The 56,534-nt window shown below is 71.8% G+C and carries 52 protein-coding genes and 1 riboswitch (2 of these 53 cut by a window edge); of the genes, 37 read left to right on the top strand and 15 right to left on the bottom strand.

Annotated elements, in window-relative coordinates; genetic code table 11:
- The 5 genes from ACSURM_RS15785 to ACSURM_RS15765 form a co-directional block, all read left to right on the top strand.
- Positions 1-592 carry the 3' portion of a menaquinone biosynthetic enzyme MqnA/MqnD family protein gene (locus ACSURM_RS15785; RefSeq protein ID WP_391342197.1) on the top strand. It extends 257 nt beyond the left edge of the window, so 592 of the gene's 849 nt are visible here — the last part of the coding sequence; the start codon falls outside the window, past its left edge; it ends in the stop codon at positions 590-592.
- Positions 593-615: 23 nt separating this feature from the next.
- Positions 616-1,365, top strand: coding sequence for a prepilin peptidase (locus tag ACSURM_RS15780; RefSeq protein ID WP_436955671.1), 750 nt, complete (start codon positions 616-618; stop codon positions 1,363-1,365).
- Between the two features lie 81 nt (positions 1,366-1,446).
- Positions 1,447-2,646, top strand: coding sequence for a cyclic dehypoxanthinyl futalosine synthase (gene mqnC, locus ACSURM_RS15775; protein ID WP_436955669.1), 1,200 nt, complete (start codon positions 1,447-1,449; stop codon positions 2,644-2,646).
- A 25-nt stretch (positions 2,647-2,671) separates the two neighbouring features.
- Positions 2,672-3,271 carry an imidazolonepropionase-like domain-containing protein gene (locus tag ACSURM_RS15770; protein ID WP_436955668.1) on the top strand — a complete coding sequence of 200 codons (600 nt, stop codon included), beginning with the start codon at positions 2,672-2,674 and terminating at the stop codon, positions 3,269-3,271.
- Between the two features lie 60 nt (positions 3,272-3,331).
- Positions 3,332-4,045 carry a demethylmenaquinone methyltransferase gene (locus ACSURM_RS15765; RefSeq protein WP_436955666.1) on the top strand — a complete coding sequence of 238 codons (714 nt, stop codon included), beginning with the start codon at positions 3,332-3,334 and terminating at the stop codon, positions 4,043-4,045.
- On the opposite strand, the gene ACSURM_RS15760 is transcribed toward ACSURM_RS15765, so the two are convergent.
- Positions 4,032-4,349 carry a PASTA domain-containing protein gene (locus ACSURM_RS15760; protein ID WP_436955664.1) on the bottom strand — a complete coding sequence of 106 codons (318 nt, stop codon included), beginning with the start codon at positions 4,347-4,349 and terminating at the stop codon, positions 4,032-4,034. The two genes, ACSURM_RS15765 and ACSURM_RS15760, sit on opposite strands and share 14 nt — an antisense overlap.
- A gap of 227 nt (positions 4,350-4,576) precedes the next feature.
- Here ACSURM_RS15760 and ACSURM_RS15755 point away from each other — a divergent pair, with 227 nt between their 5' ends.
- Positions 4,577-5,869 (top strand): geranylgeranyl reductase family protein, encoded by a 1,293-nt coding sequence (locus tag ACSURM_RS15755; RefSeq protein ID WP_436955662.1) that lies wholly within the window; start codon positions 4,577-4,579, stop codon positions 5,867-5,869.
- 85 nt (positions 5,870-5,954) lie between these two features.
- Here ACSURM_RS15755 and def read toward each other — a convergent pair whose 3' ends face one another.
- Together def and ACSURM_RS15745 are read right to left on the bottom strand one after the other, a co-directional pair.
- The gene (gene def / locus ACSURM_RS15750) at positions 5,955-6,578 is read right to left on the bottom strand and encodes a peptide deformylase (RefSeq protein ID WP_436955660.1); all 624 of its coding nucleotides are present in this window, start codon (positions 6,576-6,578) and stop codon (positions 5,955-5,957) included.
- Positions 6,579-6,706: 128 nt separating this feature from the next.
- A complete protein-coding gene (locus tag ACSURM_RS15745; RefSeq protein ID WP_436955658.1) occupies positions 6,707-7,573 on the bottom strand; it encodes a C40 family peptidase in 867 nt (288 codons plus the stop codon).
- A 741-nt stretch (positions 7,574-8,314) separates the two neighbouring features.
- On the opposite strand from ACSURM_RS15745, the gene ACSURM_RS15740 reads away from it, so the two are divergent.
- The 14 genes from ACSURM_RS15740 to nuoN are packed head-to-tail and all read left to right on the top strand — an operon-like array spanning position 8,315 to position 24,299.
- Positions 8,315-8,674 carry an NADH-quinone oxidoreductase subunit A gene (locus ACSURM_RS15740; RefSeq protein WP_003992243.1) on the top strand — a complete coding sequence of 120 codons (360 nt, stop codon included), beginning with the start codon at positions 8,315-8,317 and terminating at the stop codon, positions 8,672-8,674.
- A gap of 13 nt (positions 8,675-8,687) precedes the next feature.
- Positions 8,688-9,242: a NuoB/complex I 20 kDa subunit family protein gene (locus ACSURM_RS15735; protein ID WP_007383964.1), complete on the top strand. Its 555-nt coding sequence runs from the start codon at positions 8,688-8,690 to the stop codon at positions 9,240-9,242.
- The gene (locus ACSURM_RS15730) at positions 9,239-10,006 is read left to right on the top strand and encodes an NADH-quinone oxidoreductase subunit C (RefSeq protein WP_436955655.1); all 768 of its coding nucleotides are present in this window, start codon (positions 9,239-9,241) and stop codon (positions 10,004-10,006) included. Before ACSURM_RS15735 ends, ACSURM_RS15730 begins: the two co-directional genes overlap by 4 nt.
- Entirely contained in the window at positions 10,003-11,328 is a 1,326-nt protein-coding gene (locus ACSURM_RS15725; RefSeq protein WP_436955653.1) for an NADH-quinone oxidoreductase subunit D, read from the top strand. Before ACSURM_RS15730 ends, ACSURM_RS15725 begins: the two co-directional genes overlap by 4 nt.
- Complete coding sequence (gene nuoE, locus ACSURM_RS15720; protein ID WP_359048799.1) at positions 11,325-12,107, top strand: NADH-quinone oxidoreductase subunit NuoE; 783 nt, start codon at positions 11,325-11,327, stop codon at positions 12,105-12,107. Before ACSURM_RS15725 ends, nuoE begins: the two co-directional genes overlap by 4 nt.
- Entirely contained in the window at positions 12,107-13,453 is a 1,347-nt protein-coding gene (nuoF, locus tag ACSURM_RS15715) for an NADH-quinone oxidoreductase subunit NuoF (RefSeq protein ID WP_391342218.1), read from the top strand. The genes nuoE and nuoF overlap by 1 nt, the downstream gene beginning before the upstream one ends.
- Entirely contained in the window at positions 13,450-15,954 is a 2,505-nt protein-coding gene (locus ACSURM_RS15710) for an NADH-quinone oxidoreductase subunit G (protein ID WP_436955650.1), read from the top strand. Before nuoF ends, ACSURM_RS15710 begins: the two co-directional genes overlap by 4 nt.
- Positions 15,951-17,315, top strand: coding sequence for an NADH-quinone oxidoreductase subunit NuoH (gene nuoH / locus ACSURM_RS15705; RefSeq protein WP_436955648.1), 1,365 nt, complete (start codon positions 15,951-15,953; stop codon positions 17,313-17,315). Before ACSURM_RS15710 ends, nuoH begins: the two co-directional genes overlap by 4 nt.
- On the top strand, positions 17,308-17,958 hold the full coding sequence (gene nuoI, locus ACSURM_RS15700) for an NADH-quinone oxidoreductase subunit NuoI (RefSeq protein WP_436955646.1): 651 nt from the start codon (positions 17,308-17,310) through the stop codon (positions 17,956-17,958). Before nuoH ends, nuoI begins: the two co-directional genes overlap by 8 nt.
- Positions 17,955-18,800 carry an NADH-quinone oxidoreductase subunit J gene (locus tag ACSURM_RS15695; RefSeq protein WP_436955644.1) on the top strand — a complete coding sequence of 282 codons (846 nt, stop codon included), beginning with the start codon at positions 17,955-17,957 and terminating at the stop codon, positions 18,798-18,800. The genes nuoI and ACSURM_RS15695 overlap by 4 nt, the downstream gene beginning before the upstream one ends.
- Positions 18,797-19,096 carry an NADH-quinone oxidoreductase subunit NuoK gene (gene nuoK, locus ACSURM_RS15690; protein WP_030778338.1) on the top strand — a complete coding sequence of 100 codons (300 nt, stop codon included), beginning with the start codon at positions 18,797-18,799 and terminating at the stop codon, positions 19,094-19,096. Before ACSURM_RS15695 ends, nuoK (ACSURM_RS15690) begins: the two co-directional genes overlap by 4 nt.
- Before the next feature lie 15 nt (positions 19,097-19,111).
- Positions 19,112-21,076, top strand: coding sequence for an NADH-quinone oxidoreductase subunit L (gene nuoL, locus ACSURM_RS15685; RefSeq protein WP_436955642.1), 1,965 nt, complete (start codon positions 19,112-19,114; stop codon positions 21,074-21,076).
- Between the two features lie 5 nt (positions 21,077-21,081).
- Positions 21,082-22,653, top strand: coding sequence for an NADH-quinone oxidoreductase subunit M (locus tag ACSURM_RS15680; protein ID WP_436955640.1), 1,572 nt, complete (start codon positions 21,082-21,084; stop codon positions 22,651-22,653).
- Entirely contained in the window at positions 22,650-24,299 is a 1,650-nt protein-coding gene (gene nuoN / locus ACSURM_RS15675; RefSeq protein ID WP_436955638.1) for an NADH-quinone oxidoreductase subunit NuoN, read from the top strand. Before ACSURM_RS15680 ends, nuoN begins: the two co-directional genes overlap by 4 nt.
- Before the next feature lie 68 nt (positions 24,300-24,367).
- On the opposite strand, the gene ACSURM_RS15670 is transcribed toward nuoN, so the two are convergent.
- Positions 24,368-24,970 carry a Uma2 family endonuclease gene (locus ACSURM_RS15670; RefSeq protein WP_436955636.1) on the bottom strand — a complete coding sequence of 201 codons (603 nt, stop codon included), beginning with the start codon at positions 24,968-24,970 and terminating at the stop codon, positions 24,368-24,370.
- A 164-nt stretch (positions 24,971-25,134) separates the two neighbouring features.
- On the opposite strand from ACSURM_RS15670, the gene recQ reads away from it, so the two are divergent.
- Positions 25,135-27,138, top strand: a complete 2,004-nt coding sequence (recQ, locus tag ACSURM_RS15665; protein ID WP_436955634.1) for a DNA helicase RecQ — start codon at positions 25,135-25,137, stop codon at positions 27,136-27,138.
- A gap of 36 nt (positions 27,139-27,174) precedes the next feature.
- Here the strand turns inward: recQ and ACSURM_RS15660 are convergent, their stop codons facing one another.
- On the bottom strand, positions 27,175-28,113 hold the full coding sequence (locus tag ACSURM_RS15660; RefSeq protein ID WP_436955632.1) for a M56 family metallopeptidase: 939 nt from the start codon (positions 28,111-28,113) through the stop codon (positions 27,175-27,177).
- A 235-nt stretch (positions 28,114-28,348) separates the two neighbouring features.
- Positions 28,349-29,566: a fumarylacetoacetase gene (gene fahA / locus ACSURM_RS15655; RefSeq protein ID WP_436955630.1), complete on the bottom strand. Its 1,218-nt coding sequence runs from the start codon at positions 29,564-29,566 to the stop codon at positions 28,349-28,351.
- A 262-nt stretch (positions 29,567-29,828) separates the two neighbouring features.
- Between fahA and ACSURM_RS15650 the strand changes: the two genes are divergently transcribed.
- Positions 29,829-30,641: an HAD family hydrolase gene (locus ACSURM_RS15650; RefSeq protein WP_436955628.1), complete on the top strand. Its 813-nt coding sequence runs from the start codon at positions 29,829-29,831 to the stop codon at positions 30,639-30,641.
- Positions 30,642-30,670: 29 nt separating this feature from the next.
- Here the strand turns inward: ACSURM_RS15650 and ACSURM_RS15645 are convergent, their stop codons facing one another.
- Positions 30,671-31,153, bottom strand: coding sequence for a transglycosylase SLT domain-containing protein (locus tag ACSURM_RS15645; RefSeq protein WP_436955627.1), 483 nt, complete (start codon positions 31,151-31,153; stop codon positions 30,671-30,673).
- Between the two features lie 2 nt (positions 31,154-31,155).
- Positions 31,156-31,336: riboswitch (cyclic di-AMP (ydaO/yuaA leader) on the bottom strand.
- A gap of 588 nt (positions 31,337-31,924) precedes the next feature.
- On the opposite strand from ACSURM_RS15645, the gene ACSURM_RS15640 reads away from it, so the two are divergent.
- The 4 genes from ACSURM_RS15640 to ACSURM_RS15625 all read left to right on the top strand — a co-directional run bounded on the left by ACSURM_RS15640 (position 31,925) and on the right by ACSURM_RS15625 (position 36,455).
- Positions 31,925-32,935 (top strand): polyprenyl synthetase family protein, encoded by a 1,011-nt coding sequence (locus ACSURM_RS15640; protein WP_381553583.1) that lies wholly within the window; start codon positions 31,925-31,927, stop codon positions 32,933-32,935.
- 414 nt (positions 32,936-33,349) lie between these two features.
- Positions 33,350-34,576, top strand: a complete 1,227-nt coding sequence (locus tag ACSURM_RS15635) for a LolA family protein (protein WP_436955625.1) — start codon at positions 33,350-33,352, stop codon at positions 34,574-34,576.
- 33 nt (positions 34,577-34,609) lie between these two features.
- Positions 34,610-35,581 (top strand): ABC transporter ATP-binding protein, encoded by a 972-nt coding sequence (locus tag ACSURM_RS15630; protein ID WP_436955623.1) that lies wholly within the window; start codon positions 34,610-34,612, stop codon positions 35,579-35,581.
- Positions 35,568-36,455 (top strand): ABC transporter permease, encoded by an 888-nt coding sequence (locus ACSURM_RS15625; RefSeq protein WP_436955621.1) that lies wholly within the window; start codon positions 35,568-35,570, stop codon positions 36,453-36,455. The genes ACSURM_RS15630 and ACSURM_RS15625 overlap by 14 nt, the downstream gene beginning before the upstream one ends.
- Positions 36,456-36,485: 30 nt before the next feature.
- Here ACSURM_RS15625 and ACSURM_RS15620 read toward each other — a convergent pair whose 3' ends face one another.
- Positions 36,486-37,079 (bottom strand): flavodoxin family protein, encoded by a 594-nt coding sequence (locus ACSURM_RS15620; RefSeq protein WP_436955619.1) that lies wholly within the window; start codon positions 37,077-37,079, stop codon positions 36,486-36,488.
- Positions 37,080-37,276: 197 nt separating this feature from the next.
- Between ACSURM_RS15620 and ACSURM_RS15615 the strand changes: the two genes are divergently transcribed.
- On the top strand, positions 37,277-38,311 hold the full coding sequence (locus ACSURM_RS15615; RefSeq protein WP_436955618.1) for a hypothetical protein: 1,035 nt from the start codon (positions 37,277-37,279) through the stop codon (positions 38,309-38,311).
- 34 nt (positions 38,312-38,345) lie between these two features.
- Here the strand turns inward: ACSURM_RS15615 and rarD are convergent, their stop codons facing one another.
- Positions 38,346-39,302, bottom strand: a complete 957-nt coding sequence (gene rarD / locus ACSURM_RS15610) for an EamA family transporter RarD (protein ID WP_436955616.1) — start codon at positions 39,300-39,302, stop codon at positions 38,346-38,348.
- A gap of 172 nt (positions 39,303-39,474) precedes the next feature.
- Entirely contained in the window at positions 39,475-40,329 is an 855-nt protein-coding gene (locus ACSURM_RS15605) for an SDR family oxidoreductase (protein ID WP_436955615.1), read from the bottom strand.
- 93 nt (positions 40,330-40,422) lie between these two features.
- Between ACSURM_RS15605 and ACSURM_RS15600 the strand changes: the two genes are divergently transcribed.
- A complete protein-coding gene (locus ACSURM_RS15600) occupies positions 40,423-40,854 on the top strand; it encodes a winged helix-turn-helix transcriptional regulator (RefSeq protein ID WP_436955613.1) in 432 nt (143 codons plus the stop codon).
- Positions 40,855-40,867: 13 nt separating this feature from the next.
- Here the strand turns inward: ACSURM_RS15600 and ACSURM_RS15595 are convergent, their stop codons facing one another.
- The 5 genes from ACSURM_RS15595 to ACSURM_RS15575 form a co-directional block, all read right to left on the bottom strand.
- A complete protein-coding gene (locus ACSURM_RS15595) occupies positions 40,868-41,929 on the bottom strand; it encodes a 2-oxoacid:ferredoxin oxidoreductase subunit beta (protein WP_436955611.1) in 1,062 nt (353 codons plus the stop codon).
- Positions 41,922-43,850, bottom strand: coding sequence for a 2-oxoacid:acceptor oxidoreductase subunit alpha (locus ACSURM_RS15590; RefSeq protein ID WP_436955609.1), 1,929 nt, complete (start codon positions 43,848-43,850; stop codon positions 41,922-41,924). The genes ACSURM_RS15595 and ACSURM_RS15590 overlap by 8 nt, the downstream gene beginning before the upstream one ends.
- 258 nt (positions 43,851-44,108) lie before the next feature.
- The gene (locus tag ACSURM_RS15585; protein WP_436961109.1) at positions 44,109-44,768 is read right to left on the bottom strand and encodes a LuxR C-terminal-related transcriptional regulator; all 660 of its coding nucleotides are present in this window, start codon (positions 44,766-44,768) and stop codon (positions 44,109-44,111) included.
- Positions 44,769-45,033: 265 nt separating this feature from the next.
- Positions 45,034-46,359 (bottom strand): sensor histidine kinase, encoded by a 1,326-nt coding sequence (locus ACSURM_RS15580; RefSeq protein WP_436961108.1) that lies wholly within the window; start codon positions 46,357-46,359, stop codon positions 45,034-45,036.
- A gap of 198 nt (positions 46,360-46,557) precedes the next feature.
- Positions 46,558-47,766 carry a sensor histidine kinase gene (locus ACSURM_RS15575; RefSeq protein ID WP_436955607.1) on the bottom strand — a complete coding sequence of 403 codons (1,209 nt, stop codon included), beginning with the start codon at positions 47,764-47,766 and terminating at the stop codon, positions 46,558-46,560.
- 230 nt (positions 47,767-47,996) lie between these two features.
- On the opposite strand from ACSURM_RS15575, the gene ACSURM_RS15570 reads away from it, so the two are divergent.
- The 9 genes in view from ACSURM_RS15570 to ACSURM_RS15530 are tightly spaced (at most 6 nt apart) and all read left to right on the top strand, a layout consistent with a single transcriptional unit that may run on beyond the window.
- Entirely contained in the window at positions 47,997-48,416 is a 420-nt protein-coding gene (locus ACSURM_RS15570; RefSeq protein ID WP_359048746.1) for an NADH-quinone oxidoreductase subunit A, read from the top strand.
- Positions 48,407-49,012 carry an NADH-quinone oxidoreductase subunit B gene (locus ACSURM_RS15565; protein WP_359048744.1) on the top strand — a complete coding sequence of 202 codons (606 nt, stop codon included), beginning with the start codon at positions 48,407-48,409 and terminating at the stop codon, positions 49,010-49,012. The genes ACSURM_RS15570 and ACSURM_RS15565 overlap by 10 nt, the downstream gene beginning before the upstream one ends.
- The gene (locus tag ACSURM_RS15560) at positions 49,009-50,574 is read left to right on the top strand and encodes an NADH-quinone oxidoreductase subunit C (RefSeq protein WP_436955604.1); all 1,566 of its coding nucleotides are present in this window, start codon (positions 49,009-49,011) and stop codon (positions 50,572-50,574) included. The genes ACSURM_RS15565 and ACSURM_RS15560 overlap by 4 nt, the downstream gene beginning before the upstream one ends.
- The gene (locus ACSURM_RS15555) at positions 50,571-51,539 is read left to right on the top strand and encodes a complex I subunit 1/NuoH family protein (protein ID WP_436955602.1); all 969 of its coding nucleotides are present in this window, start codon (positions 50,571-50,573) and stop codon (positions 51,537-51,539) included. Before ACSURM_RS15560 ends, ACSURM_RS15555 begins: the two co-directional genes overlap by 4 nt.
- Positions 51,540-52,091 (top strand): NuoI/complex I 23 kDa subunit family protein, encoded by a 552-nt coding sequence (locus tag ACSURM_RS15550; RefSeq protein WP_436955598.1) that lies wholly within the window; start codon positions 51,540-51,542, stop codon positions 52,089-52,091.
- Entirely contained in the window at positions 52,088-52,666 is a 579-nt protein-coding gene (locus ACSURM_RS15545; protein WP_436955596.1) for an NADH-quinone oxidoreductase subunit J family protein, read from the top strand. Before ACSURM_RS15550 ends, ACSURM_RS15545 begins: the two co-directional genes overlap by 4 nt.
- The gene (nuoK, locus tag ACSURM_RS15540) at positions 52,666-53,046 is read left to right on the top strand and encodes an NADH-quinone oxidoreductase subunit NuoK (protein WP_189994234.1); all 381 of its coding nucleotides are present in this window, start codon (positions 52,666-52,668) and stop codon (positions 53,044-53,046) included. Before ACSURM_RS15545 ends, nuoK (ACSURM_RS15540) begins: the two co-directional genes overlap by 1 nt.
- Positions 53,043-55,037 carry an NADH-quinone oxidoreductase subunit 5 family protein gene (locus tag ACSURM_RS15535; protein WP_436955594.1) on the top strand — a complete coding sequence of 665 codons (1,995 nt, stop codon included), beginning with the start codon at positions 53,043-53,045 and terminating at the stop codon, positions 55,035-55,037. The genes nuoK (ACSURM_RS15540) and ACSURM_RS15535 overlap by 4 nt, the downstream gene beginning before the upstream one ends.
- A gap of 6 nt (positions 55,038-55,043) precedes the next feature.
- A protein-coding gene (locus ACSURM_RS15530) for a complex I subunit 4 family protein (RefSeq protein ID WP_436955592.1) crosses the window boundary here: on the top strand, positions 55,044-56,534 show its 5' portion. Its footprint extends 84 nt past the window's final position; the window shows 1,491 of its 1,575 coding nt (coding positions 1-1,491); its start codon is at positions 55,044-55,046; the stop codon falls past the right edge of the window.

The raw sequence follows: 56,534 nt of genomic DNA, 5'->3' as shown, positions 1-56,534 counted from the left end.
CTGCGTGATCGTCTCCCAGGTGCCGCTCGACCGGCTGGACGGCGCCCGGGTCGCCCTCGGCTCGACCTCCCGCACCTCGGTCCGGCTCGCTCAGCTCCTGCTCGCCGAGCGGTACGGGGTGCGGCCCGACTACTACACCTGCCCGCCCGACCTCAGCCTGATGATGCAGGAGGCCGAGGCCGCCGTCCTCATCGGCGACGCGGCCCTGCGCGCCAACCTCGTGGACGGACCCCGCTACGGCCTCCAGGTGCACGACCTCGGCGCGCTCTGGAAGGAGTGGACCGGGCTGCCGTTCGTCTTCGCGGTCTGGGCGGCCCGCCGGGACTACGCCGAGCGCGAGCCGGAGATCACCCGCCGGGTCCACGAGGCATTCCTCGACTCCCGCAACCTCTCCCTGGAGGAGGTCGCCAAGGTCGCCGAACAGGCCGCCCGCTGGGAGGCGTTCGACGAGGCCACCCTGGAGCGGTACTTCACCACCCTCGACTTCAGCTTCGGCGCCCCCCAGTTGGAGGCGGTCGCCGAGTTCGCCCGCCGGGTGGGGCCGACGACCGGCTTCCCGGCCGACGTACGGGTGGAACTGCTCCAGCGGTAGGAGGGGGAGGGCAGGTGGGCGAGGTGAGCACGGGGTCACTGGCGCTCGCGGCCGGGGTGTGGGGCGCGCTGACCGGACTGCTGCTGCCCCGGGCCGCGTACCGCTTCTCCGCCCCGCCCGGCGCACCCTGGCGCGACCGGTGCCCGGCCGGCGCCCACCCGGTCCGGGGCTGGCTGGGAGGTGCGGGCTGCGGGGAGTGCCGCGGGGAGTCCGGTGGCGGGTCCCGCGGGGAAGCCCCCTCGGCCGCCGTCCTCGCCACCGTCACCGCGCTCGTCTGCGCCGTCCTCGCCGCCGCCACCGGGACCCGGCCCGAGCTGGGGGTCTGGCTGCTGCTCGCGCCCGTCGGGGTGCTGCTGGCCGCCGTGGACCTGCGGGTGCGCCGGCTGCCCGACCCGCTGACCCTGCCGCTCGCCGCCGCCGCCCTCGCGCTGCTCGGTGTCACCGCCCTGCTCCCCGAGCACACCGGCCATTGGCCCACCGCCCTCTGGGCCGGCCTCGCCCTCGCCGCCGGCCTCTTCGCGCTGCACCTCCTCAACCCGGACGGCATGGGCTTCGGCGACGTGAAACTGGCCGCCGGGACGGGTGCCGTGCTCGGCTGGTACGGCTGGTCCACCGTGCTGCTCGGCACCTTCGCCGCGTTCCTGCTCGGCGCCCTCTACGGCGGCGCCCTCGTCCTCGCCGGGCGCGCCGGGCGCAAGACCGGCGTGCCGTTCGGCCCGTTCCTGCTCGCCGGCACCCTCGCCGGGCTGCTGACCGGGGCGTTCGCGGCCTGACGTCGGCCCCCTGAACCGCCTGGCGTAGTCTGGCGTACGTCCGTCCACAACCCCTTACGAAACCTTGCGAAAGGGACGCCGGTGACCGAGAAGGCCGACCTCCAGTCCGTCCTCGACCGCGCCGCGGCGGGCGGACGCATCACCCCCGAGGAAGCGCTCGCCCTCTACCGTGACGCCCCTCTGCACGCCCTCGGCTCCGCCGCCGACGCCGTGCGCCGCCGCATGTACGCGGGCACCGAGCACATCGCCACGTACATCATCGAGCGGAACATCAACTACACGAACGTGTGTGTCACGGCGTGCAAGTTCTGCGCCTTCTACGCGGCCCCCAAGGACACCGCGAAGGGCTGGACCCGCGACCTCGACGACATCCTGCGTCGCTGCGCGGAGACCGTCGAACTCGGCGGCACCCAGATCATGTTCCAGGGCGGCCACCACCCGGACTACGGCGTCGAGTACTACGAGAAGCACTTCAAGGCCATCAAGGACGCCTTCCCGCAGCTGGTGATCCACTCCCTCGGCGCGTCCGAGGTCGAGCACATGGCCCGGATCAGCGGCGTCTCGGTCGAGGAGGCCATCACCCGGATCCACGAGGCGGGCCTGGACTCCTTCGCCGGCGCCGGTGCCGAGCTGCTGCCGGAGCGGCCGCGCAAGGCCATCGCCCCGCTGAAGGAGAGCGGCGAGCGCTGGCTGGAGATCATGGAGACCGCGCACCGGCTGGGCGTGGAGTCCACCTCGACCATGCTCATGGGCACCGGCGAGACCAACGCCGAGCGCATCGAGCACCTGCGGATGATCCGGGACGTACAGGACCGCACGGGCGGCTTCCGCGCCTTCATCCCGTACACCTACCAGCCCGAGAACAACCACCTGAAGGGCCGCACCCAGGCGACCCTGTTCGAGTACCTGCGGATGATCGCCATCGCCCGCCTCTTCCTGGACAACGTCCGGCACATCCAGGGCTCCTGGCTCACCACGGGCAAGGAGGTCGGCCAGCTGTCCCTGCACTACGGCGCGGACGACCTCGGCTCGATCATGCTGGAGGAGAACGTCGTCTCCTCGGCCGGCGCCAAGCACCGCTCCAACCGCCTGGAGATCATCGACCTGATCCGCAAGGCGGGCCGCGTCCCGGCGCAGCGCGCCACCACGTACGAGCACCTCGTCGTGCACGACGACCCGGCGAACGACCCGGTGGACGACCGGGTGGTCTCCCACATCTCCTCCACGGCCATCGAGGGCGGCACCGCCCACCCCGAGCTGAAGCTGCTCGCCTCGAACTAGCCGAGCCGGGAGAACCAGGACCGCCGTGCTGACGCTGCACACGGACTCCAGGGGCCACGCCCACCTCGTCCGGGGCGAACGGATCGAGGCCGTGGGGCCCCTGGAGGAACTGGCCGCCGCGCACCCGCACGCGCGCGTGCGCCGCTGGCCGGGCATCCTCACGCCCGGGTACGTCAATCCCTACGGCAACGAGCTGCTGGAGCGGACGTACCACCCGGACCCGCGGGAGGCCGACGCCCTCGGCACCGAGCCGCTGACCGGCGCCGCGCTCGACGCGCTCCCCATGGACGACGCCCGCTGGGGCGCGAGCGCCCGGCGCGGGGTCCAGCGCATGCTGGCGTACGGCACGGTCGCCGTGGCCTGCGAGCCGCTGCGCCTGCGCGCGGTCCAGGACGCCGTGCGCCGCACCGGCATCGCCGTCGTACCCCGCCCGGCCCCCGCCGCCGGTACCCCGTCCCTGGACCCCTTCGCCCACCGCCCAGAGGCGGCCCCGCCCCGCCGGCCGGGCTCCGCCGCCCACTTCGCCGTCTTCGACGTCGAGGACGAGACGGAACTGGCGGCACGGGGGGCAGCGACGTGCGTGGCGACGGTCCTCTCGGGCCGCCTGCTCTTCCGCCGCCGCTAGGCGTCCCCCACGCGGCAAGCCGCCGCCTCGGCCCTCCGGACCGGCTGCAACAATGGGCGGGTGACCCGCGCCTCCCTGAACAAGCAGCCGCACGAAGTCGCCTCGATGTTCGACGACGTGGCGGAACGGTACGACCTGACGAACGACGTGCTGTCACTCGGTCAGGACCGCCGCTGGCGCAGGGAGGTGGCGAGGGCCGTCGACGCCCGCCCCGCGCAGAAGGTCCTGGACCTCGCCGCCGGCACGGCCACCTCCTCCCTCCCCTTCACCCGGACCGGCGCGTACGTCGTCCCCTGCGACTTCTCGCTGGGCATGCTCCAGGTCGGCAAGAAGAAGCACACCTGGCTGCCGTTCACCGCGGGCGACGCGACGCGGCTGCCGTTCAAGGACGACACCTTCGACGCGGTGACGATCTCCTTCGGGCTGCGCAACGTCCAGGACACCGACGCGGCCCTGCGCGAGATGTACCGCGTCACCCGCCCCGGCGGACGCGTGGTGATCTGCGAGTTCTCCCACCCGACCTGGGCGCCGTTCCGCACCGTCTACACCGAGTACCTGATGCGCGCGCTGCCGCCGGCCGCGCGCGCGGTCTCCTCGAATCCCGAGGCGTACGTCTACCTCGCCGAGTCCATCCGGGCCTGGCCCGACCAGCCGGGCCTCGCCGCGCGCCTGCGCGAGGCGGGCTGGTCGAAGGTCGCCTGGCGCAACCTCACCGGCGGCGTGGTGGCACTGCACCGGGGCTTCAAGGAGGACCCGGGCCTCAAGGAGAGCTGATCCCGGCCACCTCGTACGGGTCGTGCGGCGGGTCCAGCTCCCGCCCCGGCCCCCCGCGCGGCGGCCCCGGCACGCGCGGCTCGCGCACGCCCCCGCCGCCCTCGCCCTCCGCGAAGTCGAACCACACGTACACCATCGAGTCCCGCGGCACCTCGGTACCGGGCTGCGGGTGCTGGCGTACGACGTAGTCCACGACGGCGAGGTGGAAGTCCGGGCGGTCCGGCGCGTCCAGGGACAGGCCCCGCGCCCGCGCGGTCTCGCGCGCGTCCACGGCCATCAGACCGACCAGACGCGGGACGCGCACTTCGGGTGTCTTGGGTGGTATGTGCACAGATGTCACCCCCAGTGGTAATGGCAGGGTAGCTCCGGCCCGTTCCGCCCGGAAGGCACCGATGTCTTTCCGTGACAGTCGAATACGGAGAGTGACACCCGCTGGGGTGGCCCTTCGGCCGCGCGGCCAACCGCGCTGAATAGACTGCCTGTGTCCCGTGCCGGCCGGCACACACCATTCGACCTTGGGGAGATCCCGCCGTGACCGTCGTGACCGAGCCGCTCTCCGAGAACACCGCCGACGTGATCGTCGTGGGCGCGGGGCCGGCCGGCTCCACGACCGCGTACCACCTCGCCAAGGCCGGACTCGACGTGCTGCTGCTGGAGAAGACCGAGTTCCCCCGCGAGAAGGTGTGCGGCGACGGCCTCACCCCGCGCGCGGTCAAGCAGCTCGTCGCCATGGGGATCGACATCTCCGAGGAGGCCGGCTGGCTGCGCAACAAGGGGCTGCGCATCATCGGTGGCGGCGTCCGCCTCCAGCTCGACTGGCCGGACCTCGCCTCCTTCCCGGACTACGGCCTGGTCCGCAAGCGCGACGACTTCGACGAGCAGCTCGCCCACAACGCCCAGAAGGCGGGGGCGCGGCTGTACGAGCGCTGCAACGTCAGCGGCCCGATCGTGGACGACCGCACCGGCCGCATCACCGGTGTCACCGCCAAGCTCGGCGAGGACAAGCGCGAGGTCACCTTCCGCGCGCCGCTGGTCGTCGCCGCCGACGGCAACTCCACCCGGCTGTCCCTCGCCATGGGCCTGCACCGCCGCGAGGACCGCCCGATGGGCATCGCGGTCCGGACCTACTTCGAGAGCCCCCGCCACGACGACGACTACCTGGAGTCCTGGCTGGAGCTGTGGGACCGGCGCGGCCCCCAGGACCGGCTGCTGCCCGGCTACGGCTGGATCTTCGGCATGGGCGACGGCACCTCGAACGTGGGCCTCGGCGTGCTGAACACCTCCGCCTCCTTCAAGGAGCTGGACTGGCGGGAGGTGCTCAAGGCGTGGTGCGCCTCGATGCCGGAGGACTGGGGCTACACGCCCGAGAACATGACCGGACCGATCCGCGGCGCCGCCCTCCCCATGGCCTTCAACCGCCAGCCGCACTACACGCGCGGCCTGCTGCTCGTCGGCGACGCCGGCGGCCTGGTGAACCCCTTCAACGGCGAGGGCATCGCCTACGCCATGGAATCCGGCCAGATCGCCGCCGACGTCATCGTGCAGGCCCACGCCCGCGCCACGCCCGCCCAGCGCGAGACCGCCCTCCAGCGCTACCCGCGCGTCCTCAAGGACACCTACGGCGGCTACTACACCCTCGGCCGCGCCTTCGTGAAGCTCATCGGCAACCCGAAGGTCATGCAGATCGCCGCCCAGCGCGGTCTGACCCACCCGATGCTGATGAAGTTCACCCTCAAGCTCCTCGCCAACCTCACCGACCCCACGGGCGGCGACGCGATGGACCGCATCATCAACGGCCTGACCAGGGTGACCCCGAAGGCCTGACGGCAGGCCGGGACGGACGGCGCCGGAACCGGACGGCGCCGGAGCCCGCCGAGGGGCGTCCGGCGCCGTCGTGGTGCGCGGGAGGTCAGCCGCCGAAGGCGGTCTCCTTCGCGGCGCGGCGGGCGTACACCTCGTCCCGGCGGTCCGTCATCTGCCGCAGCGCGTCCTTCCGTTCGCGCTTGGACAGCCGGTCCAGGTAGAGGTGGCCGTCGGTGTGGTCGGTCTCGTGGGCGAGGCAGCGGGCGAAGTATCCGGTGCCCTCGACGACGACCGGCCGGCCGTCCCGGTCCTGCCCGCGCACGACGGCCCGGTCCGGCCGCGGCACGGCCATCACGGCGCCGGGCACCGACAGGCAGCCCTCGCCCTCGTCCAGCAGCCGTCGCTCACCGGTGGGCGTTTCGAGCACCGGGTTGACGATGTGCCCGACATGCCGGACACCGTCGTCGTCCGGGCAGTCGTACACGAACAGCCGCAGCCCGACGCCGACCTGATTCGCCGCCAGCCCCGCGCCCTCGGCGACGTACATCGTGCGGAACATGTCGTCGATGAGCGCGGCGAGGTCGGGCCCGAACTCCGTGACGTCCCGGCACGGCTTGTGCAGCACCTCCTCGCCGACCTCGGTGATGCGCCGCATCGCGCCACGCCCGGCCTCGGGGGCGTAGCGCGGGTAGTAGTCGGCGGGGTTTCCCTGTACGAACACGCGTGGCATCGCGTGCCCTCCTTCGCTCGGACGCGGACCGCCGGACGGCGGCCCGAGCAGAGCATGGCAGGGAACGCGCGAGGGCCGCTGCCCGGGGGCAGCGGCCCTGTGGTGCGCGTGGAGGGCGCGGAGTGCGCTCAGAGCACCCGTACGGCGCCGGTGGGCGGGTCGTAGGACAGCGGGCGCTCCACGACGCCGGTGGAGGAGTTCTGGGCGCCGACGAACATGCCGCCGCCGACGTAGACGCCGACGTGGTAGGCGCTGCCCGCGCTGCCCCAGTACAGGATGTCGCCCGGCTGGAGGTTGCTCAGCGAGACCTGGGTGCCGGCGGTCGACTGGTCCTGCGACACGCGCGGCAGGCTGACGTTGATCTGCCGGAAGGCCGTCTGCACCAGGCCGGAGCAGTCGTAGGCGGACGGGCCGGTGGCGCCGGGGACGTACGCCTTGCCGACCTGCGCCCTGACGAAGTTGACGATCGTCGCGGCCGAACCGGTGGCCGTGGACGTGCCGGTGTCGGTGCTGGTGCTGGTGCCGGCACCCGTGCCGGTGCCGCTGTCGCCGAGGACGGTGCCGGTGCCGGCGCCCGCCGAGACGGAGAGCGTGGTCCGCTCCGCGGTGCGCGACGCGCGGGCGGCGGCCTCCCTGCGGGCTTCCTCCTCGGCCTTCTTCTTGGCCTCGGCCGCCTTCTTCTTGGCCTCGGCGAGGTCTGCCTCGGCCTTCTTCGCGGCCTTGGCGGCGGTCGCGTCACGCTCCGCCTGCAGCTGGTAGTTCGCGGCGGCCTGCTCGGTCGCGTCCGCGGACTGGGCCGCCTGAGCGGCCAGGTCGGCCGTCAGGGTGGGCAGTTCGAGGGTCTGCGTCACCGGCTCGGCCGCGTTCGCCGACCCGGACGCCCCGGCGACTGCCAGGGTGCTGAGGACGCCACCGGCAACTCCGGCCCGCACGGCGAGGGTCGACGCGCTGCGGCGGGGCTTCCGGTGGCTGCGTATGTGAGCGGTGTGGGACATGGGAACAACCGGTACCAGGGGCTCCTTCATATCTTCAAGAAACGTGTCGTGCGCCACAGTTGCTCAATCGATACCTGGAAACCCGGGCGTGTCGCCCTTTATTGACGCCGTAACGGACATTGCGGACCGTAGTGATCAAGCCCTTGATCACGGTCTTTGATCATTACGTCCGAATTGCCCCGCGCTTACCACTGGTTGAGGTCGTTGGCCAAGCCCGGTTCTCATCGCCCTCTCATGGACGTGACGGAGGTCACGGAACGGTCGACGGAACTCCGGCGTCCGGCGCGTGCGGAGTTCGTGAACGCGCGCACGCGCCGGGATCCGCGTTCACATCCGCGCCGGAGGCCGCTCCTGGATGTGAACGGGCTCCATTACCAGATGCCTGTGCTCAGCACCAATTTGCATGCGAGGGAACTCTCTTGATATTGAGACGACCCCTCCGGCCTGCGCTGATAAGTAGGAATGTCACTTCTGGTGATCAACTGAACGCTTCCGGTGTGTAGATCACCCATCATCCGACTTCATGATCCTTCGTCAGGTGGTGGAGATCACAAAGCTTGTGCAATACCCCGTGTCGCAGATCACAGAGCGACAGGCATAAGATGCGAGGCAGTCGGGCTTGTGACCTGCTTCACATGTTCTCGATCTTCGCCCGGGACGAGCGGGGTTCGTGGGACCGGTGAGGCGCGTGAGCCCAGTGATCCGCCAGCAGTCAGTGCCGACTGAGAGGAGCGAGGAGCGGTGAACGCGTATGCGCCCATCCTCGTACTGGGAGCCCTCGGGGCAGGCTTTGCGATCTTCTCCGTGGTCATGGCCACGCTGATCGGTCCGAAGCGGTACAACCGCGCCAAACTCGAAGCCTACGAGTGCGGCATCGAGCCGACCCCCACGCCGGCCGGCGGCGGGCGCTTCCCCATCAAGTACTACCTGACGGCGATGCTCTTCATCGTCTTCGACATCGAGATCGTCTTCCTCTACCCCTGGGCCGTCACCTTCGACGCCCTGGGGATTTTCGGGCTCGTGGAGATGCTGCTCTTCGTGCTCACCGTCTTCGTCGCGTACGCGTACGTATGGCGGCGCGGCGGCCTGGAATGGGACTGAGGGGCCTTTAGACATGGGACTCGAAGAAAAGCTGCCGAGCGGCTTCCTGCTCACCACCGTCGAGCAGGCCGCGGGCTGGGTGCGCAAGGCGTCCGTCTTCCCGGCCACCTTCGGCCTCGCCTGCTGTGCCATCGAGATGATGACCACCGGCGCCGGCCGCTACGACCTCGCCCGCTTCGGCATGGAGGTCTTCCGCGGCTCGCCGCGCCAGGCCGACCTGATGATCGTCGCCGGCCGGGTCAGCCAGAAGATGGCACCCGTCCTGCGGCAGGTCTACGACCAGATGCCCAACCCCAAGTGGGTGATCTCCATGGGCGTCTGCGCCTCCTCGGGCGGCATGTTCAACAACTACGCGATCGTCCAGGGCGTCGACCACATCGTCCCGGTCGACATCTACCTCCCCGGCTGTCCGCCCCGGCCCGAGATGCTCATGGACGCGATCCTCAAGCTCCACCAGAAGATCCAGTCCTCCAAGCTCGGCGTCAACGCCGAGGAAGCGGCCCGGGAGGCGGAGGAAGCGGCGCTGAAGGCCCTGCCCACGATCGAGATGAAGGGGCTGCTGCGGTGAGCGACGCGAAGAACGGCACCCAGGGCGCGAACGGTTCCGGGAACGGGGTCAACCCCGAGAAGGACCTCGCCGCGGCCAACCTCCCCGGGATGCGCGGCCAGGGCGGCGAGGAGATCCGCGTCCAGCGCGGCATGTTCGGCGCCAACAACGGCGGCGACACCTCCGGCTACGGCGGCCTCGTCCGCTCGGTCCGGCTCCCGGGACCGGCGACCCGGCCCTACGGCGGCTGGTTCGACGAGGTCGCCGACGAACTCGAGGGCGCCTTGGAGGAACAGGGCCTGCTGCCCGGCAACGCCATCGAGAAGACGGTCGTCGACCGCGACGAACTGACCTTCCACATCGAACGCGAGCACCTGGTCCGCGTCGCCCGCGTCCTGCGCGACGACCCGGCCCTGCGCTTCGAACTGTGCACCGGCGTCAGCGGCGTCCACTACCCGAACGACAAGGGCCGCGAGCTGCACGCCGTCTACCACCTGCGCTCGATCACCCACAACCGGCTGATCCGCCTGGAAGTCAGCGCCCCCGACGGCGATCCGCGCATCCCGTCCCTGGTCTCCGTCTATCCGACCAACGACTGGCACGAGCGCGAGACCTACGACTTCTTCGGGATCGTCTTCGACGGTCACCCGGCCCTGACGCGGATCATGATGCCGGACGACTGGCAGGGCCACCCGCAGCGCAAGGACTACCCCCTCGGCGGCATCCCCGTCGAGTACAAGGGCGCCCAGATCCCGGCTCCGGACCAGCGGAGGTCGTACTCGTGAGCAGCACCCAGTCAGCAGCCGCCCGGGAAACCACCGAGGGCACCGTCTACACGGTCACCGGTGGCGACTGGGACGAGGTCGTCCAGTCCGCGGCCCGCGCCGACGACGAACGCATCGTCGTCAACATGGGTCCGCAGCACCCGTCCACCCACGGAGTGCTCCGCCTCATCCTGGAGATCGAGGGCGAGACGGTCACCGAGGCCCGCTGCGGCATCGGCTACCTCCACACCGGCATCGAGAAGAACCTCGAATACCGCACGTGGACGCAGGGCACCACGTTCGTGACGCGCATGGACTACCTGACGTCCTTCTTCAACGAGACCGCCTACTGCCTCGCCGTCGAGAAACTCCTCGGCATCGAGGACCAGATCACCGAGCGCGCCGAGATCATCCGAGTGCTCCTGATGGAGCTGAACCGGATGTCCTCCCACCTGGTGTGCATCGCCACCGGCGGCATGGAGCTCGGCGCCACCACGATCATGATCTACGGATTCCGTGATCGTGAAATGATTCTCGACCTCTACGAGCTCATCACGGGCCTGCGCATGAACCACGCGTACATCCGGCCCGGCGGACTCGCCCAGGACCTGCCGCCCGGCGCGGTGGACCAGATCCGCGAGTTCGTGAAGAAGATGAAGAAGAACCTCCCGGAGTACGACAAGCTCGCCACCGGGAACCCCATCTTCAAGGCCCGCATGCAGGACATCGGCTACCTCGACCTGGCCGGCTGCATGGCCCTCGGCGCCACCGGCCCGATCCTGCGCTCCACCGGCCTCCCGCACGACCTGCGCAAGGCCCAGCCGTACTGCGGCTACGAGAACTACGACTTCGACGTCCCGACCGCCGACTCCTGCGACGCCTACGGCCGCTTCCTCATCCGCCTGGAGGAGATGCGCCAGTCGCTCAGGATCATCGAGCAGTGCCTGGACCGGCTCCAGCCCGGCCCGGTCATGGTCGCGGACAAGAAGATCGCCTGGCCCGCCCAGCTCGCCCTCGGACCGGACGGACTCGGCAACTCCCTCGACCACATCAAGAAGATCATGGGCACCTCCATGGAGGCCCTGATCCACCACTTCAAGCTGGTCACGGAGGGCTTCCGGGTCCCGCCGGGGCAGGCGTACGCGGCCGTCGAGTCGCCCAAGGGCGAACTCGGGGTGCACGCCGTCTCCGACGGCGGCACCCGCCCCTACCGGGTCCACTTCCGCGACCCGTCCTTCACCAACCTTCAGGCCATGGCGGCGATGTGCGAGGGCGGCCAGGTCGCCGACGTCATCGTCGCCGTCGCGTCCATCGACCCCGTGATGGGAGGCGTCGACCGGTGACCACCTCTTCCTCCGAGCGGGGCATCAGCCTGGGCATGCCCGAACTGCCCGCACCGGCCTACCCGGACGACGTCCGGGCCCGGCTGGAGGCGGACGCCCGCGAAGTGATCGCGCGCTACCCCGACTCCCGCTCCGCCCTGCTGCCGCTGCTCCACCTCGTGCAGTCCGAGGAGGGCCACGTCACCCGCACCGGGATGCGGTTCTGCGCGGACATGCTCGGCCTGACCACGGCCGAGGTCACCGCGGTCGCCACCTTCTACACCATGTACCGGCGCCGGCCCTCCGGTGACTACCAGGTCGGCGTGTGCACCAACACGCTGTGCGCGGTCATGGGCGGCGACGCCATCTTCGAGACCCTCCAGGAGCACCTGGGCGTCGGCAACGGCGAGACCACCGGCGACGGCAAGGTCACCCTGGAGCACATCGAGTGCAACGCGGCCTGCGACTACGCGCCGGTCGTGATGGTCAACTGGGAGTTCTTCGACAACCAGACCCCCGCCAGCGCCAAGCGCCTCGTCGACGACCTGCGCGCCGGACGCGCCGTACAGCCCACGCGCGGGGCGCGCCTGTGCACCTTCAAGGAGACCGCGCGGATCCTGGCCGGCTTCCCCGACGAGCGGCCCGGGGCCGTCGAGGAGGGCGGCAGCGCGGGACCCGCCTCGCTGGTGGGCCTCCGCCTGGCCAAGGGAGAGGCCGCGCCCGCGCGCGTGGTCCATCCGCGGGTCCAGCAGTCCCCGGACGCCCCGTCGGCGGGCCAGGCAGAAGAGGAGGGGGAGTGATGACGGTGGTATCCGAGGTCAAGGACCCGAGCCCCGAGAAGCTGCTCGCACCCGTGCTGTCGGCCTTCTGGGACGACGACCGGTCCTGGACTCTGGACGTCTACCGGAGGCACGAAGGGTACGAGGGGCTTCGCAAGGCCCTCGCCATGCCGCCGGACGACCTGATCGCGTACGTCAAGGAATCCGGGCTGCGAGGCCGCGGCGGCGCGGGGTTCCCGACCGGGATGAAGTGGCAGTTCATCCCCCAGGGCGATGGAAAACCGCACTATCTCGTTGTCAACGCCGACGAATCGGAGCCCGGGACGTGCAAGGACATCCCGCTCCTCTTCGCGAACCCGCACAGCCTCATCGAGGGCATCGTCATCGCGTGCCACGCCATCAGGTCGTCGCACGCCTTCATCTACCTGCGTGGTGAAGTCGTCCCCGTACTGCGGCGGTTGCACGAGGCCGTGCGCGAGGCCTACGCGGCGGGCTACCTCGGCGAGAACATCCTGGGCAGCGGGCTCGACGTGAAGCTCACCGTGCACGCCGGCGCCGGCGCGTACATCTGCGGTGAGGAGACCGCGCTGCTCGACTCGCTCGAAGGCCGCCGTGGTCAACCGCGGCTGCGTCCCCCCTTCCCGGCCGTGGAAGGCCTCTACGCCTGTCCCACTGTGGTGAACAACGTCGAGTCGATCGCGTCGGTTCCCGCGATCCTGAAAAACGGCAAGGAATGGTTCAGGTCGATGGGCAGCGAGAAGTCCCCGGGCTTCACGCTCTACTCGCTCAGCGGCCACGTCGCCAGCCCCGGGCAGTACGAGGCCCCGCTCGGCATCACCCTGCGCCAGCTCCTCGACATGAGCGGCGGCATGCGCCCCGGCCACCGGCTGAAGTTCTGGACGCCGGGCGGCTCCTCCACGCCGATGTTCACCGACGAACACCTCGACGTCCCCCTCGACTACGAGGGCGTCGGCGCCGCCGGCTCCATGCTCGGCACCAAGGCCCTGCAGTGCTTCGACGAGACGACCTGCGTGGTGCGGGCCGTCACCCGCTGGACCGAGTTCTACGCCCACGAGTCCTGCGGCAAGTGCACCCCCTGCCGGGAAGGGACGTACTGGCTGGTGCAGCTGCTGCGGGACATCGAGGCCGGCAAGGGCGCCCTGTCCGACCTCGACAAGCTCGCCGACATCGCCGACAACATCAACGGCAAGTCCTTCTGCGCCCTCGGCGACGGCGCCGCGTCCCCGATCTTCTCCTCGCTGAAGTACTTCCGCGAGGAGTACGAACAGCACATCACGGGCCGGGGCTGCCCCTTCGACCCGGCCAAGTCCACGGCCTGGGCGGACCGCCCGGAGGTGAACGCATGACCGTGACCACGAGCGCCCCCGCCGGCGGGGGCGAGGCGGCCCTCCCGCCGGAGGACCTCGTCACGCTGACCATCGACGGCATCGAGATCAGCGTGCCCAAGGGCACCCTGGTCATCCGCGCCGCCGAACAGCTCGGCATCGAGATCCCCCGGTTCTGCGACCATCCCCTCCTGGACCCGGCCGGAGCCTGCCGCCAGTGCATCGTCGAGGTCGAGGGCCAGCGCAAGCCGATGGCGTCCTGCACCATCACCTGCACCGACGGCATGGTCGTCAAGACCCACCTCACCTCCCCGGTCGCCGAGAAGGCCCAGCACGGCGTGATGGAGCTGCTGCTCATCAACCACCCGCTGGACTGCCCGGTCTGCGACAAGGGCGGCGAGTGCCCGCTGCAGAACCAGGCCGTCTCGCACGGCGGCGCCGAGTCCCGCTTCGAGGGCCGCAAGCGGACCTACGAGAAGCCCGTCGCGATCTCCGCACAGGTGCTGCTCGACCGCGAGCGGTGCGTGCTGTGCGCCCGCTGCACCCGCTTCTCCACCCAGATCGCGGGCGACCCCATGATCGAGCTGATCGAGCGGGGCGCGCTCCAGCAGGTCGGCACCGGCGAGGGCGACCCCTTCGAGTCGTACTTCTCCGGCAACACCATCCAGATCTGCCCGGTCGGCGCGCTCACCTCGGCCGCGTACCGCTTCCGCTCCCGCCCCTTCGACCTCGTCTCCTCGCCGTCGGTGTGCGAGCACTGCGCCGGCGGCTGCGCCACCCGCACCGACCACCGGCGCGGCAAGGTCATGCGGCGGCTCGCCGCCAACGACCCCGAGGTCAACGAGGAGTGGATCTGCGACAAGGGACGCTTCGCGTTCCGCTACGCGCAGCAGCGCGACCGCCTCGACACCCCGCTGGTGCGCAACGCCGACGGCGTGCTGGAGCCCGCCTCCTGGCCCGAGGCGCTCCAGGCGGCGGCCGAGGGCCTGTCCGCCGCCCGCTCCCGGGCCGGCGTCCTCACCGGCGGCCGGCTGACCGTCGAGGACGCCTACGCCTACAGCAAGTTCGCCCGCGTGGCGCTCGACACCAACGACATCGACTTCCGCGCGCGCGTGCACAGCGGCGAGGAGGCCGACTTCCTCGCCGCCCGGGTCGCCGGCCGCGGCCGTGACCTGGACGGTACGGGCGTCACGTACACCGCCCTGGAGAAGGCGCCCGCCGTGCTGCTGGTCGGCTTCGAGTCGGAGGAGGAGGCCCCCGGCGTCTTCCTGCGGCTGCGCAAGGCCTGGCGCAAGCACAAGCAGCGGGTGTACGCGCTGGCCACGCACGCCACCCGGGGCCTGGAGAAGGCCGGCGGCACGCTGCTGCCGGCCGCCCCCGGCACCGAGACCGAGTGGCTGGACGCCCTCGCGAGCGGCGTCGGCCTGGAGGAACCGGGCACGCGCGCCGCCGAGGCGCTGCGCGCCGACGGCGCCGTCATCGTCGTGGGGGAGCGGCTGGCCGCGGTCGCGGGCGGCCTCACCGCCGCCGTGCGCACCGCCGCCGCCACCGGCGCCGAGCTGGTGTGGATCCCCCGCCGGGCCGGTGAGCGCGGCGCCGTGGAGGCGGGCGCGCTGCCCTCCCTGCTGCCGGGCGGCCGGCCCGCGACCGACCCGCGCGCGCGGGAGGAGGTCGCCGCCGTCTGGGGACTCGCCGAACTCCCCGCGGGCTACGGCCGCGACACCCACCAGATCCTGGCCGCCGCCGCGGCCGGTGAACTGTCCGCGCTGCTGGTCGCCGGGGTGGAGGTCGCCGACCTGCCCGACCCGGCACGCGCGCGTGAGGCGCTTCGCAGCGTCGGCTTCCTGGTGTCGCTGGAACTGCGGCCCAGCGAGGTCACCGCGCACGCCGACGTCGTCCTGCCGGTCGCCGCGGTCGCCGAGAAGGCCGGCTCCTTCCTCAACTGGGAGGGCCGCGTGCGCTCCTTCGAGGCCGCGCTCAAGCCCGACCAGATGACCCGCCGGCTCGCCCCGGCCGACACCCGCGTGCTGCACATGCTCGCCGACGCCATGGACGCCCACCTGGGCCTGCCGGACCTGCGCACCACCCGCGCGGAGATCGACCGGCTCGGCCTGTGGGACGGCCCCCGCGCCCTGCCGCCGATGGAGTCCGCGGGCGCCCTGCCCCGCCCGGCGGCCGGCGAGGCGGTACTGGCCGGGCACCGGCTCCTGCTCGACCAAGGCGTCCTTCAGGAGGGCGATGAGGCGCTCGCCGGAACCCGGCACGCCGCACAAGCCCGCCTGTCCGCGGCCACGGCCGCCGAGGCGGGCGTCGAGGACGGCGGCACCCTGGCCGTCACCGGCCCCGCCGGCACGGTCGAACTGCCCCTCAGGATCACCGAGATGCCCGACCGGGTGGTCTGGCTCCCGCTGAACTCCGCCGGCGGCGGCGTCGCCTCCGACGCCGGGGCGCGGCCCGGCTCCCTCGTCCGCATCGGCCCGGCGGCCACCGCCGAGACGGCCCCCAAGGAGGTGGAGGCATGACCGCGTACCTCGCCGTCGAAGACCTCTCGATGTTCGGCCGCGACCCCTGGTGGCTGGTCGTCGTCAAGGCCGTCTTCTGCTTCGCCTTCCTGATGGTGACCGTGCTGTTCTCCATCGTCTGGGAGCGCAAGGTCGTCGCCTGGATGCAGCTGCGCGTCGGCCCCAACCGGCACGGCCCCTGGGGCATGCTCCAGTCGCTCGCCGACGGCATCAAACTGATGCTCAAGGAGGACCTCGTCGTCAAACGCGCGGACAAGGTGGTCTACGTCCTCGCGCCGATCGTCGCGGCCATCCCCGCCTTCATGGCGATCGCGGTGATCCCCTTCGGCCCGGCCGGCAACGAGATCTCGATCTTCGGCCACCGCACCACGATGCAGCTCACCGACCTGCCGATCGCGATGCTCTACATCCTCGCGGTCGCCTCCGTCGGCATCTACGGCATCGTGCTGGCGGGCTGGAGTTCCGGATCCACCTATCCGCTGCTGGGCGGCCTGCGCTCCTGCGCCCAGATGATCTCCTACGAGATCGCCATGGGCGCCGCGTTCGCCTCCGTGTTCCTCTACTCGGGATCGATGTCGACGTCCAGGATCGTGGAGGCGCAGGCCGACCGCTGGTACATCCTGCTGCTGCCGGTCTCCTTCATCCTGTACATCGTCACGATGGTCGGCGAGACCAACCGCGCCCCCTTCGACATGCCGGAGTCCGAGGGCGACCTGGTCGGCGGCTTCAACACCGAGTACTCGTCGATCAAGTTCGCGATGTTCATGCTCGCCGAGTACGTCAACATGGTGACGGTCTCGGCCGTCTCCGCCACCCTCTTCCTCGGCGGCTGGCGCGCACCCTGGCCGATCAGCACCTTCTGGGAGGGCGCCAACCACGGCTGGTGGCCGCTGCTCTGGTTCGTCGTCAAGGTCCAGCTGCTGCTGTTCTTCTTCATCTGGTTGCGCGGCACCCTCCCGCGCGTGCGCTACGACCAGCTGATGAAGCTCGGCTGGAAGGTCCTCATCCCGGTCTCGGTGACCTGGCTGATGCTCGTCGCGACCGTCCGCGCGCTGCGCAACGAGAACTACGACTTCGCCGACATCGCCCTCTACGTCGGCGGCGGAGTCCTCGCCTTGCTGCTCGTCTCCTTCGTCGCCGACATGTTCCGCGAGAAGAACAGGACCGCCGGGCCGCCCGCCGCCCGGGAGCCGGTCTTCGATCCCATGGCGGGCGGATTCCCCGTACCGCCGCTGCCCGGACAGCAGGTGCCGCCGGTGCCCAGGCGCCGCCCGCGCCGGGAGCGGGAGCTGATTGTCAGTGGTGGGCCGGACACTGTCAGTGACGGAACTTCGGATGGAAAGGAGGCGTCCGATGGCTGAGGAGCCCCAGGAGTCCGGGCAGATCAAGCCCGGCTTCCAGAACCCCGTGGCCGGCTTCGGCGTGACCTTCAAGGCCATGTTCAAGAAGCGGCTGACCGAGCAGTACCCGGAGCAGAAGAAGACCACGGCTCCGCGGTTCCACGGACGGCACCAGCTCAACCGCCATCCGGACGGCCTGGAGAAGTGCGTCGGCTGCGAGCTGTGCGCCTGGGCCTGCCCCGCCGACGCCATCTATGTGGAGGGCGCCGACAACACCGACGAGGAACGCTACTCGCCGGGCGAGCGCTACGGCCGCGTCTACCAGATCAACTACGCCCGCTGCATCCTGTGCGGCCTGTGCATCGAGGCGTGCCCCACGCGCGCGCTGACGATGACCAACGAGTTCGAACTGGCCGACTCCAGCCGCGCCAACCTCATCTACACCAAGGAGCAGCTGCTCGCCGGCCTCGAAGAGGGCATGGTCGACACCCCGCACGCCATCTTCCCGGGGACGGACGAACAGGACTACTACCGCGGCCTGGTCACCCACGCCGCGCCCGGCACCGTCCGGCAGCCCGCCGTCTCCAAGGGCGAGGGTCCGCAGGAGGCCGCCGCCACCTTCGGCGAGGACGAGCCGGCCTCGCAGGAGGTGATCGGCCGATGAGCGCGCAGCACCTCGCCGCCTACACCACCTCCACCGGTGAGGCCTTCCAGTTCTGGGTCCTCGGCACCATCGCGGTGATCGGCGCCCTGTGCACCGTCTTCATGAAGAAGGCCGTGCACAGCGCGCTCTGCCTCGCCGGCACGATGATCGTCCTGGCGGTGTTCTACCTCGCCAACGGCGCCTATTTCCTCGGCATCGTGCAGATCGTCGTCTACACCGGCGCGATCATGATGCTGTTCCTGTTCGTGGTGATGCTCGTCGGCGTCACGGCCGCGGACTCCCTGAAGGAGACCATCAAGGGCCAGCGCTGGCTGGCCCTGCTGTGCGGGGTCGGCTTCGGCGTCCTGCTGTTCGCCGGCATCGGCAACGCCTCCCTGAAGGAGTTCAACGGCACCGGCCGGGCCAACGCCGGCGGCAACGTCGAGGGACTGGCGTCGCTGATCTTCACCAAGTACGTCTTCGCCTTCGAGATCACCGGCGCGCTGCTCATCACGGCGGCCGTCGGCGCCATGGTGCTCACCCACCGGGAGCGCACGGAGCGCGCCAAGACCCAGCGCGAACTGTCCGAACAGCGCATCCGCGAGGGCACGTACATCCCGCCGCTGCCCGCCCCCGGCGTCTACGCCCGGCACAACGCGGTCGACATCGCGGGCCTGCTGCCCGACGGCACCCCGTCCGAGCTGACCGTCAGCAAGACGCTGCGCGCCCGCGGCCAGATCCGTGACGTGTCCACCGAGGCGCTCAACGACCTGCGGGCGCTGGAGCAGCGCGCGGAGGAACGCCTGGAGCGCCGGGCCATCGAGCCGGAGACGTTCAAGCGGCCCGAGGAGGCGTCGAAGTGAACCCGGTCAACTACCTCTACCTCGCCGCCCTGCTGTTCACGATCGGCGCGACCGGCGTCCTCATCCGGCGCAACGCCATCGTGGTCTTCATGTGCGTCGAGCTGATGCTGAACGCCTGCAACCTCGCGTTCGTCGCCTTCTCCCGGATGCACGGCAACCTCGACGGACAGATCATCGCCTTCTTCACGATGGTCGTCGCCGCCGCCGAGGTCGTGGTGGGCCTCGCGATCATCGTGTCGCTGTTCCGCACCCGCCACTCGGCCTCGGTCGACGACGCCAGCCTGATGAAGCTGTAAGGGGTCGGAAGAATCGTGGAGAACCTGATCGCGCCGCTCATCGCGGCGCCCCTGCTCGGAGCGGCCGTCCTCCTGGTCGGCGGCCGGCGCCTGGACCGCGGCGGCCACTGGATCGGCGTCCTGCTGTCGTTCGTCTCCTTCGCCCTCGGGCTCGTCCTCTTCACCGACCTGCTCGGCAAGGGCGCCGGACACCGCACGCTGACCCAGCACCTGTTCAGCTGGATCCCGGTGGCCGGTTTCCAGGCGGACATCACCTTCCGCCTGGACCAGCTGTCGATGACGTTCGTCCTGCTCATCACGGGCGTCGGCTCGCTGATCCACCTGTACTCGGTCGGGTACATGGCGCACGACGAGCGCCGCCGCCGCTTCTTCGGCTACCTGAACCTGTTCCTCGCGGCCATGCTGCTGCTCGTCCTCGCCGACAACTACCTGCTGCTGTACGTCGGCTGGGAGGGCGTCGGCCTCGCCTCGTACCTGCTGATCGGCTTCTGGCAGCACAAGCCCAGCGCCGCCACGGCCGCGAAGAAGGCGTTCCTGGTCAACCGCGTCGGCGACATGGGCCTGTCGATCGCGATCATGCTGATGTTCACCACCTTCGGCGGCTTCGCCTTCGGCCCGCTCCTCGGCACGCACGAGGAGCCGGGGCTCGTCGGCGACGCCTCCGAGGGCAAACTGACCGCGATCGCCCTGATGCTGCTGCTCGCCGCCTGCGGCAAGTCCGCCCAGGTGCCGCTGCAGTCCTGGCTCGGGGACGCCATGGAGGGCCCGACCCCGGTCTCCGCCCTCATCCACGCGGCGACCATGGTGACCGCCGGCGTCTATCTGATCGTCCGCTCCGGCGCGATCTTCAACGCGGCGCCCGACGCCCAGCTGGCCGTCACCGTCGTCGGCGCGGTCACGCTGCTGTTCGGTGCGATCGTCGGTTGCGCCAAGGACGACATCAAGAAGGCGCTGGCCGGCTCGACCATGTCGCAGATCGGCTACATGGTCCTCGCCGCCGGTCTCGGCCCCATCGGCTACGTCTTCGCGATCATGCACCTGGTGACGCACGGCTTCTTCAAGGCCGGGCTGTTCCTCGGCGCCGGTTCGGTGATGCACGGCATGAACGACGAGGTCGACATGCGCCGCTACGGCGGCCTGCGCAAGTACATGCCGGTCACGTTCGTCACCTTCGGCCTCGGCTACCTCGCCATCATCGGCTTCCCGGGCCTGTCCGGCTTCTTCTCCAAGGACAAGATCATCGAGGCGGCGTTCGCCAAGGGCGGCACCGAGGGCTGGATCCTCGGCGGCGCGGCCCTGCTGGGCGCGGCCATCACCGCCTTCTACATGACGCGCGTGATGCTGATGACGTTCTTCGGAGAGGAACGGTGGCGCCATGCCCCGACCCCGTCCCCGGCCGAGCCCGGCGTGGAGCCGGCCGCCGAGACCGGGGGCGAGCACACCGTGCCGCACCCGCACGAGTCCCCGAAGGTCATGACGATCCCGATGATCGTCCTCGCCGTCGGCTCGGTCTTCGGCGGTGCCTTCTTCAGCATCGGCGACCGCTTCCTGAACTGGCTGGAACCGGTCACCGGGCACGACCACGGCCACGCGCCGCTCAGCGCCGGGGTGATCACCGGGGCCACCATGGTCTGCCTGGTCGTCGGCGTCGCCCTCGCCTGGGCCCAGTACGGCCGCAAGCCCGTCCCGGCGGTCGCCCCGCGCGGTTCGCTGCTCACCCGCGCGGCCCGCCGCGACCTGCTCCAGGACGACTTCAACCACGTGGTCCTGGTGCGGGGCGGCGAGCACCTGACGCGCTCCCTGGTCTACCTCGACCACTCCCTGGTGGACGGCGTCGTCAACGGCACGGCGGCCGGCTTCGGCGGTCTGTCCGGACGGCTGCGCCGGCTCCAGAACGGCTTCGCCCGCTCCTACGCGGTCTCGATGTTCGGCGGCGCGGCACTCCTGGTCGCCGCGACCCTGCTGATGAGGGCGGTCTGATACCGATGTCCTTTCCCCTGCTGACAGCGACGGCGGTGCTCCCGGCCCTCGGGGCCGTCGCCACGGCCGCCGTACCGGCCGCCCAGCGCACCGCCGCCAAGTGGCTGGCGCTGCTCTTCTCGCTCGCCACGCTCGCCCTGGCCGTCACCGTCCTGGTCCGCTTCGACCCGGACGGCGAGCGCTACCAGCTCACCGAGAACCACGCCTGGATCAGGGACTTCGGGGTCAGGTACGAACTGGGCGTCGACGGCATCGCGGTGGCGCTGATCGCGCTGACCGCCCTGCTGATCCCGTTCATCATCCTCGCCGGCTGGCACGACGCCGACCCGCTGGAGACCGGCAGCCGCCGCTGGCGGCCCACCCAGGGCTTCTTCGCGCTGATCCTGGCGGTGGAGGCGATGGTGGTCATTTCGTTCGAGGCCACGGACGTCTTCGTCTTCTACATCTTCTTCGAAGCCATGCTCATTCCGATGTACTTCCTCATCGGCGGCTTCGGGGACCGTGCCCACGAGCACGGCGAGGAGACGGCCGCCACCCAGCGGTCGTACGCGGCGGTGAAGTTCCTGCTCTACAACCTGGCCGGCGGCCTGATCATGCTGGCCGCGGTGATCGGGCTCTACGTGGTCGCCGGGACCTTCTCGCTCACCGAGATCGCCGACGCCCGGGCGAACGGCACGCTGCACATGGCGACGAACACCGAACGCTGGCTGTTCCTCGGCTTCTTCTTCGCCTTCGCGGTGAAGGCGCCGTTGTGGCCGCTGCACACCTGGCTGCCCAACGCCATGCAGGAGGCCACCGCGCCCGTCGCCGTCCTCATCACCGCGGTGGTCGACAAGGTGGGCACGTTCGCGATGCTCCGCTTCTGCCTCCAGCTGTTCCCGGAGGCCAGCAAGTGGGCGACGCCGGTCGTCCTCGTCCTGGCCCTGATCAGCATCATCTACGGCGCGCTGCTCGCCGTCGGCCAGCGGGACATCAAACGCCTGGTGGCCTACGCGTCGATCTCGCACTTCGGCTTCATCATCATGGGCGTCTTCGCGATGACCAGCCAGGGCCAGTCCGGTGCCACGCTGTACATGGTCAACCACGGCATCTCCACCGCCGCGCTGATGCTCGTCGCCGGTTTCCTCATCTCCCGGCGCGGCTCGCGGCTCATCGCCGACTACGGAGGCGTGCAGAAGGTCGCCCCGGTGCTCGCCGGCACCTTCCTGATCGGCGGCCTCGCCACGCTGTCGCTGCCCGGCCTCGCCCCGTTCGTGAGCGAGTTCCTGGTGCTGGTCGGCACGTTCGCGCGCTACCCGGTGATCGGGATCATCGCCACCTTCGGCATCGTCCTCGCCGCCCTGTACACCCTGGTGCTCTACCAGCGGACGATGACGGGCCCGGTGAAGCCGGAGGTCTCGGCGATGCCCGACCTGCGCGCGCGTGAGGTGCTGGTCGTGGCCCCGCTGATCGTGCTGCTGATCTTCCTGGGTGTCTACCCGAAGCCGGTCACGGACATCGTCGACCCGGCGGTCAAACAGACCCTGTCCGACGTACACAAGCAGGACCCCCAGCCCGAGGTGGAGGCGGCCAAGTGAGCGCAACAGCCGTCCACAGCCTGTGGACAACCGCGGCCGAACCGATCTCGAAGATCGACGCGCCGAAGATCGAGTACGCACAATTGTCGCCGACGCTGATCGTCGTCGGCGCGGCGCTGGTGGGGGTGCTGATCGAGGCGTTCGTGCCGCGCCGGTCCCGCTACTACGCGCAGGTGTTCGTGTCCGTCGTCGCCCTGTGCGCCGCCTTCGCGGCGGTCGTCGCGCTGGCGGCCGACGGGTTCGGCACCACGAAGGCACACATCGCGGCCATGGGCGCGATCGCGGTCGACGGCCCGGCCCTCTTCCTCCAGGGCACCATCCTGCTGGCCGGCCTGGTCGGTCTGTTCACCTTCGCGGAACGGCGCCTGGACCCGGAGGCGCACGGCAACCGGGTCGACTCCTTCGCCGCGCAGGCCGCGTCCGTGCCCGGCAGCGACAGCGAGAAGGCCGCGGTGCGGGCGGGCTTCACCACCACCGAGGTCTTCCCGCTGCTCCTCTTCGCGATCGGCGGCATGCTGATCTTCCCGGCGGCCAACGACCTGCTGACCCTGTTCGTGGCCCTGGAGGTCCTCTCCCTGCCGCTGTACCTGCTGTGCGCGCTGGCCCGGCGCAAGCGGCTGATGTCGCAGGAGGCCGCGGTCAAGTACTTCCTGCTGGGCGCGTTCGCCTCGGCGTTCACCCTGTTCGGCATCGCGCTGCTGTACGGCTACGCGGGCTCGATGTCGTACGCCCGCATCGCCCAGGTGGTCGACGGCACCGTCCCCGACGTCGACCCGGCGCTCGCCAACACCATGGGCAACGACGCGCTGCTGCTGATCGGCGGCGCCCTGCTCGTCATGGGCCTGCTGTTCAAGGTGGGCGCGGTGCCGTTCCACATGTGGACCCCCGACGTCTACCAGGGCGCGCCCACCCCCGTGACCGGGTTCATGGCGGCGGCGACGAAGGTGGCCGCGTTCGGCGCGCTGCTGCGCCTGCTCTACGTCGTCCTGCCCGGCCTGCGCTGGGACTGGCGGCCGGTGATGTGGGCGGTGGCGATCATCACCATGCTGGGCGGCGCGATCGTCGCCATCACCCAGACCGACATCAAGCGCCTGCTGGCGTACTCGTCCATCGCGCACGCCGGGTTCATCCTCGCGGGTGTCATCGCCACGTCCAAGGACGGCGTGTCGTCGGTCCTCTTCTACCTCGCGGGCTACTCCTTCGTGACGATCGGCGCGTTCGCCGTGGTCACGCTGGTGCGGGACGCGGGCGGCGAGGCGACCCACCTGTCCAAGTGGGCGGGCCTCGGCCGGCGCTCGCCGCTGGTGGCGGCCGTGTTCGCGGTGTTCCTGCTGGCCTTCGCCGGCATCCCGCTGACCTCCGGGTTCGCGGGGAAGTTCGCCGTGTTCAAGGCGGCGGCGGACGGCGGCGCGGTGCCGCTGGTCATCGTGGGTGTGGTCTCCTCGGCGATCGCCGCGTTCTTCTACATCCGGGTGATCGTCCTGATGTTCTTCAGCGAGCCGAAGCCGGAGGGCCCGACCGTGGCCGTCCCGTCCCCGCTGACCATGCTGGCGATCGGCATGGGCGTGGCCACCACCCTGGTCCTAGGCATCGCCCCCCAGTACTTCCTGGACCTGGCCGGCCAGGCGGGGGTCTTCGTGCGCTGACACCCACCTCGTACATGCCGCTGCCCGGCACCCTTGCTCAGGGGCCGGGCAGCGGCATTCGGTGGGGGTCACTTCGTCCTGTCGCGGCGCGTCTTGATCTGGGTGAGGTCGAGGTCCATCGGAAACGGCACGTCCAGCTTCATGCGCTCGCGGAAGATGCCGGTGCTGGTGTAGGTGCCGGTCGTGGGTTCCAACTCGAAGACGTGCACGGCGGCCCGGCCGTCCTCATTCTCGACCCGCCAGTAGTGGGGGATCTTGGCGCGGGCGTATTTCAGGGGCTTGGTCTCGCGGTCCAGGGAAAGGGTCTCCGGCGACACGACTTCGACGGCCAGCACCACGGATGTCGCCGGGACCCTGGTCTGATCGTGGCTCCGCACTGCCTCTGCCCGTAGGACGATCACGTCAGCTTCCGGCCTGTTCTGTCGGTCGATGTCGAAGGTGAACCGATGCAGGACCTCAAGGCTGGCCGGCGCGGAACTGTCCAGTTGGTGGCCGCAGTAACTCATGGCGCGCTCATGGAACAGCGACTGGGGGCACGGGAAGACGAGGCTCGCGTCGATCAATTGTGTGTGGGGTGGCAGGCCCGAAAGGGCGTCCAGGTCGTCGGCGGTCCACCCGCCTTCGGGCGGAACCGGCCAGACAGGCGCCGAGGCATCGAGGGCCGCGCTCATGGGTGCTCCGTGGACTCGGTCTTGATTTGTCGCTCTACGTTATCGAGTGATGACATCGGTGAACGAGCGAACCTGTGGATAACTCCGGGGCTGTCGGTGTGGGCCCCTATCGTGGAGGGAGTCGTTGTACGACGGCACACGGGGGACCGACGGGGGACAGGACGATGGGCGTGATGGGCGGGATCAGCGAGATGGCACAGGTGACCGAGGGGCCGGACGCGGCCGGCAGCGAGGCGTTGGCCACGCTGCACCGGGTCTTCGGATTCGACGCCTTCCGGGGCGAGCAGCAGGCGATCATCGAGCATGTGGTGGCGGGCGGCGACGCTGTCGTGCTCATGCCGACCGGCGGCGGAAAGTCGCTGTGCTACCAGATCCCGGCCCTGGTCAGACCGGGTACGGGCGTGGTGGTCTCCCCGCTGATCGCTCTGATGCAGGACCAGGTGGACGCCCTGCGCGCCCTCGGCGTCCGGGCCGGCTTCATGAACTCCACGCAGGACTTCGACGAGCGGCGCGTGGTCGAGGCCGAGTTCCTGGCGGGCGAACTGGACCTGCTCTATCTGGCACCGGAGCGGCTGCGCCTGGACGCCACGCTGGACCTGCTCTCCCGCGGCAAGATCTCCGTCTTCGCCATCGACGAGGCGCACTGCGTGTCCCAGTGGGGCCACGACTTCCGCCCCGACTATCTCGCCCTGTCCCTGCTCGGCGAGCGCTGGCCGGACGTGCCGCGGATCGCCCTCACCGCCACGGCGACCCGCGCCACGCACGAGGAGATCACCCAGCGGCTGAACCTGCCGACGGCCCGGCACTTCGTCGCCAGCTTCGACCGGCCCAACATCCAGTACCGGATCGTGCCCAAGGCCGACCCCAAGAAGCAGCTCCTCGCCTTCCTTCGGGAGGAGCACCCGGGCGACGCCGGCATCGTCTACTGCCTGTCGCGGAACTCGGTCGAGCGCACGGCCGAGTTCCTGACCGCGAACGGCATCCAGGCGGTGCCGTACCACGCGGGCCTGGACGCCTCCGTCCGCGCGGCGCACCAGTCCCGGTTCCTGCGCGAGGACGGCCTGGTCGTGGTCGCGACCATCGCCTTCGGCATGGGCATCGACAAGCCGGACGTGCGCTTCGTCGCCCACCTGGACCTGCCCAAGTCGATCGAGGGCTACTACCAGGAGACCGGCCGCGCGGGCCGCGACGGACTGCCGTCCACGGCCTGGATGGCGTACGGCCTGAACGACGTCATACAGCAGCGCAAGCTGATCCAGTCCGGCGAGGGCGACGAGGCGTTCCGCCGCCGGGCCGCCGCCCACCTCGACGCCATGCTCGCGCTGTGCGAGACCGCCCGGTGCCGCCGCGGCCAGCTGCTCGCCTACTTCGGCCAGGACGCCGACGCGGAAGCCTGCGGCAACTGCGACACCTGCCTCACCCCGCCGGAGACCTGGGACGGCACGGTCGCCGCGCAGAAGGCGCTGTCCACGGTGGTGCGGTTGCAGCGAGAGCGCGGGCAGAAGTTCGGCGCGGTGCAGATCGTGGACATCCTGCTCGGCAAGCGCACCGGCAAGGTGATCCAGTTCGACCACGACCAGCTGTCCGTCTTCGGTATCGGCCAGGACCTCACCGAGGGCGAGTGGCGGGGCGTCATCCGGCAGCTGCTGGCCCAGGGGCTCCTCGCGGTCGAGGGCGAGTACGGCACGCTGGTGCTCACCGAGGCGAGCGGCGCGGTGCTGCGCAGCGAGCGCGAGGTGCCGCTGCGCAAGGAGCCGAAGAAGCCGGCCGCCTCCCGGTCCCGGTCCGCCGCCGGCTCCGGTGCCTCCGGTGCCGGCAAGGCCAAGGCCGCCGCGGCCGAGCTGCCCGAGGCGCTGCTCCCCGCCTTCGAGGCCCTGCGGGCCTGGCGCGCCGAGCAGGCCCGGGAACAGGGCGTCCCGGCGTACGTCATCTTCCACGACGCCACCCTCCGGGAGATCGTGTCCCGGTGGCCCGGCTCGGTGCGGGAGCTGGGCACGGTGAACGGCGTCGGCGAGAAGAAGCTGGCCACGTACGGCGAAGGCGTGCTCCGGGTGCTGGCCTCCCTGGACGGCGCCGCACCGCCCGCCCCCGCCGCCGCACCGGACGACGCGGACTGGCCCGAGCCGGCCGACGAGCCCGAGCCGGAGCCGGAGCCCGACTGGGCATAGCCCGCCCCGGCCCCCGGGGTGCCCGGTACAGCGTCGTCAGGACAGTGCCGTCAGCCCGGGAGCGAAGGTGATCAGCAGCGGCAGCAGCGGCACCAGCGCGGCCACCGTCGTGGTCAGCGCCCGGTGCCGGCGCAGCAGCCGCGGCGGCGGCTCCAGCAGCCGGTCCACGCGCTCGCCCAGCAGCCGGCGGCTGGAGGCGCAGGAGAGCACGCCCCGGTGCTGGTTCAGCTCGATCAGGGCGAGCGCCGTGGTGAGGTGCCCGCAGCGCCGGGAGGCCGCGTCGTCGGCGGCCAGCTCGACCAGGCGGTGCGTCTGGTCGCAGAAGTGGGCGAAGAGCGGCACGCGCGGGAAACCCGTGGCGAGCGCGGCGGACAGGTGCAGCAGCCAGTCGTGGTGGGCGCGGGCGTGTCCGCGCTCGTGGGTGAGGACGGCGTCCAGCTGGAGATCGGTGAGGCGGTGCAGCGCCCCCGTGGTGACGACCAGCTGCGGCGGATGCCCCGGCATCCACCAGGCGTCCGGGTACTCGTCCTCCAGCACCAGCATCGGCCCGCGCGGCGCCCGCAGTCCCGGCGGCAGTTCGGGGGCGCGTTCGCGCAGCTGCGCCCGGGCCTGGCCCCGGCTGCGGCGGGCCTCGAACAGCTCCCGGGCCAGCATCGCCGTCGTCCAGGCGGCCCCGCAGGCCAGCAGCAGGGTGAGGGCGGTGGTCCACACCGGGGTGGCGGACAGGTCGTAGGCGGCGGTGACGGCGGGCGGCGCGGGGGCGAACACATGGTCGCGGACGGTGTGGAAGACGGCCGCCGCGCCCAGGACCAGCGCGGTCAGGCAGCACAGCAGGACGGTGGCGACCAGACACTGCCACACCCACAGCGCGACCACGGGTTCCCGTTCGGGCCAGGCCGCCCGGATCAGCGCGCGCGGCGCCGGCACGGCGGCCGTCAGGGCGACGGCGCTCAGCAGGAGCAGGCAGACGGTCATGCCGGGGCTCCGGTTCCTGGTCGGAAAGGTGTGCGGGTACTGGGTGGTGCGGGGGCACGCGTCGCACGGCCGCGCGGAGTGCGGACGCGTGTCCCTGTCAGTATGGCGAAGAAGGGCGGTGTGAGTCAGGTGCCGACGGCGATCCGGCCGGGGAAGACGGCGAAACCCCAGGTGGAGAAGGCGAGTTCGGCGGGGCCGGAACAGGGTCCCGGCCCGTCGGCCGCCCCACCGTGGCTTAGTCCGCCACGACGCGGCCCGTGACCTCGCCCAGCCCGATCCGGTGGCCGTCCGGGCCGGGAGCCCAGGCGGACAGGGTCACCACGTCCCCGTCCATCAGGAACGTCCGCTTGCCGTCGGGGAGTTCCAGGGGGTCGCGGCCGTTCCAGGTCAGCTCCAGCAGCGAGCCGCGCTGGTCCTCGGCCGGGCCGCTCACCGTGCCCGAGCCGTACAGGTCGCCGGTGCGCAGCGAGGCGCCGTTCACCGTCATGTGGGCGAGCTGCTGGGCGGCGGTCCAGTACATGGTGGAGAACGGCGGTTCGGAGACCACATGACCGTTGACCGCGACGGAGATGCGGAGGTCGTAGCCGCCGGGTTCCACGCCGGGGGCCGTGTCGTCCAGGTAGGGCAGCAGCGGGTGGGTGCGCTCGGGCGGCGCCACGCGTGCGTGCTCCAGCGCCTCCAGCGGGGTGATCCACGCCGAGACCGAGGTCGCGAAGGACTTGCCGAGGAACGGGCCGAGCGGGACGTACTCCCAAGCCTGGACGTCCCGCGCGGACCAGTCGTTGAGCAGGCACAGCCCGAAGACGTGCTCGCGGAAGTCGCCGAGCGCCACCGGGCGGCCCTGCCGCGACGGCACGCCCACCACGAAGCCGACCTCGGCCTCGATGTCCAGCCGGATCGACGGGCCGAAGACGGGTGCCGGGCCGGTGGGGCCCTTGCGCTGCCCGGCGGGCCGTACGACGTCCGTGCCGGAGACGACGACCGTGCCGGCGCGGCCGTGGTAACCGATCGGGAGGTGCTTCCAGTTGGGGGTGAGGCTGTCCTCGGCGTCCGGGCGGAAGATACGGCCGACGTTGCGGGCGTGGTGTTCCGAGGCGTAGAAGTCGACGTAGTCCGCCACGTCGAAGGGCAGGTGCAGGGTCACCTCGTCCAGGGGGTGGAACAGCGGCTCGACGGTCGGGCGGTGCGCCGGGTCGGTGACCCAGGAGGTGACGGCGCGCCGTATCTCCGACCAGGTGGCGCGGCCGGCGGCCAGCAGCGGGTTGAGGGTGGGGGCGGCGAGCAGCGCCTGGTGGGGCGAGCCGACCGCCGCCGCCGTGGCGCCCGCGTCGAGGACGTGGTTCCCGAGCCGGACGCCGATCCTCCGCTCCGTGCTGCCGGTGGGCGAGAACACGCCATAGGGGAGGTTGTGCGGGCCGAAGGGGTCGCCCTCGGGGACGTCGAAGGGGGGCATGGGTGCTGCCTCACTCTCATCCGTGCCATGCATGGCGAAGCGTTCCATGTGGTCGGGCCACACGTTACGGCCGACACGCGTGTCATGGGCAGTGGTCTTCGTGTCCCGGGGCTTGCTCGAAAGAGTGCTCGCACGGGCCCACGACAGTGCGGCGGGTTTTCGTCACCGAGCCGTCCGCGGACGGCAGTTGGGGGCGGGCGGTACGGCGACAGGGGGGAACAGAGGAGGAGTCGGCGGGGCCCGGGGTCCGTATTCTCTGGGCATGGCATCCACCCCGGCATATGCCCTCATCGCCACTGACCTGGACGGAACACTGCTGCGCGGCGACGACACCGTCTCCGACCGGTCGCTCGCCGCGCTCGCGCGGGTGGCGCGGGCCGGGGCCCGGCACCTGGTGGTCACCGGCCGCCCGGCGCCGCGGGTACGGTCCCTGCTCGCGCGCCTCGGCTGCACCGGGCTGGCGGTGTGCGGGCAGGGAGCGCAGGTCTACGACGCCCGGGCCGGCCGGCTGCTGTGGTCGGTCCGGCTGGACCGGGAGCTGGCGGAGACCGCGCTCGGCAAGGTCGAGGCGGAGGTGGGGCAGGTGTACGCGGCGGTCGACCAGGACGGCGAGGACGGGCGCACGCTCATCGAGCCCGGCTACCGGATGCCGCACCCGACGCTGCCCGCGGTGCGGGTCGGCCGGCGCGCCGAGCTGTGGGCCGAGCCCATCAGCAAGGTGCTGCTGCGGCACGCCGAGCTGTCCGACGACGAGTTGGCGGCGGTGGCGCGCTCGGCGGTGGGCTCGCTGGCGACCGTCACGATGTCGGGGCCGGGCACCGTGGAGCTCCAGCCGAGCGGGGTGACGAAGGCGACCGGTCTGGCGCTGGCCGCCGAGCGGCTGGGGGTCGGTCCCGAACGGGCTCTGGCCTTCGGCGACATGCCCAACGACATCCCCATGTTCCGCTGGGCGGCGCGCGGTGTCGCCATGGCCGGCGCGCACCCCGAGCTGAAGGCGGTGGCCGACGAGGTCACGGTGTCGAACGAGGACGACGGCGTGGCCGTCGTCCTCGAAAGACTGTTCCCGGCCGCCTGACCGGGGGAAGAGCTGGGCGGCCGGGCCGGTCAGTAGGCGCCGAAGACGTTGTCGATCGACCCGTACCGGTCCGCCGCGTAGTTGCAGGCGGCGGTGATGTTCGCGACCGGGTCGTAGATGTCGAAGGACGTCCCGTCGACGTGGTACGCGTTGAAGGTGGGGTCGATGACCTGGAGCAGGCCCTTGGACGGGATGCCCTTGGCCGCGTTGGAGTCCCAGAGGTTGATGGCCGCCGGGTTGCCGGAGGACTCGCGGATGATGTTGCGGTGGATGCCGTTGTAGGTGCCCGGGATCTTCTTCTCGGCCATGATCGCGAGCGATTCGCGGATCCAGCCGTCGAGGTTGTCCGGGTATCCGGCGGGGGTGGTGCCCACCGTCGGGGCCGCGGCGGTGGCGGCGGACGCGCCGGTCGCGCCGATGAGCGGCAGGGCGAGGGCGGCGGCGCAGGCGGCGGCGAGGGAGCGGGCGTGGCGGGTGGTCCGGGTACGGCGGAGCCGAGCGGCAGCAGGCATCGAATGTTCCTCTCCGGCGCCTGCGAGGTGAGCTGTCGGGTTCGGGCGGGGAGGTGCCCGGCCGTGCCCGGAAGGAGGCACGGCTTCACCCCGAGCCGTTCCGGTGCGGCGGATGCCGTCCGGCGCGGCGACTTACCTGGGTCCCCCGCTCCTGCCGTACGAATGAGTTCGTGAATGGGTTACGCGGGCGGCGGCAGGATTCGGCGTCCGCCCGACGGCCCGGAACGTATGCGAGAGCACATGTCGGGAACAAGTACCGGATTCATACAACGTGCGATTTGACCTTGATCGACATCGTATGGGGTGCCTGATCCTTTGCGGTCGCACATCCTCAACTCGCGGTCGGGGCAAGGGTGGCGGGCGGAGTGCCGGGTGGCGCGGACGAGTCGGCCGAGTGACCCAATTCACGAAATAGCAAAAGAATTCAAATCGGACATGAGGGATTAGGGGGATTCGGGCCTGAAGTCCGAGTCGTGGTGGAACCCGGTGTGTGGCGCGCTTCGTTGCCACAGGGGCCGGCCGGGGAGAAGTGAGGTGAGGAAGGTGTGGAGAGGTTGCGACACGGTATCCGGATTACCGTTAAGTCGATATATGTCCCTTTATTACCGTGTGAGCAAAACCATGCCGGTCATGATCCGATACCACCCAGGCTGGACCGGTGGGCGCTATCGGTGATCGAAACAGGACCGGATACGCTGACTTGAGTGATGGCAGCGACCTATCGACAAACCGTGTAATCGCCAGCAGACACCAGCAGACAGGAGACCCCTCGTGACCGTCGTCGGGCCGTTCGGGCTGAGCGTGCGGGACCAGGCTCTCGAAGCCGATGTCCAGGCCGGATTGGCGGCTGTCGAGGAAGGCTTGCTCGATGCCACCAAGAGCGAGGTCCCGTTCATCACCGAGGCCGCGCAGCACCTCGTGCGGGCCGGCGGCAAACGATTCCGGCCACTGCTCGTGATGCTCGCCGCCCAGTTCGGCGACCCGTACGCGCCGGGCGTCGTGCCGTCGGCCGTGGTCGTGGAGCTCACCCACCTGGCCACGCTGTACCACGACGACGTCATGGACGAGGCGGCCGTACGGCGCGGGGTGGACAGCGCCAACACCCGCTGGGGCAACTCCGTCGCGGTCCTCACCGGCGACTTCCTCTTCGCCCGCGCCTCCCAGATCCTCGCCGACCTCGGTCCGGAGGCGGTCCGGGTGCAGGCCCTGGCGTTCGAACGGCTGGTCACCGGGCAGATCCTGGAGACCGCGGGCCCGTCGGACGGCCGCGACCCGGTCGAGCACTACCTGGACGTGCTGGCCGGCAAGACCGGCTCCCTGGTGGCGGTGTCCTGCCGGTTCGGCGCGATGATGTCCGGCGCCGGCGAGCGGGTCGTGGACGTGCTCACCCAGTACGGCGAACGGCTCGGCGTCGCCTTCCAGCTGGCGGACGACGTCCTGGACATCGCCTCCGACTCCCACGAGTCCGGCAAGACCCCGGGCACCGACCTGCGCGAGGGCATCCCGACACTGCCGGTGCTCCGGCTGCGCGAGCGGGCCGCCCGGCTCGGGCTGGCCGAGGACATCGCCCTGTGCGAACTGCTGGACTCCGACCTCAGCGACGACACCCGGCACGCCCGCGCGCTGGCCGCGCTGCGCGCCCACCCCGCGCTGGAGCAGGCCCGCCGGGACACGGTCCGGTACGCGGAGGAGGCGCGGGCCGCGCTGGCCCCGCTGCCGGAGTGCGACGCCAAGGCCGCGCTGGTGGAACTGTGCGACGCGGTGGTCCACCGCGCCGGCTGACCCGGCCCGGCCCGCCCGGCCGACCGCCCCACCTGGGACGACCGCCCCACCGCCCCGGCCGGCGTACGACTGGACGGTCGTACGGAACCGACGTACGACCGTACGACCCCTGACGGATTCCCGCACGGTCCCGCCGGAGCCTGGTGCCGGTGTGCCTCCCGTGGCCGGATCCCGCGTCCCTCGCATGGGGGCGGCCTTCCTCACGACCCCTACGGGTCGCGGGGGGACAGGGGCGTCGGGTGTCATACCGCAGGCGTAGGCGCAGTTGCCTCCGAGGGCTGACGCTTCCTCACGGCGAATTTGGTCATATGGAAACCGCACGCATCACCACAACTCATCGATTCGGGTGAGAATGGCGGCTCAGGGTTGACCAGCGTGAGAACAGCCGCCGCCGACGACGGAGGTAAGGCACACATGGCACCGTACGAATCCGGCGACACAGTGGGCGCCGCGCACGAGGGGGCCGAGCGGGACGGGGCCCCGCGTTCCGGCCGGCGCAAGGCCGCCCGGTACGCCGTTCCCGTCGCGGTGGCGGGGGTGGCGGCGGCCACGATCGGGCTCGTCCCGGCGCTCGCCGAATCCGGCGACCCCGACCTGCCGAAGATCACCGCGCAGCAGCTCATCGACAAGATGACCGAGTCGGACGTGCGGCAGCTGTCCGGCACCGTGAAGATCACCACCGACCTCGGCCTGCCCGACCTCGGCGGCCTGGAGGACGGCCTGCTCTCCGGCAACGGCGACGGCGACGGCCACGGCGGCTCCGGCGACGGCTCCTCCGCCGACCCGCGCTCCAGGCTCACCGAGCTGGCGTCCGGCATGCACACCCTGCGGGTCGCCGCCGACGGCCCGGACCGGCAGAAGGTGTCGCTGCTGGAGCGCGGCGCCGAGTACAGCCTGATCCACGACGGCAAGGACGTCTGGGGCTACGACAGCAAGAGCAACGAGGTCTACCACTCCACCGCGGCCGGGACCGGCGAGGAGCGCCGGGCCGAGCCGCCGGCCACGCCCGAGGACTTCGCCGAGGAGGCGCTGAAGGCGGTGGACGACACCACGTCCGTCACCGTCGACGGCACCGCGCAGGTGGCCGGCCGCGACGCCTACAAGCTGCTGATCCGGCCCCGGCAGTCCGGCACCACGGTCGGCGCCATCAGCATCGCCGTGGACGCGAAGACGTACATGCCGCTGAAGTTCACCCTCACTCCGAGGAGCGGCGGGGCCGCCGTGGTCGACGCCGGCTTCACCCAGGTCTCGTTCGCCCGGCCGGCCGCCTCCACCTTCGACTTCACCCCGCCGAAGGGCGCGAAGGTCACCGAGGAGAAGGACACGGCGGCCAGGACCCCGGCCCCCGAGCACGACGAGGACCTCACCGGGCACCTCGGCGGGCCGGAGGTCATCGGCAAGGGCTGGACGTCCGTCGCCACGTTCGACACCGGCGCCAAGGGCGGCCTGCCCACCGGCTCCCAGGGCGGTGACCTCGGCGGCTTCCTCGGCTCGCTCGGCGACCCGGTCTCCGGGAAGTTCGGCAAGGGCACGGTCTTCTCCACCCGCCTGGTCAACGCCCTGATCACCGACGACGGCAAGGTGTACGCCGGCCTGGTGACGAAGGAGACCCTGGTGAAGGCGGCCGACGCGGGGAAGTGACCCCCAGGGGTCCGACGGAACGAGGGGAAGCCGATGGACGGACGTGAGCGCGGCGGCCTGCCGGACGGCGATCCGGCGAGCGTGATCGACACGCGCGGGCTCACCAAGCGCTACCGCGGCGGACAGCTCGCCGTGGACGGTCTGGACCTGACCGTCCCGGCGGGCAGCGTCTTCGGCTTCCTCGGCCCGAACGGCTCCGGCAAGACCACCACCATCCGGATGTTGATGGGCCTGATCGAACCGACCGCGGGCACGGTCCGGCTGCTCGGCCGCCCCATGCCGCGGGCGGCCCGTACGGTCCTTCCGCGGGTCGGGGCCCTCATCGAGGGCCCCGCCCTGTACGGCTTCCTCTCCGGCCGGGACAACCTGGTGCGCTACGACTCCGCCGACCCCACCGCCGACCCGCGCACCCGGCACGCGCGCGTGGCCGCCGCGCTGGACCGGGTCGGCCTGACGGCGGCCGCCGGCAAGAAGGCGAGGGCGTACTCGCTCGGCATGAAACAGCGCCTGGGCCTGGCCGCCGCACTGCTCCAGCCGCGTCGGCTGCTCGTGCTGGACGAGCCCACCAACGGCCTCGACCCGCAGGGCATGCGCGAGATCCGCACCCTGGTCAGGGAGCTGGCCGCCGACGGTACGACCGTGTTCCTCTCCTCCCACCTGCTGGACGAGATCGAGCAGGTGTGCACCCACGCGGCGGTGATGGCGCAGGGCCGGCTCGTCGTCCAGGGCGAGGTGGCCGACCTGGCGGCCGGGGCGCACGGCCGGCTGGTCGTGACCACCCCGGACCCGGCCGAGGCGGCCCGGGTGCTGAAGGAACTGGGCGTCGGGGACGTGACCGCCGACGGCGACCGGGTCACCGGCGAACCGCCCGGCCGGGACCTCGCCGAGGTGACCGCGGCCCTGGTCGCCGCCGGGGTCCGGGTCCGTGGCCTGACCGTGGAACGCGTCTCGCTGGAGGACGCGTTCGTGGCGCTGACCGGGGAGGGCTTCGATGTCGCGGGCTGACCACCCGGCCACGGCCGCCGCCGTGCGCCGGCCGAACCCGCTGTGGGCCCTCGGGCTGCTGCGCAGCGAGCTGGTCACCACCGTCCGGCGGTGGCGCACGCTCGCCCTGCTCGGGGTGCTGGCCGCGGTGCCGGTGCTGGTCGGGATCGCGGTGCGGATCGAGACCCGGGGCGGCGGGCAGGCGGGCGGCGGGGGCGGCGAGGGCCCGGCCTTCATCGCGCAGATCACCAACAACGGACTGTTCCTGGTGTTCACCGCGCTGGCCGCGACCCTGCCGTTCTTCCTGCCGATGGCGGTCGGCGTCGTGGCCGGCGACGCGATCGCCGGGGAGGCGGGCGCGGGCACCCTGCGCTATCTGCTGGTGGCCCCGGCCGGCCGCACGCGGCTGCTCTTCACCAAGTACGCGACCGTGCTGGCCTTCTGCCTGCTGGCCACCCTGGTGGTCGCGGTCTCGGCGCTGATCGTGGGGGCGCTGCTGTTCCCGCTCGGCGAGCTGACGACGATCTCCGGCACCCGGATCGGCCTCGGCGAGGGGCTGGCCCGCGCGGCCCTGATCGCCCTGGTCGTCGCGGCCTCCCTGGTGGGGGTGGCGGCCCTCGGCCTGTTCGTGTCGACCCTCACCAACAGCGGCATCGCGGCGATGGCGACCACGGTCGGCCTGCTCATCACCGTGCAGATCGTGGACCAGATACCCCAGTTGCACGCGGTGCAGCCGTACCTCTTCTCGCACTACTGGCTGTCGTTCGCCGACCTGATGCGCGACCCCGTCTACTGGGACGACCTGCTGCGCGACCTCGGCCTCCAGGGGCTGTACGCGGCCGTGTTCGGCTCGGCGGCCTGGGCGCGGTTCACGGCCAAGGACATCACCGCCTAGGGCCGCCCGCGGGCGGCCCCAGGCGCGGGTTCAGACGGCGGCCGTCTCGTACGGGAAGCGCGCGAGGGGCGCGTCCTGGGCGAAGAAGGTCTTGGCGCGCGTCAGCGCCCCGGTGTCGTTCAGGACGTCGCCCGGCTTGCTGCCGCTGCCCAGCAGTACCCCGCCGAACCGCATCCCCATGTAGGCGGCCGAGTTGTGCAGGGTGCCGGCGTACGGGTCGGCCACGGACAGCTCCTCGTCCGCGAGCGCGGCGACGCCCCAGAGGGTGCGGCCGGCCATGCGCGTCTTGAAGTCGAGGCCCGGGATGCGCAGCCAGCCGGACCAGTGGTCCAGGTAGCGCTTGGTCTGGGCGGAGACCGAGTACCAGTACACCGGCGAGGCGATCACGATGTCCGTGGCCGCGAGCGTGGCGTCCAGCAGCAGTCCGGTCGGGGTGCTGGACGGCGGCCGTACGTGGTCGCTGTCGTGCCGCAGGTCCTCGAAGTCGGGCAGCGGCTGCTCGGCGAGGTCGATCCAGCGCTGTTCGACGTCGGCGGGGAGCTGTTCGGCGGCCCGGCGGGCCAGCAGCTCGGTGTTGCCCTCGGCGCGGGCGCTGCCCAGGACGAAGAGAAAGCGGCGGTTCATGAGGACCCCCAGGTGCGTCGGGTCGTACCTACGAACAAGGTGCGCATGCATCTTATGCACACGCATTCAATTAGCGCCAGGGGTCGCTGGTGCGAGTCTGTGACGTCGCGGTGACCCGGCAGCCGTGGGCAGCCGACACACTGGTGGTCAGGATGTGCGGGACCGGACCGCGACGCCGGGGGAGTGGAGGGACACCGATGGCTGGACTCAGCTTCGAGAAGAAGCGGGTGCCGCGGACCGTGGGGTACCCGGCGGCGGTGCCCGTCCGGGTGTACGGCCCGGGAAGCGCCTCCGTGGACGGGGTGCCGGTCGCCGCGGCGCCCGGCGAGGGGATCCAGCAGGCCGTCCTGAACCGCCTCCAGAGCCTGGCCATCAGCGTCGGGGCGCCCGTGCACGCCACGGTCCACGACGACCTCGCGGGCTGTGTGGTCCCGCTGGAGGTCTCGGCCGACGGCTCCAGCCGGGTGACCGGCGAACCGGTCCGGCTGACGGCGCCCCGGACACCGGACACGGCCGCCGCGGCGCACAGTGAGCCGGGGGCCCCGCAGGCGCCGGCCGGGGGCACGGGTACGGGTGCGGCCTCGGGCGCCGGTGCGGGTGCGGGAGCGGCCTCGGGCGCGGGTAGGGGTACGGCCTCGGGTGCCGGTGCGGCCTTGGGCTTGGGGCTGCCCTACGACGAGCCCGCCCCCGCGCAGACCCCGGCCCACGGCTTCGACGCGGTCGCCGAGGAGGTGCTCGGGGACGGGCCGCTGACCGAGACCGCCGAGGGCGCGGAGTTGCTCGCCGAGCCGATGGGCCGGATCAACGAGGCCGTGCGAGCGGGCCGTGTCGACGCGGCGGCGGAACTCGCCGAACGGACGCTCGCCGAGGCCGCCGCCGTGTTCGGCCCGCACCACGCCGAGGTGCTGCACGTGCGCGAGCTGTCCGCCTACATCGCCTACCTGGCGGACGATCCCGTGCGTGCCTGCCGGCTGTCGCTGGAGCTGGTCCGGCTGCGCCGCCGGACCGGGGACGGTCAGGCCGCCTACGGGAACCTCCAGAGCGCGGCGACCGCGTGGCGTGCGGTGCGCGACCCGGAGGAGGGCCTGCGGCTGGGCCGGGACCTGATCGGCCTGTGGACGGACCTCGGCGCCGAGCCGGGCCCCGCCGCGGACGATCCCCGCCCGCTGGAGGCCGCCCGCGCCCGCATGGTCCGGCTGGCCGACCGTGCGGCCAAGGCGGCACAGGGCTGACCGCCCCGGCACTACCTCCTGTAGTACTCGCGGGTCAGACGTCCGCGGGTGCCGACGAGGGTGTCTCGGTGGTGCGGGGCGCCGGTACGGGGAGCCGGCGCGGGCGCCGGGAGAAGCGCAGCGCGTCGACCGTGAGCAGCACCAGCGCCAGCCAGACCAGCGCGAACCCGGCCCACCGCTCGGCCGGCATGGCCTCGTGGAAGTAGAGGATGCCGAGCAGGAACTGGAAGACCGGGGCGAGGTACTGCAACAGGCCCAGCGTGGACAGGGGCACGCGGATCGCCGCCGCGCCGAAGCAGACCAGCGGCACGGCGGTGACCAGGCCGGTGGAGGCGAGCAGGACGGCGTGTCCGGCGCCCTCGGCCGCGAACGTGGCGTCCCCCTGCGCGGCCAGCCAGATCAGATAGCCCAGTGCCGGCAGGAACTGGATCGCGGTCTCGGCGGCCAGCGACTCCACCCCGCCGAGGTCGACCTTCTTCTTCACCAGCCCGTAGGTGGCGAAGGAGAAGGCGAGGCACAGTGAGATCCACGGCGGACGGCCGTAGCCGACGGTGAGGACGACGACGGCGGCGAGGCCGACCGCGACCGCCACCCACTGCGCGGGCCGCAGCCGCTCCTTGAGGATCAGCACGCCCATCGCGATGGTGACCAGCGGGTTGATGAAGTAGCCCAGCGAGGCCTCCACGACGTGGCCCGCGTTGACCGCCCAGATGTACACGCCCCAGTTGACGGTGATCACGGCGGCCGCCACAGCGACCAGTCCGAGCCGCCGGGGCTGGCGCAGCAGCTGTCCGGCCCAGGCCCAGCGGCGCACGAAGAGCAGCGCGACGGCGACCACCGCCAGGGACCACACCATGCGGTGGGCGAGGATCTCCATGGCCCCGGCCGGTTTCAGCAGGGGCCAGAACAGGGGCACCAGGCCCCACATCCCGTAGGCGGCGAAGCCGTTCAGCAGGCCTATTCGGTGCTCACCCTCGGATTTGCCGGCCACCGGCCCCTCCCTCTCGCTCGCGCGCCCGGTGCGGACGCGCGAGCACGAAGGTAGCGCCGGACGCCCTCCGGTGTCATGTTCGTTTCGTCATACGGTCATGACAGGGGAGGGGGGCGGATGAGCAGGCCCTTCGGCGAAGCCGCTTCTCCGGCCGAGCCGCCCTTCGGCCGGATCAGCTCTTCAGCGCGGCCGTGACGGCCTCGGCCAGCGGAGTGGTGGGGCGGCCGATCAGCCGGGAGAGGTCGCCGGAGGAGACGACCAGCTCGCCCTCGGCGATCGAGGCGTCCACGCCGGCGAGGATCCCGGCCAGCGGCTCGGGCAGCCCGGCGCCGGTCAGGACGCCGGTGAGCTCCGCCACCGAGACCGGCCGGTACCCGATCTCCCGGCCGGTCTGCCGGCTCAGCTCGGCCGCGTACTCGGTGAAGCTCCACGCCTCGTCGCCGCCCAGCTCGTACGTGGCGTTCTCGTGGCCCTCGCCGGTCAGCACCGCGACCGCGGCGGCGGCGTAGTCGGCGCGGGCGGCCGAGGAGACCCGGCCGTCACCGGCGGCCTGCACGACCGCGCCGTGCTCCAGCACCGGCGCCAGGTGCTCGGTGTAGTTCTCGTGGTACCAGCCGTTGCGCAGCAGGGTGTAGGGCAGGCCGGAGGCGAGCAGCACCTTCTCGGTCGCCCGGTGGTCGTCCGCCAGCGCGGCCGTCAGGGTGCCCGGGGCGCTGGTGTAGGCGAGCAGCGCCACACCGGCCGCCTTCGCCGCCTCGATGACGGCCGTGTGCTGCGCCACCCGGTCCTTGCCGACCTCGCTGCCGGAGATCAGCAGGACCTTGTCGCCGGCCGCGAACAGGCCGTCCAGGGTCTCGGGCGCGTCGTAGTCGGCGACGGCCAGCCGTACGCCCCGCGCGGCGAGGTCGGCGCCCTTCGCCGCGTCCCTGACCACGGCGGTGATGTGCTCCGCCGGGACCTTCTCCAGCAACTGCGCCACGACGTGACGGCCGAGGTGTCCGGTGGCTCCGGTGACGACGATGCTCATGGTTCGACTCCTTGGGATCGATGTCCTGATGACACCGACCGTACGGGAAGCGCTGTGGATGAGAAAGTACCCACTTTGAAGTAAGGTACTGGCATGCCGGTAAGCAAGAGTGGGGCGGACGCGGAGGCGCTGTGCCCCCACCGCCTGGTCCTGGAGCACGTCACCAGCCGCTGGGGCGTCCTCGTCCTGATCGAGCTGCTGGAGCGGTCGTACCGGTTCAGCGAGCTGCGCCGGGCGGTCGGCGGCTCCGGCCGGACCGTCAGCGAGAAGATGCTCACCCAGACCCTCCAGACCCTGGAGCGCGACGGCCTGGTGCACCGCGACGCCAAACCGGTCATCCCGCCCCGCGTCGACTACTCGCTCACCGCTCTCGGCCGCGAGGCGGCGGAACAGGTGCGGGCCCTCGCCCGGTGGACCCACGACCGCATGGACCGGGTCGAGGCCGCCCGCCGGGCGTACGACGACGCCCGGGGCGCCGGCCGGGCATACGACGAGGCCCGGGACGTCCGGTCCCGGGCCTCGTGAATCGGCGGGAGGGTCAGCCGACGACCGTCCAGGTGTCGCCGCCCGCGAGCAGCGCGGCGAGGTCGCCCTTGCCGTGCTGTTCCACGGCGGTGTCGAGCTGGTCGGCCATCAGGGTGTCGTAGACCGGCCGGTCGACCGAGCGGAACACCCCGACGGGGGTGTGGTGCAGGGTGTCGGGGTCGGCGAGACGGGACAGGGCGAAGGCGGTGGTCGGGGACGCGGCGTGGGCGTCGTGGACCAGGATGTCCGCCTCGTTCTCCGGCGTCACGGTGACCACCTTCAGGTCGCCGGTGGCCCGGTCGCGTACGACGCCCCGGGCGCCGTCGGTGCCGAACCGGATCGGCTGCCCGTGCTCCAGCCGGATCAGCGCCTCCTCGGCGCGCTGCTTGTCCTTCAGGGAGTCGAAGGCGCCGTCGTTGAAGATGTTGCAGTTCTGGTAGATCTCGATGAGCGCCGTGCCCGGGTGGGCGGCGGCGGCGCGCAGCACCTCCGTCAGGTGCTTGCGGTCGGAGTCGATGGTGCGGGCGACGAAGGACGCCTCCGCGCCGAGCGCGAGCGACACCGGGTTGAACGGGGCGTCCAGCGAGCCCATCGGCGTCGACTTGGTGATCTTGCCGACCTCGGAGGTGGGGGAGTACTGGCCCTTGGTCAGGCCATAGATCCGGTTGTTGAACAGCAGGATCTTCAGGTTGACGTTGCGGCGCAGGGCGTGGATCAGGTGGTTGCCGCCGATGGACAGGGCGTCGCCGTCGCCGGTGACGACCCAGACGCTCAGGTCGCGGCGGGAGGTGGCCAGGCCGGTGGCGATGGCGGGGGCGCGGCCGTGGATGGAGTGCATCCCGTAGGTGTTCATGTAGTACGGGAAGCGGGAGGAGCAGCCGATGCCGGAGACGAAGACGACGTTCTCCCGGGCCAGGCCCAGTTCGGGCATGAAGCCCTGCACGGCCGCGAGGATGGCGTAGTCACCGCAGCCGGGGCACCAGCGCACCTCCTGGTCCGACTTGAAGTCCTTCATCGACTGCTTGGCCTCGGCCTTGGGGACCAGCTGGAGCAGCCCGTTGGTGGCGTCAGTCATCGATGGCCTCCTTCAGCGCCGCGGCGAGCTGTTCCGCCTTGAACGGCATGCCGTTGACCTGGTTGTAGGAGTGGGCGTCGACCAGGTACTTCGCCCGGATCAGGGTCGCGAGCTGGCCGAGGTTCATCTCGGGGATCACCACTCTGTCGTAGCCCTTGAGGACCGTGCCGAGGTTGCGCGGGAAGGGGTTGAGGTGGCGCAGGTGGGCCTGGGCGATCGACTCGCCGGCCGCCCGCAGCCGCCGTACCGCCGCCGTGATCGGGCCGTAGGTGGAGCCCCAGCCCAGGACGAGGGTCTTCGCGCCGTGCGGGTCGTCGACCTCGATGTCGGGGACGTCGATGCCGTCGATCTTGGCCTGCCGGGTGCGCACCATGAAGTCGTGGTTGGCCGGGTCGTAGGAGATGTTGCCCGTGCCGTCCTGCTTCTCGATGCCGCCGATGCGGTGCTCCAGGCCCGGGGTGCCCGGGATCGCCCACGGCCGGGCCAGGGTCTGCGGGTCCCGCTTGTACGGCCAGAACACCTCGGTGCCGTCGGCCAGCGTGTGGTTCGGTCCCTGCGCGAAGCGGACCTTGAGGTCGGGCAGTTCCTCCAGCTCCGGGATGCGCCACGGCTCGGAGCCGTTGGCCAGGTAGCCGTCCGACAGCAGCATCACCGGCGTGCGGTACGTGAGCGCGATCCGCGCCGCCTCCAGGGCCGCGTCGAAGCAGTCCGCCGGGGTGCGCGGGGCGACCACCGGCACCGGTGCCTCGCCGTTGCGCCCGTACATCGCCTGGAGCAGGTCGGCCTGCTCCGTCTTGGTCGGCAGCCCCGTGGAGGGACCGCCGCGCTGGATGTCCACCACCAGCAGCGGCAGCTCCAGGGAGACCGCCAGGCCGATCGTCTCGCTCTTCAGGGCGACACCGGGCCCGGAGGTGGTCGTCACCGCCAGGGAGCCGCCGAAAGCCGCGCCCAGCGCCGCGCCGATGCCGGCGATCTCGTCCTCGGCCTGGAAGGTGCGCACCCCGAAGTTCTTGTGCCGGGACAGCTCGTGCAGGATGTCCGAGGCCGGGGTGATCGGGTACGAGCCCAGGAACAGCGGCAGGTCCGCCTGGCGGGAGGCGGCGATCAGGCCGTAGGCCAGGGCGAGGTTGCCGGAGATGTTGCGGTAGGTGCCGACCGGGAATGCCTTGGCGGCCGGCGCGACCTCGTAGGAGACCGCGAAGTCCTCCGTGGTCTCGCCGAAGTTCCAGCCCGCCCGGAACGCCGCGATGTTCGCCGCCATGATCTCGGGCTTCTTGGCGAACTTCGCCTTCAGGAACTTCTCGGTGCCCTCGGTGGGCCGGTGGTACATCCACGACAGCAGACCCAGCGCGAACATGTTCTTGCTGCGCTCGGCCTCCTTGCGGGAGAGGTCGAACTCCTTCAGCGCCTCCACGGTCAGCGTGGTGAGCGGCACCGGGTGGAGGTGGTAGCCGTCGAGCGAGCCGTCGTGCAGCGGGTCGCTGTCATAGCCGACCTTCTGCAGGGCGCGCTTGGTGAACTCGTCGGTGTTGACGATGATTTCGGCGCCGCGCGGCAGATCGCCGACGTTGGCCTTCAGGGCGGCCGGGTTCATCGCCACCAGGACGTTCGGCGCGTCCCCGGGGGTGAGGATGTCGTGGTCGGCGAAGTGGAGCTGGAAGGACGACACCCCGGGGAGCGTGCCGGCGGGGGCGCGGATCTCGGCGGGGAAGTTCGGGAGCGTGGAGAGGTCGTTGCCGAAAGAAGCGGTCTCCGAGGTGAACCGGTCTCCGGTGAGCTGCATGCCGTCACCCGAGTCCCCCGCGAACCGGATGATCACCCGGTCCAGGCGCCTTACGTCCTTCGCGTCGCCCGGTTTGCGCTGCTCTCCCACGACGGTACCGTCGGCCTGCTCCGCTGGGCTGCTGACCTGGCTGGTCACTGAACTGGACCTCCTTCGAGGCGGCTGTCCGGGGGCTGGTCGTCCCACGGACCATCCCAGGATCAACACTACGTCGGTCAGGGTCGCCTTCCCGAGGCCATCCGCGGATTGGATGACATTTCGAGAGGGCCTGTCGCGCTGCCTTCACATCATGTCCCGCATCGCGGAAGCGCCGCTCGCGGCGCTTCCGCGCGTCTCAGGGGCCTTTGCCGTAACAGGCCGTTTTGCCGTAACAGGCCGTTCTCAGGAGTTCAGGTCTCAGGAGTTCAGGTAGGTGAGCACGGCCAGCACCCGCCGGTGGTCGCCGTCGCTCGGGGACAGGCCGAGCTTCAGGAAGATGTTGCTGACGTGCTTCTCCACGGCGCCGTCGCTGACCACCAGCTGCCGGGCGATCGCCGAGTTCGTCCGCCCTTCCGCCATCAGCCCGAGCACCTCGCGCTCCCGGGGGGTCAGCCCGGCCAGCACGTCCTGCTTGCGGCTGCGGCCCAGCAACTGCGCGACCACCTCCGGGTCCAGCGCCGTACCGCCCTCGGCCACCCGCACCACCGCGTCGACGAACTCCCGCACGTCCGCGACCCGGTCCTTGAGCAGATAGCCCACGCCCCGGCTGGAACCGGCCAGCAGCTCGGTGGCGTACCGCTCCTCCACGTACTGCGACAGCACGAGCACCCCGAGCCCCGGGTGGACCCGGCGCAGCGTCACGGCCGCCCGGACGCCCTCGTCGGTGTGCGTCGGCGGCATCCGTACGTCCGCCACGACCACGTCCGGCAACTCGCCCCGGCCGTCCAGGTCGGCGATGGTCTTCACCAGTGCGTCCGCGTCGCCGACGCCGGCCACGACGTCGTGCCCGCGGTCGGTCAGCAGCCGGGTCAGGCCCTCTCTGAGCAGCACCGAATCCTCGGCGATGACCACCCGCACCCTGTCCTCCACGATCTTCCGGTCCCCCCAGCACGATCCGTCACGGGGGCGTCCACCCCGGCCGCCCGCCGTCCTACGGAAGACCAGCATTCCAGGCTTCGGGCCGCGGCGCCGCCGTACCAGGGGAAAGATCGGGGATCGGGAGCGTGGGCCGCCGGCGTCTTCAGGGAAAGATCCGGGGGCTGACGGGGGTTTCTTTCCCGGCCGTGTCAGGGTCCGGCCGGCGCCGGTTCCGGCCACGCCGGAGCGGTCCGGCCGGTCCGGTTCAGGCGCGCCAGGGCAGTTCCGCCGTCACCCGGGTGGGGCCGCCCGAGGGGGAATCCACCACGAGGACGCCGTCCACCGCGTCCAGCCGGGCCGCGAGACCGGCCAGCCCGGAACCCCGGGCGGGGTCGGCGCCGCCCCGGCCGTCGTCGCTCACCTGGAGCAGCAGCCGGTCGTCCGACCGCCACACGTCGACCGAGGCGGACCGGGCCCCGCTGTGCTCGCTGACGTTGCGCAGCAGCTCGGAGACGGTGAAGTAGGCGATGCCCTCGATGGCCGGGGCCGGCCGGGCCGGCAGGTCGACCTCCACCCGGACCGGCACCGCGCAGCGGGAGGCGACCGCCGACAGCGCCGCGTCCAGACCCCGGTCGGTGAGCACGGCCGGGTGGATGCCCCGGGCCAGGTCGCGCAGCTCCTGGAGGGCCGTCTTCACCTCGCCGTGCGCCTCCTCCACCAGCCGGGCCGCCGCCCCCGGGTCGTCCCGCAGCTTCTCCTTCGCCAGCCCCAGGTCCATGGCCAGACCGGCCAGCCGGGCCTGGGCGCCGTCGTGCAGGGCCCGCTCGATGCGGCGCAGATCGGCGGAGGCCGCGTCGACCACCACCCCCCGGTCCGACTCCAGCTCCACCACCCGCGCCGACAGCGGCGACGGCCCGAGCAGCCCGCGCACCAACAGCCCGTCCACGGCCGTCAGGGCCCGCACCAGCCACGGGGCGACCAGCGTGAACGCCAGCCCCACCAGCGCGGTCAGCCCGATCTCGAAGGGATTGTCCAGGTAGACGCTGTGGTGGCGGTCGCCGTACAGCTGGAGACCGCCCTGACCGGCGTACGCCGGGAACACCCAGAACCACAGCGGGTACGTCAGCAGCGACCAGCCCAGGGTCCAGAAGGTCACCACCACAGTGAACGAGAACACCGCCCACGGGAACTGCACCAGCGCGTACAGCGCGTGCCGCCAGGAGGAGCCGCTCTTCAGCACCGCCCCCGTCCAGGCCACCGGGCCCGGCTTGGGCGGACGCAGCGGCTCCGGATCGGCCACCCGCAGGCCCAGCAGCGCCCGCGCCCGCGCCCGCTCCAGCACCCCGAACCCCCGGCAGCCGGCCAGCGCCGCCGCCAGCACCGGGATGCCGAGGAAGGTCACCAGCAGGCCCGCGCCGAGGGAGACCATCGTCACCGTCCAGCAGAACAGCACGGTCGCCACCGGCAGGCTCAGCAGCACATACCCGAACTCCCGCCAGCTGCGCGCCTCGAACGGCGCCCGCAGCCCGGCCGGCAGCCGGTGTGGCCGCTCGCTCCGGTAGGCGTACCCGTGTCCGTACTCCGTCGCCATCGGTGTCGTCCCGTTCTCCTCGTCCACGCGGCGGTTCAGCCGTACCTCCAGAGTGGTCCGCCGCGCGCTCCGGGGACATGGAGGCCGTCGGCGTCTTGAGCGGGGGGTTTTCCCCACCCCCGTGCCCACTCCCGTGCCCGCGCCCGGCCCGAAGCGGCCGCTGCTTCCCCGGATCCGGAGCGCGCGGCCCCGCGCGGCCTACTCCTGCCGGTCGCGCCAGGGCAGCTCCGCGGTGACCACCGTCGGGCCGCCGGGCGGGGAGTCGACCACGAACACGCCGTCCACCGCGCCCAGCCGCTCCGCCAGGCCCCGCATGCCGCTGCCCCCGTCGAGCCGGGCGCCGCCCCGGCCGTCGTCCCGTACCTGGAGCATCAGCCGGTCGTCCGCCCGCCAGGCGTCGACGGAGGCGGACCGGGCCGCGCTGTGCTTGCTGACGTTCTGGAGCAACTCGGAGACGGTGAAGTAGGCGATGCCCTCGATGGCCGGGGCCGGCCGGGCCGGCAGGTCCACGCTCACCTTCACCGGCACCGTGCAGCGGGAGGCGACCGCCGACAGCGCCGCGTCCAGGCCCCGGTCGGTGAGGACCGCCGGATGGATGCCCCGGGCCAGGTCGCGCAGCTCCTGGAGGGCCAGCTTCACCTCGCCGTGCGCCTCGTCCACCATCGCCGCCGCCGCGTCCGGGTCCTCCAGCAGCTTCTCCTTGGCCAGGCCCAGCCCCATGGCCAGGTTCACCAGCCGCGCCTGGGCGCCGTCGTGCAGGTCCCGCTCGATCCGGCGCAGGTCCGCCGCCGCCGTGTCCACCACGATCCCGCGGTCGGACTCCAGTTCGGCGATCCGGCGCTCCAGCTCGTCCGAGGGCGACAGCAGCCCGCGCACCATCGCCCGGTCCAGGTTCGCCATCAGCCGCGCCAGGTACGGCAGCACCGGCCATAGCACGAACAGCGAGGTCAGCACGGTGACGAAGGTGAGGATGCCCCACGGCAGCCGGATCACGTCGTACAGCAGGGTGCGCCAGCCCACCGGGTCCTTCAGCGCCATCCACACCCGATGCACCGGCCCCCCGCTCCTGGCGAGCGGCAGCGGCGACGGCTCCTCCACCCGCACCCCGAGCAGCTTGCGGGCCCGGGCCCGCTCCGCCTTGCCCAGCTGCCGGGCGATCAGCAGGCACACCGCGAGCAGCGGAAGCCCGATCACGGTGAGGGTGAGGGTGCCGCCGACCACCACCACGGTGAACGCGTACGTGAAACCGATCACCGCCACCGGCAGGTTCAGCAGCAGGTGCGCGATCTCCTTCCAGGTGTGCGCGTCGTAGGCCGGCCGGGGCGGAGGCAGCCGGTGCGGGCCGGCGCGTCCGTCGTCTGCGTCGGGGCCGCCGATCGGGGCGGCGGCGGGGCGGGGAGCGGTCATGCTGGTCAGCCTGCCGTGCCGGGCACCGTTCCCGCCATGTGGTAGGCCGCCCTGCGCCGCCGGGGGAAAACCCCACCCCGGCCCGCCCGGGCCGTCCCACGGCGTGACAGGCCGCTTACCCGCTCTTTATCAGGGCCTAGACTCGCGTGCGTACAGATCCTCGAACCACGAGGCATCACCCAGTGCACTAATTCACCACGGTCACGAGGTCAGGGAGCGAGGGACGGACGGTGCGGGAGACGTTGGGGGACTCGGCGGCCGCCGCGGGGCACGTCGTCGCGGCCGACTACTTCAGGTCCTACTCGGTGGTCGGGCTGCTCGCCCTCGTCGGCGTGCTGTTCGTCGCGGTCGCCTTCGGCGCCGGACGCCTGTTGCGCCCGGTCGTCCCGACCCCGGAGAAACTGCTGACCTACGAGTGCGGTGTCGACCCCGTCGGCGAGGGCTGGGCCCACACCCAGGTCCGCTACTACGTCTACGCCTTCCTCTACGTGATCTTCGCCGTCGACTCGATCTTCCTGTTCCCCTGGGCGACGGTCTTCGCCGCCCCCGGCTACGGCGCGGCGACCCTGGTGGAGATGTTCGTCTTCCTCGGTTTCCTCGCCGTGGGCCTGCTGTACGCATACAAGAAGGGCGTCCTGGCATGGACGTGAACCCGGACCCCGTTCTCCTGCCCGAGCCCAAGCGGCTGGGGGCGCTGGCGCGGCTGGCGCCCGAGCCGATGAAGGTGGTCCTGAACTGGGGCCGCCGCTATTCGCTGTGGGTGTTCAACTTCGGTCTCGCCTGCTGCGCGATCGAGTTCATCGCCGCGTCGATGGCCCGGCACGACTTCATCCGGCTCGGGGTCATCCCCTTCGCGCCGGGTCCCCGCCAGGCCGACCTGATGGTGGTCTCGGGCACCGTGACGGACAAGATGGCCCCGGCCGTCAAGCGCCTGTACGAGCAGATGCCCGAGCCGAAGTACGTCATCTCCTTCGGCGCGTGCTCCAACTGCGGCGGCCCCTACTGGGACTCCTACTCCGTCACCAAGGGCGTCGACCAGATCATCCCGGTGGACGTCTACGTCCCCGGCTGCCCGCCGCGCCCCGAGGCGCTGCTCCAGGGCATCCTCAAGCTCCAGGAGAAGATCGCCCGCGAGTCGCTCGGTGAGCGGTACGGCGACGGACCCGCCGGCCGGCCGTCCGCCGCGGCCCTGCGGAGCGGCCTGGTGCGGCCCCCGGCGCCGGCCGGTGAGGAGGGCCCGCGATGAGCACCGCCGCCGGCTGGCTGCCCGCCCCCGCCGAGGAACTCTTCGGCCCGGACGCCACGGCGGAGGAGTCGTACGACCTCCTGACCGTGGACGTACCGCCGTCCGCCTGGCTCACCGCCCTGGAGACGGCCCGTACGACCCTGGGCTGCACCTACTTCGACTGGCTGAGCGCGGTCGACGAACCGGGCACGGGCTTCCGGGTCGCCGCGCACGTCGTCGCCCTGCACCCGGTCCGCCGTCTCCTCGTGCGTACGACGGTCCCGCACGAGGCCCCCGCCCTGCCCTCCGCCACCGGCGTCTACGCGGGCGCGGGCTGGCACGAGCGCGAGACCCACGAGATGTTCGGCGTCGTCTTCGAGGGCCACCCGGGCCTGGAGCACCTGCTCCTCCCCGAGAACTTCGAGGGCCACCCCCTCCGCAAGGACTTCGTCCTCGCCGCCCGGGTCGCCAAGGCGTGGCCGGGCGCCAAGGAGCCCGGCGAGTCCGAGCACGGCGGTCCCAAGCGCCGCCAGATGCTGCCGCCGGGCGTCCCCGACCCCAACGAATGGGGCCCCCTGAAGGGCCAGCTCCCCCCGGCCCCCGCCCGCCCGGCCAGGACGGCGGCGCCCCGCGCGACAGGCGATCGCCCGGTACGCCGCACCCGCTCGGCCTCCGAGGGCTCGGCGAGCCAGACGACGGCCCAGGCGGGGGCTGCCGCCGGGGAGGCCGCCGCTCCGGGTACGGGGGTGGGTACGGAGCCGAGTACGGGTGCGCCTGCTCGGCCGCGGCGGATGCGGAGTGCGAGCGAGGGTTCGGCGAGCCAGGTGGCCCGGCCGGGGGCTGCCGCACCGGGTGGGGATGCGAGTGTTCCCGCACGGCCGCGCCGGATGCGCAGTGCCGGTGAGGGCTCGGCGAGTCAGCAGGCGGCCCGGGCCGAGGACGCGGCGCCGCTCAAGGAGGCCGCGGCCGAGGGCGATGCGACGGGTGCGGCGGCACAGGGACCGGTGGAAGGCCCGGCCGCCGAGGCATCGGTGGCCCACGAGCCCGGACCCGCGCCCGCCCCGACGCGCCGTGCCCGCAGCGCCTCGGAGGGCTCGGCCTCCCAGCGCGCCCGCGCCCCGCGCAGCGCGGACGCCCCCTGGCACCACGCCCGCCCGGCCTTCGAGGAGCCGGAACCGGCCCCCGAGCCGGAGCCCCGCGAGGCGACCGAGCCGGAGCGGACCGGGAAGCCGGAGCGGGCTTCGGAGCCGCGGCCGGAATCACGGCGTGAGCCGGCACAGCAGTCCGAGCCGAAGAAGCAGCGTGCGCCGGAGCCGCGGCCCGAGCCGGAACCTCAGCCCGAGCCGGAATCACGGCGCGCGTCGGCACCGCAACCGGCACCGGGCGAGGCCCCGGCAGCCGAGCGCTCGCCGGCCCCGGCACCCGGCGAGGCCCCCTCAGCCGAGCCCGGCCCCGCTCCCGAGCCCGGACCCGCCTCCGAGCCCGGCCGACCCCGTACTCCCCGAACCCCAGCCACCCCCGACGACCCCGACCCGGGCAACGACCCCGACCCCGGCACCGACCCCACAGGAGGCCCGCAGTGAACGACGTGCTGGACGTCGCGCTGCGACTCCTCGTCGTGTTCGCCGTCTTCCTCACCTTCCCGCTGATCGTCGGCCAGACCGAGCACAAGGTGATGGCCCACATGCAGGGCCGCCTCGGCCCGATGTACGCGGGCGGATTCCACGGCTGGGCCCAGCTGATCGCCGACGGCGTGAAGTTCGCGCAGAAGGAGGACGTGGTCCCGGCGGGCGCCGACCGCCGTGTCTTCCAGCTCGCTCCCGCCGTCGCCCTGCTGCCGTACCTCCTCGTCCTGCTCGCCATCCCGATCGGCCCGGGCGAGGGCGCCGTCGGCCAGGTCCTCGACGCCGGCGTGTTCTTCGTCCTCGCGGTGATGGGCGTCGGCGTGCTCGGCTCGCTGATGGCCGGCTGGGCCAGCGCCAACAAGTTCTCCCTGCTCGGCGGCCTGCGCACGGCCGCCCAGCTGCTCTCCTACGAACTGCCGATGCTGCTGGCGGCGGCCTCCGTCGCGATGGCGGCCGGCACCGTCTCGCTGCCCGGCATCCTGCACGCCTTCCACTGGTGGTGGCTGCCGTGGCAGATCGTCGGCGCGATCGTCTTCTTCGTCGCCGGACTCGCCGAACTGCAACGCCCGCCGTTCGACATGCCGGTCGCCGACTCCGAGATCATCTTCGGCGCGTACACCGAGTACACCGGTCTGCGCTTCGCCCTGTTCCTGCTCGCCGAGTACGCGGGCATCGTCGTCCTGTGCGGCCTGACCACCGTCCTCTTCCTCGGCGGCTGGCACGGCCCGTGGGGCGCCGACGGCCTCGGCTGGGTGTGGACCCTGCTGAAGACCGCGGTCCTCGCCTTCCTCGTGATCTGGCTCCGCGTGACCTATCCGCGGCTGCGCGAGGACCAGCTCCAGAAGCTGTCCTGGACCCTGCTCGTCCCCCTCTCCCTCGCCCAGATCGCCCTCACCGGCATCGTCAAGGTGGTGATCTCCTAAATGGCCCCCATCCCCGGCTCCGGCCTCGCCAAGGGCCTGGCCGTCACCCTGCGCACGATGACGAGGAAGTCCGTCACCGAGCAGTACCCGGACGCCCTGCCCGAGCTGCCGCCCCGTACCCGCGGGGTGATCGGGCTGTTCGAGGAGAACTGCACGGTCTGCATGCTGTGCGCCCGCGAGTGCCCGGACTGGTGCATCTACATCGACTCCCACAAGGAGACCGTCCCGCCCGCCGCCCCCGGCGGCCGGGAGCGCAGCCGCAACGTCCTCGACCGGTTCGCGATCGACTTCTCCCTGTGCATGTACTGCGGTATCTGCATCGAGGTCTGTCCTTTCGACGCGCTGTTCTGGTCCCCGGAGTTCGAGTACGCCGAGACCGACATCCGCGACCTCACCCACGAGTGGGACAAGCTCCGCGAGTGGATGTGGACCGTGCCGGCCCCGCCCGCCCTGGACCCCGGCGCCGAGGAACCCAAGGAGATCGCCGCGGCCCGCAAGACCGCCGAGAAGCTGGCCGCAACCCAGGCGCAGCCGGGGGAGGGCACGTCATGACGCTCGCCCAGGCCCCGCACGGCTTCCTGTCCCCGACCGGCGTCGAGATCGCCTTCCTGCTCGTCGGTCTGGTCACCCTCGGCGCCGCGCTGGTCACCGTCACCACCCGGCAGCTGGTGCACGCCGCCCTGTGGCTGGTGGTCGCGCTCGGCGGCCTCGCCGTGGAGTACCTGCTGCTCACTGCCGAGTTCATCGCCTGGGTGCAGGTGCTGATCTACGTCGGCTCCGTCGTCGTCCTCCTGCTGTTCGGTCTGATGCTCACCAAGGCCCCGATCGGCCGCTCCCCGGACGCCGACTCCGGCAACCGCTGGGCCGCCCTGGCCGTCGCGGTGGCCGCCGCCGTCGCCTTGGTCTGGGTGGTCGTGGACGCCTTCCGCACCACCTGGATCGACCTGGACGGCCCGGCCGCCGGCACCACCGAGGTCACCGGCGCGAGCCTGTTCCGGCACTGGGTGCTGCCGTTCGAGGCCCTGTCCGTGCTGCTCCTCGCGGCACTGGTCGGCGCGATCGTGCTGTCCCGCAAGGCCAAGGCCGACGCCCCGCCCGCGGCCCCCGGGAAGGAAGGCGCCCGCTGATGCACCTCGCCTATCCCGCCGTACTCTCCGCCCTCCTGTTCTGCACCGGCCTGTACGGCGTCCTCGCCCGCCGCAACGCGATCCTGGTCCTGATGTCGGTCGAGCTGATGCTCAACGCCGTCAACCTCAACCTGGTCGCCTTCGACGTGTGGCTCAGCCGGACCGCGCGGGAGACCCTGCACTCCGGCCAGGCACTGACCCTGTTCACCATCGCCATCGCCGCCGCCGAGATCGGCATCGGCCTGGCGATCGTGCTCGCGGTGTACCGCAACCGCGGCACCTCCGACATCGACAAGCTCCGCGACACCGCCGAGGGTCCCGACGCGGAGGGCCCCGACAGCGACCACCCCGCGGCCGAGAAGGCTGAGGCCACCGCGTGACCACGACCACCCTCGCCGTCCTCGTCCCCCTCCTGCCGTTCCTGGGCGCCGCGGCCGGCCTGCTGCTCGGCCGCACCGCCCCCGGGTTCGTCCGCCCGCTCGCCGTGCTCCCGCCGCTGGCCTCGCTGGTCCTGGCCGCGCTGGTCGCCGCGCGCCAGGGCGGCGGCACGGCCGTGGACGCCCACACCGAGCTGACGCCCACCGGGTCCGTGCCCATCGAGCTGGCCCTGCACATCGACGGCTTCGCCGCGCTCGTCGCCGTCCTGGTCACCTGCGTCGCGACCTGCGTGCAGATCTACTCCACCGGCTATCTGCGCGACGACCCGCGCTACCCGTCGTACGCCGCGCTCGTCTCCCTGTTCACCTCCGCGATGCTCCTGGTCGTCTACTCCGGCGATCTGATGGTGCTGCTGGTCGGCTGGGAAGTGATGGGCATCTGCTCCTACTTCCTGGTCGGCCACTACTGGGAGACCCCCGAGGCCCGCGCCGCCTCGCTGAAGGCATTCCTGGTCACCAAGCTCGGCGACGTGCCGTTCCTGATCGGCCTGTTCGCGCTGGCCGGCGACGCCGGGTCGTTCCGGCTCACCCGGATCCTCGGGGCCGTCACGAGCGGCGGCATCGACCACCCGACACTGGTGGCGCTGCTGCTGCTCGCGGGCGTCGCGGGCAAGTCGGCGCAGTTCCCGCTGCACACCTGGCTCCCGGACGCGATGGCGGGCCCGACGCCCGTGTCCGCGCTGATCCACGCCGCGACGATGGTCGCCGCCGGTGTCTACTTCATCGCCCGTCTCCTTCCGCTGTTCGAGGCATCCCGGGCCGCGATGGTGGTCCTCGCCGTCATGGCCGCCGTCACGATGGCCGGCTCCGCCCTCGCCGCGCTCGCCCAGGACGACATCAAGCGCGTCCTCGCCTACTCGACCGTGGGCCAGCTCGGCTACATGACCGGCGCCCTCGCCGTCGGCGACCGCGGTGCCGCCGTCTTCCACCTCCTCGCGCACGGCGCCTTCAAGGCGCTGCTGTTCCTCGCGGCCGGCGTGGTCATCCACGCCGCCGGCACCAACTCGCTGGCCGCCATGTCCCGCATGCGGGGCCTGCGCGACCGCGTCCCGGACGCCTACTGGACGATGACCGTGGCGCTGCTCGCGCTCGCCGCGATCCCGCCGTTCAGCGGCTTCTTCTCCAAGGAGTCCGTCCTCGGCGCCGCCGAACACGTCGCCCAGGGCCACACCGGGCACGCCCCCGGCGCGGCCGGCTGGATCGTGCTCGTCGCCGGCCTGCTCACCGCCCTGCTGACCGCCGCCTACGCGGCCCGGCTGTGGCTGCTGGCCTTCCGGGGCCGGGGAACCGAGGCCCCGGACCACGGACGCCAGCCGCTGTCGATGACCGTGGTGCTCTGGGTCCTCGCGATCCCCTCCCTCGCCCTCGGCGGGCTCGCCTACCGCGTCCTGCCCGACTGGTTCGACGGCCGCGACCTCACCCCGACCCCGCTCACCTCCATCCTCGGCACGGGCCTCGCCCTGGTCGGCGGGCTGCTCACCTACGGCGCCTGGCAGCGCACCACCGCGCTCGCCGCCCGCTCCCCGCTGGGCGCGGTCGCCGCCCACCCCGAGGCGGACGCCGGACTGGTCGAGGCCGAGGCCATCGCCACCCACCGCCCGGCCTACGGCGACGTCGCCCACGCGCCCGACCCGGCGGACCCCGCACGGCTGCTGCTCGGCCCGCTGCACCGGCCCGCCGCGGCGGGCTTCCACCTGGACGCCGTGTACGCGGCGCTGTTCGTCCGCCCGGTGCGGGCCGGGGCGAGCCTCGTGCGCTTCCTGGACCGCGAGGTCGTCGACACCTACGTGCACGGTGCCGCCGCCCTGCCCCGGCTGCTCGGGGCCGCCGTCCGGCGGGCGCAGACCGGCAATGTGCAGACCTATGTGAGCGCGCTGCTCGCCGGCACCGTCGTCCTGGCGGTCGCCGTCCTCCTCGTCGCCACGGGAGCGTGAGCAGGCGTGATCGATATCAACGAGTCCGTGATGCAGTTCCTTCTGGCATTCGTCGTCGTCGGCCCGCTCCTCGGCGCCGTCGCCGCGCTCCTCCCGGCCCCGCCCGGACTGAAGGGGAAGTCGCCCGAGCAGGCCGTGCTGCGGCACGGCGTGACCGTCACCGGCGCGATCCTTCTCGCCGCGATCGTCCTCGCGCTCGGCTTCGACCACGGCCATCCGTCGAAGACACAGGCCACGACCGACATCAGCTGGATCCCCGCGCTCGACGTGCGGATCCACCTCGGCATCGACGGCATCTCCCTCCCCCTTCTGGTCCTGACCGCGCTGCTGACCTTCCTCTGCGCGCTCTACTCCTACTTCAAGCCGCCGGCGGGCCCGGCCCCGAAGGCGTTCGTCGCACTCCTGCTGCTGCTGGAGTCCGGCACCCTCGCCACCTTCGCCGTGCTCGACCTGCTGCTGTTCTTCCTCGCGTTCGAGATGGTGCTCATCCCGATGTACTTCCTCATCGCCCGCTGGGGCGGTGCGGGCCGGACCCGGGCCGCGTGGAAGTTCATCCTGTTCACGCTGCTCGGTTCCGTGGTCATGCTGCTCGGCCTGCTCCTGATCGGGATCGAGGCGGGCACGTTCGACATGGTGGCACTCGCCACTGACAACGGCCGGTCGCTGACCACATCCGTGCAGGTCATCGCCGTTCTGGCGATCGGGATCGGGCTCGCGGTGAAGACGCCGATGTGGCCGCTGCACAGCTGGCTGCCCGACGCCCACACCGCCGCGCCGACCGTCGGCTCGGTCCTGCTGGCCGGTGTCCTGCTGAAGATGGGTACGTACGGGTTCGTTCGGATCGTCCTGCCGGTCGCGCCGGACGGCTTCCGCGTCTTCGCGCCGTACCTCGCCGCGTTCGCCGTCGTCGGGATCGTCTACGGATCCCTGGCCTGCCTGGCCCTCGCCCGGCAGGGCGCCAAGGGCGACCTCAAGCGGCTGATCGCCTACTCCTCCGTCGGCCACATGGGCTTCGTCCTGCTCGGCATCGCCAGCACCACCCCGACCGGCGTGAACGGCGCCCTGTTCGCCAACATCGCCCACGGCCTCATCACCGGCCTGCTGTTCTTCCTGGTCGGCGCGCTGAAGGACCGTACCGGCAGCACCGACCTGGACACCCTGGCCGAGGAGACGGGCGCCGCGCTGTACGGCAGGGCCCCGCGCCTCGGCGGCCTCCTCGCCTTCGCCGCGGTCGCCTCCCTCGGCCTGCCCGGACTCGCCGGATTCTGGGGCGAGATGCTCGCCCTGTTCGGCTCCTTCCGGCCCGCCGCCGGCCTGAGCCGCCCGGCCTTCCTCACCTTCATGGCGATCGGCGCGTTCGGCACCCTGCTCACGGCCGCGTACATGCTGATCGTGGTCCGCCGCGTCTGCATGGGCGGCGCGGACCGCGAGACGGCGAAGCTCGCCGACGTCCACGGCTACGAGTTCGCCGCCTGGACCCCGCTGGTCGCTCTCACC

Origin of the sequence: Streptomyces sp. SudanB182_2057, assembly GCF_964272715.1 — a bacterium.
GTDB lineage: Bacteria > Actinomycetota > Actinomycetes > Streptomycetales > Streptomycetaceae > Streptomyces > Streptomyces rubradiris.
Note: the sequence above shows the minus strand (reverse complement) of the source record. Positions and strands in the feature narration are given on the sequence as shown.

Bases quoted from the DNA above. Each gene is read 5' to 3' on its own strand.
- ACSURM_RS15600 (WP_436955613.1), top strand. From the start codon at position 40,423: ATGCCGGTAAGCAAGAGTGGGGCGGACGCGGAGGCGCTGTGCCCCCAC.
- fahA (WP_436955630.1), bottom strand. From the start codon at position 29,566: ATGCCCCCCTTCGACGTCCCCGAGGGCGACCCCTTCGGCCCGCACAAC.
- nuoH (WP_436955648.1), top strand. From the start codon at position 15,951: ATGACCGCGTACCTCGCCGTCGAAGACCTCTCGATGTTCGGCCGCGAC.
- ACSURM_RS15545 (WP_436955596.1), top strand. From the start codon at position 52,088: ATGACGCTCGCCCAGGCCCCGCACGGCTTCCTGTCCCCGACCGGCGTC.
- nuoF (WP_391342218.1), top strand. From the start codon at position 12,107: ATGACGGTGGTATCCGAGGTCAAGGACCCGAGCCCCGAGAAGCTGCTC.
- ACSURM_RS15650 (WP_436955628.1), top strand. From the start codon at position 29,829: ATGGCATCCACCCCGGCATATGCCCTCATCGCCACTGACCTGGACGGA.
- ACSURM_RS15670 (WP_436955636.1), bottom strand. From the start codon at position 24,970: ATGAGCGCGGCCCTCGATGCCTCGGCGCCTGTCTGGCCGGTTCCGCCC.
- ACSURM_RS15695 (WP_436955644.1), top strand. From the start codon at position 17,955: ATGAGCGCGCAGCACCTCGCCGCCTACACCACCTCCACCGGTGAGGCC.
- ACSURM_RS15620 (WP_436955619.1), bottom strand. From the start codon at position 37,079: ATGAACCGCCGCTTTCTCTTCGTCCTGGGCAGCGCCCGCGCCGAGGGC.
- ACSURM_RS15710 (WP_436955650.1), top strand. From the start codon at position 13,450: ATGACCGTGACCACGAGCGCCCCCGCCGGCGGGGGCGAGGCGGCCCTC.
- ACSURM_RS15625 (WP_436955621.1), top strand. From the start codon at position 35,568: ATGTCGCGGGCTGACCACCCGGCCACGGCCGCCGCCGTGCGCCGGCCG.
- recQ (WP_436955634.1), top strand. From the start codon at position 25,135: ATGGGCGTGATGGGCGGGATCAGCGAGATGGCACAGGTGACCGAGGGG.
- ACSURM_RS15645 (WP_436955627.1), bottom strand. From the start codon at position 31,153: ATGCCTGCTGCCGCTCGGCTCCGCCGTACCCGGACCACCCGCCACGCC.
- ACSURM_RS15550 (WP_436955598.1), top strand. From the start codon at position 51,540: ATGGCCCCCATCCCCGGCTCCGGCCTCGCCAAGGGCCTGGCCGTCACC.
- def (WP_436955660.1), bottom strand. From the start codon at position 6,578: ATGCCACGCGTGTTCGTACAGGGAAACCCCGCCGACTACTACCCGCGC.
- ACSURM_RS15605 (WP_436955615.1), bottom strand. From the start codon at position 40,329: ATGAGCATCGTCGTCACCGGAGCCACCGGACACCTCGGCCGTCACGTC.
- ACSURM_RS15595 (WP_436955611.1), bottom strand. From the start codon at position 41,929: ATGACTGACGCCACCAACGGGCTGCTCCAGCTGGTCCCCAAGGCCGAG.
- ACSURM_RS15560 (WP_436955604.1), top strand. From the start codon at position 49,009: ATGAGCACCGCCGCCGGCTGGCTGCCCGCCCCCGCCGAGGAACTCTTC.
- ACSURM_RS15565 (WP_359048744.1), top strand. From the start codon at position 48,407: ATGGACGTGAACCCGGACCCCGTTCTCCTGCCCGAGCCCAAGCGGCTG.
- ACSURM_RS15615 (WP_436955618.1), top strand. From the start codon at position 37,277: ATGGCTGGACTCAGCTTCGAGAAGAAGCGGGTGCCGCGGACCGTGGGG.
- nuoI (WP_436955646.1), top strand. From the start codon at position 17,308: ATGGCTGAGGAGCCCCAGGAGTCCGGGCAGATCAAGCCCGGCTTCCAG.
- ACSURM_RS15660 (WP_436955632.1), bottom strand. From the start codon at position 28,113: ATGACCGTCTGCCTGCTCCTGCTGAGCGCCGTCGCCCTGACGGCCGCC.
- ACSURM_RS15630 (WP_436955623.1), top strand. From the start codon at position 34,610: ATGGACGGACGTGAGCGCGGCGGCCTGCCGGACGGCGATCCGGCGAGC.
- ACSURM_RS15575 (WP_436955607.1), bottom strand. From the start codon at position 47,766: ATGACCGCTCCCCGCCCCGCCGCCGCCCCGATCGGCGGCCCCGACGCA.
- ACSURM_RS15580 (WP_436961108.1), bottom strand. From the start codon at position 46,359: ATGGCGACGGAGTACGGACACGGGTACGCCTACCGGAGCGAGCGGCCA.
- ACSURM_RS15680 (WP_436955640.1), top strand. From the start codon at position 21,082: ATGTCCTTTCCCCTGCTGACAGCGACGGCGGTGCTCCCGGCCCTCGGG.
- ACSURM_RS15745 (WP_436955658.1), bottom strand. From the start codon at position 7,573: ATGTCCCACACCGCTCACATACGCAGCCACCGGAAGCCCCGCCGCAGC.
- ACSURM_RS15735 (WP_007383964.1), top strand. From the start codon at position 8,688: ATGGGACTCGAAGAAAAGCTGCCGAGCGGCTTCCTGCTCACCACCGTC.
- ACSURM_RS15635 (WP_436955625.1), top strand. From the start codon at position 33,350: ATGGCACCGTACGAATCCGGCGACACAGTGGGCGCCGCGCACGAGGGG.
- nuoK (WP_189994234.1), top strand. From the start codon at position 52,666: ATGCACCTCGCCTATCCCGCCGTACTCTCCGCCCTCCTGTTCTGCACC.